Origin of the sequence: Rhodococcus sp. IEGM 1408 (assembly GCF_033142235.1) — a bacterium.
In the GTDB taxonomy this organism is placed as follows: Bacteria; Actinomycetota; Actinomycetes; order Mycobacteriales; family Mycobacteriaceae; genus Dietzia.
Window position 1 is genome coordinate 1 of sequence record NZ_JAWLRW010000003.1, and the last position, 57,671, is coordinate 57,671.

Annotated in this window: 50 protein-coding genes, 1 tRNA gene and 2 pseudogenes (1 of these 53 running past the window's edge); 14 read left to right on the forward strand and 39 right to left on the reverse strand. The window is 71.5% G+C overall.

Features of this window, described 5'->3' with window-relative positions; translation table 11 throughout:
* Positions 1-249 precede the first annotated feature (249 nt).
* Both R4P08_RS05250 and dnaG read right to left on the reverse strand, forming a co-directional pair.
* Positions 250-322 (reverse strand) — tRNA-Asn (locus R4P08_RS05250).
* An 80-nt stretch (positions 323-402) separates the two neighbouring features.
* Positions 403-2,430, reverse strand: coding sequence for a DNA primase (gene dnaG / locus R4P08_RS05255; protein WP_317812731.1), 2,028 nt, complete (start codon positions 2,428-2,430; stop codon positions 403-405).
* Between the two features lie 68 nt (positions 2,431-2,498).
* Here dnaG and R4P08_RS05260 point away from each other — a divergent pair, with 68 nt between their 5' ends.
* Together R4P08_RS05260 and R4P08_RS05265 are read left to right on the forward strand one after the other, a co-directional pair.
* Entirely contained in the window at positions 2,499-4,598 is a 2,100-nt protein-coding gene (locus R4P08_RS05260) for a TPM domain-containing protein (RefSeq protein WP_317812732.1), read from the forward strand.
* A gap of 4 nt (positions 4,599-4,602) precedes the next feature.
* Positions 4,603-5,946, forward strand: a complete 1,344-nt coding sequence (locus R4P08_RS05265; protein WP_317812733.1) for a serine hydrolase — start codon at positions 4,603-4,605, stop codon at positions 5,944-5,946.
* Between the two features lie 14 nt (positions 5,947-5,960).
* On the opposite strand, the gene R4P08_RS05270 is transcribed toward R4P08_RS05265, so the two are convergent.
* The 3 genes from R4P08_RS05270 to R4P08_RS05280 all read right to left on the reverse strand — a co-directional run bounded on the left by R4P08_RS05270 (position 5,961) and on the right by R4P08_RS05280 (position 9,404).
* Entirely contained in the window at positions 5,961-7,223 is a 1,263-nt protein-coding gene (locus R4P08_RS05270) for a deoxyguanosinetriphosphate triphosphohydrolase (RefSeq protein WP_317812734.1), read from the reverse strand.
* Positions 7,224-7,336: 113 nt separating this feature from the next.
* Positions 7,337-7,954: a YdcF family protein gene (locus R4P08_RS05275; RefSeq protein WP_317813114.1), complete on the reverse strand. Its 618-nt coding sequence runs from the start codon at positions 7,952-7,954 to the stop codon at positions 7,337-7,339.
* Between the two features lie 55 nt (positions 7,955-8,009).
* Positions 8,010-9,404 (reverse strand): glycine--tRNA ligase, encoded by a 1,395-nt coding sequence (locus R4P08_RS05280; RefSeq protein WP_317812735.1) that lies wholly within the window; start codon positions 9,402-9,404, stop codon positions 8,010-8,012.
* A gap of 178 nt (positions 9,405-9,582) precedes the next feature.
* On the opposite strand from R4P08_RS05280, the gene R4P08_RS05285 reads away from it, so the two are divergent.
* Positions 9,583-9,954: a metalloregulator ArsR/SmtB family transcription factor gene (locus R4P08_RS05285; RefSeq protein WP_317812736.1), complete on the forward strand. Its 372-nt coding sequence runs from the start codon at positions 9,583-9,585 to the stop codon at positions 9,952-9,954.
* A gap of 3 nt (positions 9,955-9,957) precedes the next feature.
* A complete protein-coding gene (locus tag R4P08_RS05290) occupies positions 9,958-10,383 on the forward strand; it encodes a Fur family transcriptional regulator (RefSeq protein WP_317812737.1) in 426 nt (141 codons plus the stop codon).
* Between the two features lie 253 nt (positions 10,384-10,636).
* Here the strand turns inward: R4P08_RS05290 and R4P08_RS05295 are convergent, their stop codons facing one another.
* The 14 genes and pseudogenes from R4P08_RS05295 to R4P08_RS05360 form a co-directional block, all read right to left on the reverse strand.
* On the reverse strand, positions 10,637-11,440 hold the full coding sequence (locus R4P08_RS05295) for an isoprenyl transferase (protein ID WP_317813115.1): 804 nt from the start codon (positions 11,438-11,440) through the stop codon (positions 10,637-10,639).
* A 19-nt stretch (positions 11,441-11,459) separates the two neighbouring features.
* Positions 11,460-12,323, reverse strand: coding sequence for a DNA repair protein RecO (recO, locus tag R4P08_RS05300; RefSeq protein ID WP_317812738.1), 864 nt, complete (start codon positions 12,321-12,323; stop codon positions 11,460-11,462).
* Positions 12,324-12,448: 125 nt separating this feature from the next.
* The gene (gene era, locus R4P08_RS05305; protein ID WP_317812739.1) at positions 12,449-13,357 is read right to left on the reverse strand and encodes a GTPase Era; all 909 of its coding nucleotides are present in this window, start codon (positions 13,355-13,357) and stop codon (positions 12,449-12,451) included.
* The gene (locus R4P08_RS05310) at positions 13,354-14,679 is read right to left on the reverse strand and encodes a hemolysin family protein (RefSeq protein WP_317812740.1); all 1,326 of its coding nucleotides are present in this window, start codon (positions 14,677-14,679) and stop codon (positions 13,354-13,356) included. Before R4P08_RS05310 ends, era begins: the two co-directional genes overlap by 4 nt.
* Positions 14,680-14,682: 3 nt before the next feature.
* Positions 14,683-15,165, reverse strand: coding sequence for an rRNA maturation RNase YbeY (gene ybeY / locus R4P08_RS05315; protein ID WP_317812741.1), 483 nt, complete (start codon positions 15,163-15,165; stop codon positions 14,683-14,685).
* Complete coding sequence (locus tag R4P08_RS05320; protein WP_317812742.1) at positions 15,162-16,271, reverse strand: PhoH family protein; 1,110 nt, start codon at positions 16,269-16,271, stop codon at positions 15,162-15,164. Before R4P08_RS05320 ends, ybeY begins: the two co-directional genes overlap by 4 nt.
* Positions 16,268-17,065: a 16S rRNA (uracil(1498)-N(3))-methyltransferase gene (locus R4P08_RS05325; protein ID WP_317812743.1), complete on the reverse strand. Its 798-nt coding sequence runs from the start codon at positions 17,063-17,065 to the stop codon at positions 16,268-16,270. Before R4P08_RS05325 ends, R4P08_RS05320 begins: the two co-directional genes overlap by 4 nt.
* A 4-nt stretch (positions 17,066-17,069) precedes the next feature.
* Positions 17,070-18,233: a molecular chaperone DnaJ gene (gene dnaJ / locus R4P08_RS05330; RefSeq protein WP_317812744.1), complete on the reverse strand. Its 1,164-nt coding sequence runs from the start codon at positions 18,231-18,233 to the stop codon at positions 17,070-17,072.
* Between the two features lie 68 nt (positions 18,234-18,301).
* Positions 18,302-19,342, reverse strand: a complete 1,041-nt coding sequence (gene hrcA, locus R4P08_RS05335) for a heat-inducible transcriptional repressor HrcA (RefSeq protein WP_317812745.1) — start codon at positions 19,340-19,342, stop codon at positions 18,302-18,304.
* 49 nt (positions 19,343-19,391) lie between these two features.
* The gene (gene hemW / locus R4P08_RS05340) at positions 19,392-20,609 is read right to left on the reverse strand and encodes a radical SAM family heme chaperone HemW (protein ID WP_411741167.1); all 1,218 of its coding nucleotides are present in this window, start codon (positions 20,607-20,609) and stop codon (positions 19,392-19,394) included.
* An 824-nt stretch (positions 20,610-21,433) separates the two neighbouring features.
* Positions 21,434-22,807 (reverse strand): annotated as a pseudogene (locus tag R4P08_RS05345) (WS/DGAT/MGAT family O-acyltransferase); the annotation flags it as partial.
* Between the two features lie 141 nt (positions 22,808-22,948).
* Entirely contained in the window at positions 22,949-23,158 is a 210-nt protein-coding gene (locus R4P08_RS05350; protein ID WP_317812746.1) for a hypothetical protein, read from the reverse strand.
* Between the two features lie 10 nt (positions 23,159-23,168).
* On the reverse strand, positions 23,169-25,277 hold the full coding sequence (locus R4P08_RS05355; protein ID WP_317812747.1) for a M3 family metallopeptidase: 2,109 nt from the start codon (positions 25,275-25,277) through the stop codon (positions 23,169-23,171).
* A 45-nt stretch (positions 25,278-25,322) separates the two neighbouring features.
* Entirely contained in the window at positions 25,323-26,168 is an 846-nt protein-coding gene (locus R4P08_RS05360) for a TSUP family transporter (protein WP_317812748.1), read from the reverse strand.
* A gap of 26 nt (positions 26,169-26,194) precedes the next feature.
* Between R4P08_RS05360 and R4P08_RS05365 the strand changes: the two genes are divergently transcribed.
* The gene (locus R4P08_RS05365; protein ID WP_317812749.1) at positions 26,195-26,707 is read left to right on the forward strand and encodes a CGNR zinc finger domain-containing protein; all 513 of its coding nucleotides are present in this window, start codon (positions 26,195-26,197) and stop codon (positions 26,705-26,707) included.
* An 83-nt stretch (positions 26,708-26,790) separates the two neighbouring features.
* Here R4P08_RS05365 and lepA read toward each other — a convergent pair whose 3' ends face one another.
* Together lepA and R4P08_RS05375 are read right to left on the reverse strand one after the other, a co-directional pair.
* On the reverse strand, positions 26,791-28,650 hold the full coding sequence (gene lepA, locus R4P08_RS05370) for a translation elongation factor 4 (protein WP_317812750.1): 1,860 nt from the start codon (positions 28,648-28,650) through the stop codon (positions 26,791-26,793).
* A gap of 59 nt (positions 28,651-28,709) precedes the next feature.
* On the reverse strand, positions 28,710-29,432 hold the full coding sequence (locus R4P08_RS05375; protein ID WP_317812751.1) for a hypothetical protein: 723 nt from the start codon (positions 29,430-29,432) through the stop codon (positions 28,710-28,712).
* Between the two features lie 53 nt (positions 29,433-29,485).
* On the opposite strand from R4P08_RS05375, the gene R4P08_RS05380 reads away from it, so the two are divergent.
* The gene (locus tag R4P08_RS05380) at positions 29,486-30,106 is read left to right on the forward strand and encodes a type II toxin-antitoxin system PemK/MazF family toxin (RefSeq protein WP_317812752.1); all 621 of its coding nucleotides are present in this window, start codon (positions 29,486-29,488) and stop codon (positions 30,104-30,106) included.
* Here R4P08_RS05380 and R4P08_RS05385 read toward each other — a convergent pair.
* Positions 30,091-30,906, reverse strand: coding sequence for a helix-turn-helix domain-containing protein (locus tag R4P08_RS05385; protein WP_317812753.1), 816 nt, complete (start codon positions 30,904-30,906; stop codon positions 30,091-30,093). The two genes, R4P08_RS05380 and R4P08_RS05385, sit on opposite strands and share 16 nt — an antisense overlap.
* Before the next feature lie 133 nt (positions 30,907-31,039).
* Between R4P08_RS05385 and R4P08_RS05390 the strand changes: the two genes are divergently transcribed.
* Together R4P08_RS05390 and rpsT are read left to right on the forward strand one after the other, a co-directional pair.
* Complete coding sequence (locus tag R4P08_RS05390; protein ID WP_317812754.1) at positions 31,040-31,558, forward strand: VOC family protein; 519 nt, start codon at positions 31,040-31,042, stop codon at positions 31,556-31,558.
* A 162-nt stretch (positions 31,559-31,720) separates the two neighbouring features.
* Complete coding sequence (rpsT, locus tag R4P08_RS05395) at positions 31,721-31,981, forward strand: 30S ribosomal protein S20 (protein ID WP_317812755.1); 261 nt, start codon at positions 31,721-31,723, stop codon at positions 31,979-31,981.
* Positions 31,982-32,201: 220 nt separating this feature from the next.
* Here the strand turns inward: rpsT and holA are convergent, their stop codons facing one another.
* Complete coding sequence (gene holA, locus R4P08_RS05400) at positions 32,202-33,188, reverse strand: DNA polymerase III subunit delta (RefSeq protein WP_317812756.1); 987 nt, start codon at positions 33,186-33,188, stop codon at positions 32,202-32,204.
* 182 nt (positions 33,189-33,370) lie between these two features.
* Here holA and R4P08_RS05405 point away from each other — a divergent pair, with 182 nt between their 5' ends.
* Together R4P08_RS05405 and R4P08_RS05410 are read left to right on the forward strand one after the other, a co-directional pair.
* Positions 33,371-34,468, forward strand: a complete 1,098-nt coding sequence (locus R4P08_RS05405; RefSeq protein WP_317812757.1) for an XdhC/CoxI family protein — start codon at positions 33,371-33,373, stop codon at positions 34,466-34,468.
* Positions 34,465-35,025 carry a nucleotidyltransferase family protein gene (locus R4P08_RS05410; RefSeq protein ID WP_317812758.1) on the forward strand — a complete coding sequence of 187 codons (561 nt, stop codon included), beginning with the start codon at positions 34,465-34,467 and terminating at the stop codon, positions 35,023-35,025. The genes R4P08_RS05405 and R4P08_RS05410 overlap by 4 nt, the downstream gene beginning before the upstream one ends.
* Here R4P08_RS05410 and R4P08_RS05415 read toward each other — a convergent pair.
* From R4P08_RS05415 to R4P08_RS05425, 3 genes and pseudogenes are all read right to left on the reverse strand, one after another.
* Positions 35,019-37,124 carry a xanthine dehydrogenase family protein molybdopterin-binding subunit gene (locus tag R4P08_RS05415; RefSeq protein ID WP_317812759.1) on the reverse strand — a complete coding sequence of 702 codons (2,106 nt, stop codon included), beginning with the start codon at positions 37,122-37,124 and terminating at the stop codon, positions 35,019-35,021. The genes R4P08_RS05410 and R4P08_RS05415 overlap by 7 nt on opposite strands.
* Entirely contained in the window at positions 37,121-38,149 is a 1,029-nt protein-coding gene (locus tag R4P08_RS05420; protein WP_317812760.1) for a xanthine dehydrogenase family protein subunit M, read from the reverse strand. Before R4P08_RS05420 ends, R4P08_RS05415 begins: the two co-directional genes overlap by 4 nt.
* A 104-nt stretch (positions 38,150-38,253) precedes the next feature.
* Positions 38,254-38,745, reverse strand: a pseudogene (locus tag R4P08_RS05425) (2Fe-2S iron-sulfur cluster-binding protein); the annotation flags it as partial.
* 190 nt (positions 38,746-38,935) lie between these two features.
* Between R4P08_RS05425 and R4P08_RS05430 the strand changes: the two are divergent.
* Positions 38,936-40,603, forward strand: coding sequence for a RecQ family ATP-dependent DNA helicase (locus R4P08_RS05430; RefSeq protein WP_317812761.1), 1,668 nt, complete (start codon positions 38,936-38,938; stop codon positions 40,601-40,603).
* On the opposite strand, the gene R4P08_RS05435 is transcribed toward R4P08_RS05430, so the two are convergent.
* The 12 genes from R4P08_RS05435 to R4P08_RS05490 all read right to left on the reverse strand — a co-directional run bounded on the left by R4P08_RS05435 (position 40,590) and on the right by R4P08_RS05490 (position 52,913).
* Positions 40,590-42,053 carry a ComEC/Rec2 family competence protein gene (locus R4P08_RS05435; RefSeq protein ID WP_317812762.1) on the reverse strand — a complete coding sequence of 488 codons (1,464 nt, stop codon included), beginning with the start codon at positions 42,051-42,053 and terminating at the stop codon, positions 40,590-40,592. The genes R4P08_RS05430 and R4P08_RS05435 overlap by 14 nt on opposite strands.
* Complete coding sequence (locus tag R4P08_RS05440) at positions 42,050-43,090, reverse strand: helix-hairpin-helix domain-containing protein (RefSeq protein ID WP_317812763.1); 1,041 nt, start codon at positions 43,088-43,090, stop codon at positions 42,050-42,052. The genes R4P08_RS05435 and R4P08_RS05440 overlap by 4 nt, the downstream gene beginning before the upstream one ends.
* A 51-nt stretch (positions 43,091-43,141) precedes the next feature.
* Positions 43,142-43,972, reverse strand: coding sequence for a DegV family protein (locus R4P08_RS05445; RefSeq protein WP_317812764.1), 831 nt, complete (start codon positions 43,970-43,972; stop codon positions 43,142-43,144).
* Entirely contained in the window at positions 43,969-44,667 is a 699-nt protein-coding gene (locus R4P08_RS05450) for a histidine phosphatase family protein (RefSeq protein ID WP_317812765.1), read from the reverse strand. The genes R4P08_RS05445 and R4P08_RS05450 overlap by 4 nt, the downstream gene beginning before the upstream one ends.
* Positions 44,668-44,674: 7 nt before the next feature.
* A complete protein-coding gene (rsfS, locus tag R4P08_RS05455; RefSeq protein WP_317812766.1) occupies positions 44,675-45,118 on the reverse strand; it encodes a ribosome silencing factor in 444 nt (147 codons plus the stop codon).
* The gene (nadD, locus tag R4P08_RS05460) at positions 45,115-45,831 is read right to left on the reverse strand and encodes a nicotinate-nucleotide adenylyltransferase (protein ID WP_317812767.1); all 717 of its coding nucleotides are present in this window, start codon (positions 45,829-45,831) and stop codon (positions 45,115-45,117) included. The genes rsfS and nadD overlap by 4 nt, the downstream gene beginning before the upstream one ends.
* A 62-nt stretch (positions 45,832-45,893) precedes the next feature.
* Positions 45,894-47,324 (reverse strand): vWA domain-containing protein, encoded by a 1,431-nt coding sequence (locus R4P08_RS05465; protein WP_317812768.1) that lies wholly within the window; start codon positions 47,322-47,324, stop codon positions 45,894-45,896.
* 77 nt (positions 47,325-47,401) lie between these two features.
* Positions 47,402-48,283 carry a MoxR family ATPase gene (locus R4P08_RS05470; protein ID WP_317812769.1) on the reverse strand — a complete coding sequence of 294 codons (882 nt, stop codon included), beginning with the start codon at positions 48,281-48,283 and terminating at the stop codon, positions 47,402-47,404.
* A gap of 67 nt (positions 48,284-48,350) precedes the next feature.
* Complete coding sequence (locus R4P08_RS05475) at positions 48,351-49,655, reverse strand: glutamate-5-semialdehyde dehydrogenase (protein ID WP_317812770.1); 1,305 nt, start codon at positions 49,653-49,655, stop codon at positions 48,351-48,353.
* A gap of 106 nt (positions 49,656-49,761) precedes the next feature.
* Complete coding sequence (locus R4P08_RS05480) at positions 49,762-51,063, reverse strand: HNH endonuclease signature motif containing protein (RefSeq protein WP_317812771.1); 1,302 nt, start codon at positions 51,061-51,063, stop codon at positions 49,762-49,764.
* Positions 51,064-51,180: 117 nt separating this feature from the next.
* Positions 51,181-51,795, reverse strand: coding sequence for a class I SAM-dependent methyltransferase (locus tag R4P08_RS05485; RefSeq protein ID WP_317812772.1), 615 nt, complete (start codon positions 51,793-51,795; stop codon positions 51,181-51,183).
* A 41-nt stretch (positions 51,796-51,836) separates the two neighbouring features.
* Positions 51,837-52,913: a serine hydrolase domain-containing protein gene (locus tag R4P08_RS05490; protein WP_317812774.1), complete on the reverse strand. Its 1,077-nt coding sequence runs from the start codon at positions 52,911-52,913 to the stop codon at positions 51,837-51,839.
* An 80-nt stretch (positions 52,914-52,993) separates the two neighbouring features.
* Here R4P08_RS05490 and R4P08_RS05495 point away from each other — a divergent pair, with 80 nt between their 5' ends.
* From R4P08_RS05495 to R4P08_RS05505, 3 genes are all read left to right on the forward strand, one after another.
* A complete protein-coding gene (locus tag R4P08_RS05495; protein ID WP_317812775.1) occupies positions 52,994-55,201 on the forward strand; it encodes a RecQ family ATP-dependent DNA helicase in 2,208 nt (735 codons plus the stop codon).
* Positions 55,202-55,324: 123 nt separating this feature from the next.
* The gene (locus R4P08_RS05500; protein WP_317812776.1) at positions 55,325-55,705 is read left to right on the forward strand and encodes a YciI family protein; all 381 of its coding nucleotides are present in this window, start codon (positions 55,325-55,327) and stop codon (positions 55,703-55,705) included.
* Positions 55,690-56,931, forward strand: coding sequence for an RNA polymerase sigma factor (locus R4P08_RS05505; RefSeq protein WP_317812777.1), 1,242 nt, complete (start codon positions 55,690-55,692; stop codon positions 56,929-56,931). The genes R4P08_RS05500 and R4P08_RS05505 overlap by 16 nt, the downstream gene beginning before the upstream one ends.
* Before the next feature lie 16 nt (positions 56,932-56,947).
* Here R4P08_RS05505 and R4P08_RS05510 read toward each other — a convergent pair whose 3' ends face one another.
* Positions 56,948-57,671, reverse strand: partial view of an FAD-binding dehydrogenase gene (locus R4P08_RS05510; RefSeq protein WP_317812778.1) — the end only. Its footprint extends 1,097 nt past the window's final position; 724 of the gene's 1,821 nt are visible here — the last part of the coding sequence; its start codon lies off the right edge, out of view; it ends in the stop codon at positions 56,948-56,950.

Genomic DNA, 57,671 nt, shown 5'->3' on the forward strand with positions numbered 1-57,671 from the left:
CGATCAATCACGACTCGTTGATCACTGCGCCTGACCAGACGCCGATCCGAATCCCACCACCCCACGGGGCACTATCCGAACACAACTCGGCACTTTGTGAGCGGTCGAGTCCGGCCACCGTTGCGTGGGGGCGTTTCCCGATATGGGGCGAGAGTGGCGACGGACGGTAGTTGCGACATACCTACGTTTACGAAAGCCCTGAAATGCAGACCAGGCCAGGGCTGAAAAGCCACTGACCTGGTTGCTATGCTCCCCCACCTGGACTCGAACCAGGAACCCTTCGATTAACAGTCGAATGCTCTGCCAATTGAGCTATGGGGGATTGCTACCGGCGACCAATTCTTACCTCGGACGCCGAGAACTCACCTTAGTGCGAGAGCTGCCACGGTCCAAATCGCCAGGTCAGGCGATGTCGGGTGTGGCGCCTACGGCCTGGTTCAGAAGTCCGCGCCGGTACTCCTCCAGCGCCACGAGGTCGCCGAACAGCGCGGAGAACCCCTCCGGGTCGTCCGCCGGGCTCATCCGTTGCACCTTGGACTTGAGGTCGGCGATCTGTCCGGACACCCAGACCTCCTGCAGGCGTGCGAGCACGCCCGAGACATAGCGCGGCAGCGCATCCTCGGCCACCCGGAGGGTCTCGACGGCGAGGAGGCCCACCAGCTTCTGTAGGCCGTCGTCCTCGAGGCTCAGGGAGACCTCGGAGACCCAGTTCGCACCGCTCTTGCCGGAGGCGCATCCCCCGGCCGCCGACAGCGCGTCGGCGATCTGGGCGTAGGCGGGATGGGTGTAGCACTCGCCCGGGAGCGAATCGAAGAGCGGACCCGCCAGGCCCGGGTACTGCAGGGCGGCCTTGAGTGCCTCACGCTGCGGCCACAGCACCGGGTCGGCCGCCGAGGGCAGAGGGATGCCTGCCGGAACAGCGGGAGCCTGTGACTCGCCGCGATCGCCCGCCTCGTCGTCGTCGTGCCTCCTACCGCCGCCCTCGGAACGATCCCACTCCGCGCGGGCTCCTCCCCCGGATCCCCCGGGTCCGCCGGGCCCCGGGGCGCGCTTGCGGAGTCCGGGGCCCGAGCCCGCGGACTTGGCGCGACCCTTCTTGCGCGCCTCCTCGCGGACGCGGCGCAGCACGGTTCCGGGATCGTCCCAGCCCACCCACCCGGCGAGCTGGCGGGCGTACTCGTCGCGCAGCGCCGAGTCCCGGATGTCGGCCACCACGGGAACGGTCCGGCGCAGCGCGTCGACACGCCCCTCGGCATGGTCGAGGTCGCACTCCTCGAGCATCGACCGGATTGCGAACTCGAACATCGGGACCCGGGCGGAGACCAGGTCCCGCAGGGCCGCGTCGCCCTTGTTCTGGCGGATGTCGCACGGGTCCTGGCCGGCGGGGGCCACCGCGACGAAGGTGCGGCCGGAGAACTGCTGGTCCCCCGAGAACGCGCGCATCGCGGCCTTCTTGCCGGCCTCGTCGCCGTCGAAGGTGTAGACGATCTCGCCGCGGAAGTAGTTGTCGTCCAACATCAGGCGCCGGAGGGTGGACAGGTGGTCCTCCCCGAACGCCGTGCCACAGGCCGCCACCGAGGTGGTCACGCCGGCGGCGTGCATGGCCATGACGTCCGTATAGCCCTCGACCACCACCGCCCGCCGCTGCGAGGCGATCTCGCGCTTGGCCAGGTCCAGACCGAACAGCACCTGCGACTTCTTGTAGAGCATGGTCTCGGGCGTGTTCATGTACTTGCCCAGCGTGTCGTCCTCGAAGAGCTTGCGCGCGCCGAAGCCGATCACCTCCCCCGCGAGGTTGCGGATGGGCCACAGCAGCCGGCGATGGAAGCGGTCGATCAGCGTCCCCCGCGAGCTGGTCTTGGACAGCCCGGCCGATTCCAGCTCCTTGGCCTCGAAGCCCTGGCGCATGAGGTGCTTGCTCATCGTGTCCCAGCCCGCCGGCGCGTAGCCGCACCCGAAGACGTCGGCCTGGGAGAGGTCGAAGCCGCGGTCGGTCAGGAACGCCCGGGCGGTCTCGGCCTCCTCGTCCTGGTGCAGGCGCTCGGCGTAGAACTTCTGGGCGGCGGCGTTGGCCTGCACCAGTCGCGAGCGGGTGCCGCGGTCGCGCTGGATCACCTGCCCGCCGCCCTCGTAGGAGATGCGGTAGCCGATCCGGTCGGCGAGCTGCTCCACCGCCTCGAGGAAGCTGATGTGCTCCATCTTCATGAGGAACGCGAAGACGTCGCCGCCCTCGCCGGTGGAGAAGCAGTGGAAGTACCCGTGCTGGGGGCGGACGTGGAAGGACGGCGTCTTCTCGTCCTTGAACGGCGACAGCCCCTTCATGGAGTCCGCGCCACCTGGTTTGAGCGCGACGTACTCGCCGACGATCTCCTCGATGCGGGTGCGCTCGCGGATCGCGGCGATGTCCTGCTCCGGAATCCGCCCTGCCATGCCGCCCAGAGTAACCGTCCGCGCCGGAGACCGGCGTTTCCCCTGGGACGGGCCGATACGCTGGCCGCATGATCGCCGCCCCCCATCGCCCCGACGCCGTCCGGGCCTCCCGGCTCCGGCGCACCGCCGCCGCCGCGTTCGTCGCCGCGCTCCTCCTCGGCCTGGGGGCGTGGGGTGCCCCGATCGCGTCCTCCGAAGCACCCTCCCGGTTGCCGCAGCAGGTCACCGACTCCGCGGGGGTCCTGGGCGGCGACACCGCCGCGGTGGAGAGCAGGCTCGCCGAGCTGCGGACCTCCGACGACATCCAGCTCTGGGCGACCTTCGTGGAGACGCTGGACGGCGTCCCGGTGCAGCAATGGGCCGAGCGGACCCGGGTGCTGTCGGACCTGGGGGCCTCCGACGCCCTGTTGGTGGTGGCGGTGCAGGACGGGGCCTACTGGTTCGAGTTCGACGACCCGGCCGCCTCCCCCACCGCCGATCAACAGACCGCCCAGCGGATCGCCGACCGGGACATCGAGCCACGCCTGGCGGCCGGCGACTGGGCCGGCGCGGTGACCGGCGCCGCCGACGGCCTCGAGCGGCAGGGGTCGGGCTCCGGGATCTCCGCGGGGACGCTCATCGCGATCATCGCGGGCATCATCGTCATGGTCGCGCTGGTCCTGCTGGTCACCCGCCGACGCCGCCGCACCCGCACCGCCCGGCAGGCCGAGTCCGCCCGCGACATCCCGGGCGACGACACCGCACGGATGTCCGCACTGCAGGTCGACGTACTCGACGCCCGGGCGCGCGCCGGGCTCATGGACGCCGACCAGGCCGTGGACGCCTCCACCTCCGCGCTCGAGACCGCCACGAGCGAGTTCGGCGAGATGCGCACCCGCCCGTTCCGCGCCGCCCTCGACTCGGCCCGGGCCGAGGTCGCGGCCGCGCACTCCCTGGTCCAGCGACTCGACGACGACATCCCGGAGACCCCAGACCAGCGCCGGGCGATGCTCCTCGAGGTGGCCGCCAGGGCCGAACGCGCCGAGCGCGAGCTCGAGGGTCAGTCCACGGCCTTCGCCGAGATGCGGGACCTGCTGATCAACGGCGCCGCCTCCGTCGACGCCCTCACCCGTCGCGCGGTCACCCTGCGCGCGCGGATCCCGGCGGCCGAGCAGTCGATGGCCGAGCTCCGGTCCCGCTTCCCCGCGGAGGTGCTCCTCTCGATCGAGGACAACCTGCCGCTGGCCGGCCAGCTCCTGGACGCCGCCGAGTCCGAGACCGCACGGGCCCGCGAGGCGCTCGCCCGCCCGGTGGGTGAGCAGGCGGAGGCCGTGGACGCCATCACCTCAGCCGAAGGTGAGCTCTCCCGCGCCGAGAAGCTGGTCGACGGCGTGGACCACGCGGCCGACGACATCGCCACCGCCCGCCGCGACCTGGCCGCGCTGATCGCGGAGGTCGAGGAGGAGTTGGTGGTGGCGGGGCGCCTGCTGGGCTCCACCGACGTCAGCAACGCCACCAGCCGGAATCTGACCAGCGCCGCCACCGCTGCGCGCGAGGCACTCGACCGGGCCCACCGCCTCGGGGAGACCGACCCCCTGGGCACCTTCTCCCGCCTGGTCGACGTGGACCGCGATCTGGACGAGGCGCTGGCCGCCGCCGGCCACGAGGCCCAGACGGCCGGCCGTGCCCGGGCCGCGCGTCAGGCCGCGATCACCCGGGCCGCCGGCGCGGTGCGAGAGGCCGACGACTACATCGGCAGCCGCTCGTACGTGATCGGCCAGACCGCCCGGACCCGGCTCGCCGCGGCCAAGGAGTCGTTGGCCACCGCCCAGGCCACGGCCGGCCCGGCCGCGTTCCCCGCCGCTGACCGCGCATTGAAGCTGGCCCGGGAGGCCCTGCAGTACGCGCAGAGCGACGCCTCCCGGCCCCAGTTCACCGGGGGTTACGGCGGCGGCGGTGGTTACGGAGGCCGCGGCCGCGGTGGCCGGGGCGGCTCGAACACCGGGGCCATGGTCGGCGGCATGGTCGCCGGCGCACTGATCCAGGGGATGCTCCGCGGCGGCGGGTCCGGCTTCGGCTCCTCCCGCGGGTTCGGCGGCGGATTCGGCGGCGGGGGCGGTTTCGGTGGCGGTGGCTTCGGAGGCGGTGGAGGTGGCTTCGGCGGCGGCGGCGCGGGCGGGCGGTTCTGAGGCCATGACGCGTCGTCGGAAAGTCCTCATCGCGGCCCTGGTGGTCCTGGCCCTGCTGGTAGCCGCCGTGGTGGCCGTGGGCGTGCGCTACCGGCCGCTCCTGCTCACCGGCACCGGTTACGCCGCCCACAACGCGTGCGCGATGCACTTCCTAACCGATCGCCACTCCGACCTCGAGACCGATCTTCCGCCCAACCCGCTGGTGCCGCTGTTGCGGACCGAGGTCGACGACTCCAACGGCTGGGCGCACTCCTCCGTGCTGGGCGTGGGGTTCCGGCAGTACGCGTGGGCGTCCGAACACGGCTGCGCGGTGGGCGACGGCCGCGCAGAAGGCTCCGAGTACAGCTCCCTCATCCGACCCACGGAGGACGGCCCGACCGGGATCGAGCTCCCCGTCGCGACCGAGGCCCCGGCGGAGGTGGGGTCCGCGATCTACGCCGCTGCGCAGGCGGAGGGGACGCGTGGCCTCGTCGTCGTCCATCGGGGTGAGATGTTGAGCGAGTGGTACGCGGGCGGCTTCGGCCCCGACACCCGCCAGCTGGGCTGGTCCATGGGCAAGAGCGTGGCGGCGACCCTGGTGGGCCGGGCGCAGATCGAGTTCCCCGACGCCGACCTCGACCCGGCGAGCACCGCGCTGCGCCCCGACTGGACCGACGAGCGTTCGCAGATCTCGCTGGACCACCTGCTCCGCATGACCTCGGGGCTCGCCTGGGATGAGGAGTACGACCTGGGCACGCCGGTGACACAGATGCTCTACCGCGAGCCGGACATGGCCGCCTACGCCGCCTCGCAACCGGCCGCCCACGCGCCCGGGACCGTCCGTCAGTACTCGTCGGGGACGACCAACATCCTGTGCGACCTCCTGCGCGAACGCACCGGCCTCGGGCCCGACATGGCCGACCGGCTGCTGTTCGGCCCGCTCGGGATGCGCAGCGCGGTCCTCGAGGCCGACGAGTCCGGCGGGTCGGTGTGCAGCTCGTACCTGTGGGCGACGCCGCGGGACTGGGCGCGGTTCGGGCAGTTCGCGCTGGATGACGGCGAGGTGGACGGCGAGAAGTTGCTGCCCGCGGGATGGATGGAGTTCGCGACGACCGTCGTCCCGGCGGGCGGCGAACCCGAGCCGTACGGCGCGCAGTGGTGGGTCAACGACGCCGGGGACGGCTCCCCGCTGCGCTTCCCCGGGCTGCCGGCCGACGCCTACTGGGCCTCGGGTCACGACGGGCAGTACGTCGTGGTGGTCCCGTCGGCCGACCTCGTGGTGGTGCGCACGGGCTTCTCCCCCGGCGGGAAGCTCGACTCGCTCGGTGTGGCGACCCTGGTCGGGGACGTCGCGCGGGCGGTGGGCTGACGGGGGCCGGCCGCTCAGCCCCAGGCGGCCTGGATGCCGGCGCTGGCCCGGTCGATCCGCTCCAGCCGGCTCTCGGTGTACAGGGCGATCTGGTCGACGATCACGCGCATCCGCGCGGCGTCGTCCGGGGCGGCGTCCCACAGCGGGCGGATCGCCCCGTCCAGGCCGGCGGGCGCGGAGTGGGCCAGGTATTCGGCCACCCGGTGGATCCGGTCGCGCTGGCGGTCCTGGCGCAGCCGGTGCCCGGGGTCGCTCATGACGTACCGCACGGCCATGGTCTTGAGCATCACCACCTCGGCCTCCACCTCCACCGGCACCTCGAGGTCGGCGCTGTACCGCCCGTGCGGGACCGCCCCGTGCACCTCGCGCGTGGTGTGGATGGCCGGCATGACAAACCGCCCGACCAGCTCGCTGGTCAAGGCCTTGAGGGCCACCAGACCGGTGAAGGTCTCCTCGAAGGGCTGCACCCCGCGGATCACCTCCAGGGCGCCGAGCCGCCCGGCCGCCTCCTGCAGCTGATCCGCGCTGGGCCCGCGGAACTCCCGGGCGCCGAGCTCGGCGAGCGCGGCGACCTCCGACGGATCCGCGAGCGACCGCAGGTCCAGCCGGCCGGCCACGATCGCGTCCTCGACGTCGTGCACCGAGTAGGCCACGTCGTCGGAGAAGTCCATGATCTGGGCCTCCAGGCACCGCGTGTCCCCGGGCGCACCCTCGCGGATCCACGCCAGCGTGTCCGCGTCGTCGGCGTAGGCGCCGAACTTGGTGGTCCCCTCGCGCGGCAACCACGGGTACTTGGTGGCGGCGTCCAGCGCGGCGCGGGTGAGGTTGAGGCCCACCCCGCGACCGTCGGCGTCGACCACCTTGGGCTCGAGCCGCGACAGGATCCGCACGGTCTGGGCGTTGCCCTCGTACCCGCCGAAGCCCCGGGCGACCTCGTCCAGGGCGCGCTCTCCGTTGTGTCCGTAGGGCGGGTGGCCGATGTCGTGACTCAGGCCCGCCAGGTCCGCCAGATCGGGGTCACACCCCAGCCCGGCCGCGATGCTGCGGGAGATCTGGGCCACCTCGAGGGAATGGGTGAGCCGGGTGCGGGGGGTGTCACCGTCGCCGGGCCCCACCACCTGGGTCTTGTCGGCCAGCCTGCGCAGTGCCGCCGAGTGCAGGACGCGGGCGCGGTCACGCTCGAACGGGCTGCGCTCGCTCGCCGTCCCCTGGGCGCGCCCGGGGCCCTCACTCACCCGTCGCTCGCCGTCCGCCGCGCCGTACGTGTAGCCCGTCATCCAGATCTCCTCCGGGCGAGAGCGCCCCTCGTCGTCGTCGTCCTCGTCGTCGTCGTCCCATACGACCGGACCGTTCCGACCGGCCCGATACGACCGCCCAGCGGTGCCGGGGATCAGCCGGGAAAATCCACGTCGCTGCCGGCGATCCGGTGGTACTGGTACCAGAGCACCGCGCCGGTCTCGCGGATGATGCTCGTGATCTGGTTCTCCCGGGTCCACACCGCGGGCCCGTGCCGGGTGGGCGAGGTCCACGCGTCCAGGCCGACGTCCTCGGCCATCATCCGCGCTCGGTACGAGTGCGTGGGGTCGCTGACCAGGACGACGGAGCGGCCGCCCTGGTCCCGGACCGTCTGCGCCACCGCGTCGAGGCTGCCGACCGTGTTGGTGCCGGTCTCCACCGCCAGGATCACGGTGGGGGGCACACCCAGCTCCGTGAGGTAGGCGCGGCCGGAGCCCGCCTCGGTATAACGATCCCCCGGCTGGCTCCCGCCGACCGTGATGATCTGGGGCGCCACGCCCTCGTCGTAGAGGGAGGCGGCGTGCTCGAGCCTGGCCTGGAATACCGGGGTGGGGACGCCGTCGTACTGCGCGGCGCCCAGCACGACGATCGCGTCGGCGGTCGTCCGGTCGTCCACCCGCGCGACGTGCCACACGCGGAACGCGATGAAGCCGGGGACGACCAGGCACAGCAGCAGCGCGATGGCCAGGAGCCAGCTGATGGCCCTGGACATCGCGCGCAGCGGGGACCGGGATCTACTCACCCGACCAAGTGTGCCAGTGCCCCGGTCAGCAACCGATGAGCCGCTGGGCGAGGTAGCCCTCCACCTGGTCGATCGCCACGCGCTCCTGGGACATGGTGTCCCGCTCACGGATGGTCACGGCCTGGTCTTCGAGGGTGTCGAAGTCCACGGTGATGCAGAACGGGGTGCCGATCTCGTCGTGGCGGCGGTAGCGGCGACCGATCGCCTGCGCGTCGTCGAAGTCCACGTTCCAGCTCTTGCGCAGCTGAGCGGCCAGGTCGCGCGCCTTGGGCGAGAGGTCGGCGTTGCGCGAGAGCGGCAGCACGGCAGCCTTGAACGGCGCCAGGCGCCGGTCGAGCTTGAGCACCGTGCGGGTGTCGACGCCGCCCTTGGCGTTGGGTGCCTCGTCCTCGGTGTAGGCGTCCACGAGGAACGCCATGAGCGAGCGGGTCAGACCGAAGCTCGGCTCGATGACGTACGGGATGTACTTCTCTCCCGAGGCCTGGTCGAAGTACTGCAGGTCCTCACCCGAGTGCGTCTGATGCTGCGTGAGGTCGTAGTCCGTGCGGTTGGCCACGCCCATGAGCTCGCCCCACGCGCTGCCGGAGAAGCCGAAGCGGTACTCGAAGTCGATGGTGCCGGCCGAGTAGTGGGCGCGCTCATCCTCCGGGACGTCGAAGCGACGCAGGTTCTCCGGGTTGATGCCCAGGTCCACGAACCAGTCCCAGCAGTCCTCGACCCAGCGCTTGAAGTGCTCGTCAGCCTCGTCGGGCTTGACAAAGTACTCGATCTCCATCTGCTCGAACTCGCGGGTGCGGAAGATGAAGTTGCCCGGGGTGATCTCATTGCGGAACGCCTTGCCGATCTGACCGATGCCGAACGGCGGCTTGCGCCGGGCGGTGGTCATGACGTTCTTGTAGTTGACGAAGATGCCCTGGGCGGTCTCCGGGCGCAGGTAGTGCAGGCCCGTCTCGTTGTCCACGGGACCGAGGAAGGTCTTCATCAGGCCGGAGAACAGCTGCGGCTCGGTCCACTGGCCCTTGTTCCCACAGTTCGGGCACGGGATGTCGGCCATCTGGGCGTCGGCCGGGGAGTCCAGCTTCTTCTTGGCCGCGTAGGCCTCCTGCAGGTGGTCCTGGCGCAGGCGGGTGTGGCAGGACTGGCACTCGATCAGCGGGTCGGTGAAGGTCTCGACGTGGCCGGAGGCCTCCCACACCTTGCGGGGCAGGATGATCGACGAGTCCAGGCCCACCACGTCCTCGCGGGCGGTGACGAAGGTCCGCCACCACTGCTTCTTGATGTTCTCCTTGAGCTCGACGCCCAGCGGACCGTAGTCCCACGCCGAACGGGTGCCGCCGTAGATCTCGCCACACTGGTACACCAGTCCCCGGCGCTTACAGAGGTTGACGACGGTGTCGATGACGGACGCTGAGGATGCCACGTCGGGGGTTCTCCCTTGGTGAGTCGGTTGGCGGAGGTGTCGTGGTGGACGACCTCGGCGCGGGCCGGCGCCCGCGGTACTTCTCACCAGCGTATCCGGTCCGCCCCGGCGGTCTGGGATACTGGGGTCCCCACCCGACACGGCGCCTGCGACCAGCGCGCCCGGAAGGTTTCACGCAATGGCATCCGGACCCGAGCTCACGACCGACGGCGAGTTGATCGCCGACGTCCACGATCCCGGCCGCCACACCGCGCCCGTCCCACTCCCGCGCCCGGACGTGATGGCGGCGGCGGGAGAGTTGCTCCGCGCGCTCTCCGCGCCGTTGCGCATCGCGATCGTGCTGCAGCTCCGTGAGGGCCCGCGCTGCGTCCACGAACTGGTCGACGCCCTCGGGGTCGCGCAGCCGTTGGTCAGCCAGCACCTACGGGTCCTGAAGTCCTCCCATGTGGTGTCCGCGCACCGGCAGGGCCGCGAGATCCGCTACGAGCTGCTCGACGACCACCTCCTACACATCGTCGAGGCGGCCGTGGGGCACGCCGGTGAGGGGTAGGCGGTGACCACACCGGGAAAGCCGATCGGGGTGCGCTCGACCCGCCAACGCAGCGCCATCTCCGCGCTGCTCGGCGAGTCCAAGGGCTTTCGCTCCGCCCAGGACCTGCACGCCGAGCTCCGGGACCGCGGCGACACCATCGGGTTGACCACGGTCTACCGGACGCTGCAGTCGATGTCCGACGCGGGCGCGGTGGACGTCCTGCGCACCGACTCGGGCGAGCTGATCTTCCGCCGGTGCTCCGACTCGCACCATCACCACCTGGTGTGCCGGGTGTGCGGGTTCACGGTGGAGGTCGAGGAGCCGGGGGTCGAGGAGTGGTCGCATCGCGCGGGTGGCGCCCACGGGTTCACCGAGGTCACCCACACTGTCGAGTTGTTCGGCCTGTGCGCGGCGTGCGCGGCGGCCGGGGCGGCCGGGGCGGGCTGAGCGCGGCGTGCGCGGCGTGCGACGCTGACTGACCGGGCTCCCCGCCCGCGACCAGCCGACCGGCTGGCTGCGCCTCCGCAGGCGCGCGCGAACCTGGCGTCTGGCGTGTACCGATGCGCAGGCGAGACGCCATCTCCAGGAGCGGCGGTGCCAGTCACGGTCAGCCGCGGGCGCGGGCCGCCAGGCGCGGGAGCGGATGCGGCGGGGCGCAGACGCGGGGGCACACGCGCGCGAGCGGATGCACCGTGGGGTGTCAGGCCGGGGCCACCCCGCCGAAGCGGCGGTCCCGCTCCGCGTACTCCAGACACGCCGCCCACAGGTCTCGTCGGTCGAAGTCGGGGAACAGCGTGTCCTGGAAGACGAACTCGGCGTAGGCGCTCTGCCACAGCAGGAAGTTGGACGTGCGCAGCTCACCGGACGGCCGCAGGAACAGGTCGACGTCCGGCATGTCGGGCTCGTCGAGATACTGGGCGAAGTTGTCCTCGGTGAGGTCGTCCGGGGAGACCGCCCCCGCCGCGACCCGGCGCGCGAAATCCCGCGCGGCGTCCACGATCTCGGCCCGCCCGCCGTAGTTGACGCACATGGCCAGCGTCATGACCGTGTTGTCCCGGGTGAGCTCCTCGGCCTCCTCGAGTTCGGAGATGACCGACTTCCACAGCCTGGGTCGCCGGCCCGCCCACCGGACCCGGACGCCCAGGTCGTTCATCTCGTCGCGGCGCCGGCGCAGGACGTCCCGGTTGAAGCCCATGAGGAAGCGGACCTCCTCGGGGCTGCGCTTCCAGTTCTCGGTGGAGAACGCGTACGCCGAGAGGTAGGGGACGCCGATCTCGATGCAGCCCTTGACCACGTCCATGAGCACGGCCTCGCCGCGCTTGTGCCCCTCCGTGCGGGGCAACCCCTGCTCCTGGGCCCAGCGGCCGTTGCCGTCCATCACCAGCGCGACGTGGCGCGGAACGAACTCGGCCGGGATAGCCGGCGGACGCGCGCCCGACGGGTGCGGGGTGGGCGGGCTCGGGGTCGCCGGCGTCGCGGCACCCCGTGTCCACGACGAGGTCACGCCCGCGGTGGTGGTGCGCTTACGAAATCTGGGTAGTCCGGGCACGGGGTTCCTCAACGTGTTCGACGGGAAAGGGCGCGAAGGGCAGGACGTCGGCCGGCAGGAGGTCGACGGGAGAGCCGTCGACGGGCTGGAGGTCGACCGTGCCGCGGTCGACCAGGGGCAGGCTGCGCAGGTCGCGCTCGAGGTGCCACTGCAGGTGGGCTGCGGCGATCCCGGAGGCCTGGCGGACCACGGCGGGCGACGAGACGCCCACGGCGTCCCACTCCCCGGCCAGCAGCGCGGACAGGTGCCCGGCGACGCCGGGTGAGAGCATGGCGCACCCCTGCGGCCGGCAGTGGACGCACACGGTGCCGCCGGAGGCCACGTGGAACGCCCGGTGCGGGCCCACCACGCCGCAGCGCACACAGCAGTCCAGGACCGGCTCCCAGCCGGATGCGGCCATGGCGCGCAGGAGGAAGGCGTCGGCGACCAGTCCCGGTGGGCGCCGGTGTTCGGCCAGGGACCGGAGGGCTCCGACGGCGAGGCCGAGCAGCCTCGGGGTGGGTGCACCCTCCTCCCCTGCCAGTCGTTCCGCGGTCTCCAGGACCACACACCCGGAGGTGTACGCGGGATAGTCCGCCACGAGCGGGCGCGAGAGGGACTCCCGGCTGGACGCCTGTCGCACGGCGCCCAGGCCGCTCCGGCCACGGCCGGGGGCGATCTGCACCTCCACCACCGCGAACGGCTCCAGGCTGGCGCCCATCCGCGAGCGGGTGCGGCGCACCGCCCGGGCGACGGCCCGGACCAGTCCGTGATCCTCGGTGAGGAAGGTGACGATCCGGTCGGCCTCACCGAGGTCGTAGGTGCGCACGACGAGGCCGATGTCGGTGAACGGGTGCATCGGGCCTCCTCCGCTTGATCGTCGACCGGTGACAGAGGTCCATTGTCCCACCTGCGGTGGTGGGTCACCCAGACGAATCCCCGGCGGGACCGCCCACCGGTGGGACCAGAAGCCCAGCCGGGGCCTTAGAAGCCCAGCCGACCGAGCATCTTGGGATCGCGCTGCCACTCCTTGAGGACCTTGACGTGCAGATCCAGGTACACCTTGGTACCCAGCAGCTGCTCGATCCCCGCCCGGGCCTGGCTACCCACCTCTTTCATCCGCGAACCGCCCTTGCCCAGGACGATCGCCTTCTGGCTCTGCCGCTCGACGTAGACGATGGCGTGGACGTCCACCATGTCGCTACGCCCCTCGTGCGGCAGCACCTCCTCGATCGACACGGCGATCGAGTGCGGCAGCTCGTCCCGGACGCCCTCGAGGGTGGCCTCGCGGATGAGCTCGGACATCCGGGACTCGTCGGACTCCTCGGTGATCACGTCATCGGGGTAGAACCGCGGGCCCTCGGGCAGCAGGGAGGCGATCACGTCCTCCACCACATCCACCTGCTCACCGGCCGTCGCGGATACCGGGACGACCTCCGAATCCGGTCCGAGGAACTTGGAGACCGCCATCAGTTGCTCCATGACCCGCTTCTTGGAGACGGTGTCGATCTTGGTCACCAGCCCGAGGATCGGGGTGTTGGGGCAGAGCTTCCTGACCTGCTCCAGGATCCACCGGTCACCGGGCCCGATCCGCTCCCCCGCGGGGATGCACAGGCCGATGAGGTCGACGTCGGAGTAGGTGTCCTCCACCAGCGCGTTAAGGCGCTCGCCCAGCAGGGTCCGGGGCCGGTGGAGGCCGGGGGTGTCGACCAGGATGAGCTGGGCATCCGGCCGGTGGACGATCCCGCGGATCGCGTGTCGGGTGGTCTGCGGGCGCGAGGACGTGATGGCGATCTTCTCGCCCACGAGCGCGTTGGTCAACGTGGACTTGCCGGTGTTGGGCCGGCCCACGAAGCTGACGAACCCGCTCCGGAATCCCTCTGGGGTGGTCATCGATTGTCCTCGCTGTTGCGATCAGAATCCTCGTCCGGGTCGGTCGACCCGGTTCGTCGTGCCACCACGGTGACGACCTTGACGCGGCCGCGACGATCGCTCCCGCCCTCGGCGTGCAGGTCCAGACCCGTCGAGACCACGTGTGCGCCGGGCAGCGGCACGCGACCGAGCTCCAAGGCGAGCAGTCCGCCGAGGGTCTCGACCTCCTCGGTGACCTCATCGGGGAACTCCAGGTCGAACAGGTCGGCCACCTCGTCCAGACCGAGTCTGGCGGAGAGTCGGTAGACCCCGTCGCCCAGTTCCTCGACGGGCGCCACCTCGGTGGTGTCGTACTCGTCGACGATCTCCCCGACGATCTCCTCGAGGATGTCCTCGATCGACACCAGCCCGGGGGTCCCGCCGTACTCGTCGACCAGGATCGCCAGGTGGTTGTGCTCCCGCTGCATCTCGGCCAGGAGGTCGTCGATGCGCTTGGAGTCCGGGACGAACGCCGCCGGCCGCATGATGTCGGCCACGGGCGTCGCGCGACCGTCCGGGTCGTCGAGCCTGGCCACGATGTCACGCAGGTACACCACGCCCACCACGTCGTCGTAGTTCTCCCCCGCTACCACCGGGATGCGGGAGTAACCGGACTTGACCGTCAACCGTGCCGCCTGGCCGACCGTCTTGTCCGACTCGATCCACACCATCTCGGTCCGCGGGGTCATGACCTCGCGCGCGGTGGTCTCGCCGAGTTCAAACACGGACTGGATCATGCGCGACTCGTCGTCGGCCACCACCCCGCGTTCCCGCGCCATGTCCACGATCTCGAGCAGCTCGATCTCGGATGCGAACGGTCCGTTGCGGAAACCCCCGCCCGGGATGACGGCGTTGCCGATCCCCACCAGCAGCCCGGCCACCGGGCCCAGGACCAGCCCGGTGAGCGACAGCGGCGTCGAGGACCCAAGCGCGAGGGAGTAGGCGTGCTGACGCCCCAGCGTGCGCGATCCGACGCCGGCAACCACGTACGCCGCGACGGTCGTCAGCGCGATCACTCCGACGAGCGCCCAGACCGTCGACTCGATGACCTCGGCGAACACGACCGTCAGGAGCACGACACCCGAGATCAGGCTCAGCTGGTGCAGCAGGATGGACACGTTGATGTAGCGGGCCCGGTTCTCGAGCATCCTGGCCAGCCGGGCCGCCCCGTAGCGGGACTCCTTGGCCATCTCGTCGACCCGGGCCACCGAGACGGTGCTGAGCGCGGCGTCCAGGGACGCGAAGACGCCGGCGACCAGGATGAGGAGCACGGCCGCGACGGTCGTGAGGATTGTGGGGTCCACGGGTCAGGCGTCCTCGCGCCGAGCGTCCTGGCGGTGGTCGTACCACTCGGCCAACAGCTCGTTCTGCAGCCCGAACATCTCACGTTCCTCGGCCGGTTCGGCGTGGTCGTAGCCCAGGAGGTGCAGGCTCCCGTGCACGGTCAACAACGCCAACTCGTGCGCGAGCGGATGCCCGGAGCTGGCGGCCTGGTCGGCGGCGAACGCCGGGCACAGCACGATGTCGCCGAGCATCGCCGGACCGGGGTCGGGCAGATCGGGCCGGCCGCCCGGGGTGAGCTCGTCCATGGGGAAGCTCATGACGTCGGTGGGGCCCGGCAGGTTCATCCAGGTCACGTGGAGATCCGCCATCGTGTCCTTGTCCACGAGGGTGATCGACAGCTCGGCGGCCGGGTGCACGTCCATCCGGGCGATCACGAACGCGGCCACGTCGATGAGCTCTGCCTCGTCGACCTCTACGCCCGACTCGTTGGCGACCTCGATACTCATCGGCGGCGGTGCTCCTTCTTGCTGGTGACGGCGGTGGGCTTCTCGCCCCGTTCGAGGCGCTCCTCGTGCTTGGCGTACGCATCGACGATCCGCGCGACCAGCGCGTGCCGGACGACGTCCTTCGAGGTGAGCTCGGCGAAGTGGATGTCGTCGACCCCCTTGAGGATGTCGCGCACCACCTTGAGGCCCGAACGCTGCCCGCCCGGGAGGTCGATCTGGGTGATGTCGCCGGTCACGACGATCTTCGAGCCGAAGCCCAGGCGGGTGAGGAACATCTTCATCTGCTCGGGCGTGGTGTTCTGCGCCTCGTCGAGGACGATGAACGCGTCGTTGAGGGTGCGACCGCGCATGTACGCCAGCGGCGCCACCTCGATCACCCCGGCCGCCATGAGCTTGGGGATGGCCTCGGGGTCCATCATGTCGTGCAGCGAGTCGTACAGCGGCCGCAGGTACGGGTCGATCTTCTCGTGCAGGGTGCCGGGCAGGTAACCGAGCCGCTCACCGGCCTCGACCGCGGGGCGGGTGAGGATGATGCGGCTGACCTCCTTGGCGCGGAGCGCGGCCACGGCCTTGGCCATCGCGAGGTAGGTCTTGCCGGTCCCGGCGGGGCCGAGCCCGAACACCACCGTGTGCTCGTCGATCGCGTCGACGTACCGCTTCTGGCCCACCGTCTTGGGCCGGATCATCCCGCCGCGGCGGGAGAGCACGTTGGTCCCCAGCACCTCCTCGGGCGTCAGCGGCCCGGAGTCGGCGAGGATCTCGACCGAGCGCCGCACCGAGGCCGGGGTGATCTCCACACCTCTACGCGCCTGCCGCAGCAGGTCGGAGACCACCCGCGAGGACTGGTGGACGGCCCCGGGGTCACCGGAGATGGTCATGGTGCCGCCGCGGACGTGCAGGTCGGCGTCGAGCAGCTCCTCGAGCATCCGCAGGTTGGCGTCGGCGGCACCGAGCACCGCCATGGCCAGATCGGGGTCGAGCTGGACTGCCGTGCGGGCGGACGAGTCGCCGGAGTCGCGGCGGCCGCCGCGCGGCTCGGCGACCTCCGGGCGCTCGGCGTCCGGGTTGATGACTGCGTCGTCTTCTGGGGTACTTACGTGGATCACGTCCTGGGTGGTGGTTCGGTCGGGTCGAGTGTAGTCCCCGGGTCTGACCATCTCCGCGTGAGAACGCCGAGGGCGCCCAGGGCCACGGTGGCGGCGGTGGACGTGCGCAGGACCTCCGGTCCCAGAACGACCGCGCGGGCCCCGGCCTGGGTGAGCGCGTCGATCTCGGCGTCGGAGACGCCGCCCTCGGGCCCGACGACGAGGAGGATCCGCTCCCCGGCCGGCCCCGCGGATACGGCCTCGACAAAGGAGACGGCACCGTCCTCGTGCAGCACCAGGGCGGCGGCGCCCGCCTCGACCTCCTCGGTCACGAGCGCCACGAGGCCGGCGGAGTCCACCAGGGGGCCGATCTCCGGCTCCCAGGCCCGCCGGGACTGCTTGGCCGCCGCGCGCGCGGCGTTCTCCCATTTGGTGCGGCCCTTGTCGACCTTGGGCCCGGTCCACCGGCTCACGCAGCGGTCCGCCTGCCACGGCACGATCCGGTCGGCCCCCGCCTCGGTGGCCAGCTCGACCGCCAGTTCCGAGCGCTCGGACTTGGGCAGCGCCTGGACCACCGTCACCTCGGGTGACGGCCTGAGCACGTCCTCGCGGGCGACGACCTCGGCCTCGACCCGCCCGGATTCGGCGGCGGAGACCCGGCAGTCGGCCACCGCCCCGCGTCCGTCGCCCACCCGGACGCGCTCACCGGGGCGCACCCGGAGTGCGGATCCGGCGTGCCGGCCCTCGGGTCCGTCGAGGACCACGAGCTGGCCGACCGCGGGGACGGCCGGGACCCGGAAGAGGGGCGGGGTCACCGGTTCAGTGACCCGCGACCGCGTCGCGCAGGCGCGAGAAGAGCCCGCCGCGGCGGGCGGTGTCCTCGTTGACGATCTCGGCCGAGTCGCCGCCCAGTCGTCGAAGTTGCTCCACCAGGTCGCGGCGCTTGCGGTCCAGCTTCTCGGGGACCACGACCTCCATGTGCACCGTAAGGTCCCCGGCCCCGCCACCGCGGACGCGCGGCATGCCGCGGCCGGAGAGGGTGACGGTGTGCCCGGGCTGGATGCCGGCCGGGATGTCGATCACGAGGTCGTCGCCCACGACGGTCTCCAGGTCCACGCTGCCACCGAGCATGGCGTCGACCACCGGGACGCGGACCGTGCAGTGCAGGTCTTCCCCGTCCCGCACGAACACCGGGTGGTTGCGCTCGTTGACCTCGATGAAGAGGTCACCGGCGGGCCCGCCGCCGGGGCCCACCTCGCCCTGTCCGGAGAGCCGGATCCGCATACCGCCGCCGACACCGGCCGGGATCTTGGCCGAGACGGTGCGCCGCTTGCGGACGCGCCCCTGGCCGGAGCAGTCTCCGCACGGGTCGGTGATGATCTCGCCGGTGCCCGCGCAGGTGGGGCACGGACGGCTGGTGATGACGTTGCCCAGCAGCGAGCGCTGGACCGACTGGATCTCGCCCTGCCCCTGGCACATGCCGCACTTGGCCGGCGGGGTGTCGCTCGCCGAGCCCTTTCCGTGGCAGGTCTCGCAGAGCACGGCCGTGTCGACCTGGATCTCCTTGGTGACGCCGGTGGCGCACTCCGCCAGCGTCAGGTTGACGCGGATGAGCGCGTCGGAACCCGGCTGCACGCGGCTGCGGGGACCCCGTCCGCCGCCGCCCCCGGCTCCGCCGAAGAACGCCTCGAACACGTCGCCCAGGCCACCGCCGCCGCCGAATCCACCGCCACCGAAGCCGCCGCCACGCCCGCCACCCGGGGAGGAATCGAGCGGATCCCCGCCCATGTCCACGACCCTGCGCTTCTCGGGATCCGTGAGGACCTCGTAGATCGCGGTGATCTCGGTGAACCGCTCACGCGCGTCGTCCGACGGGTTGACGTCGGGGTGCAGCTCACGGGCGAGCTTGCGGTAGGCGCGCTTGATCTCGGACTCCGAGGCACCCCGATCGACCCCGAGGGTCCCGTAGTAGTCGCGTGACACGTGTCGCCTTTCGATAAGTGGAATAACTGCTCAAGTGTAGGAACTGGTCCCGGGTGAGGCTACGGGCGTCAGTGCCCGGACAGGATCTCGCCCACGTAGTGGGCAACAGCGGCGACCGAGGCGATTGTTCCCGGGTAGTCCATCCGTGTGGGCCCGAGCACCCCCATCCCGCCGAGCATCTGTCCGTCGGAACCGTAGACGGAGGACACCACGGAGGCGCCCCGGATCTCCGCGGCCTGGGTCTCCTCGCCGATCTGGACGGTGACCCCTGCCGGGCCGCCCACTCCCACGGCCTGGGCCGCCGAGAGGAGCCGCAGGATCACGACCTGCTCCTCCAGCGCCTCCAGGACCGACAGCAGCGACCCGTCGAAGTCGGCTGCGCTGCGGGTGAGGTTGGCGGTGCCGCCCAGGACGATGCGCGCGTCGGGTTGCTCGACCAGGGTCTCCACCAGTACGGTCACGCACCGCTCGGCCGCGTCGCGGTAGGCGGGCCGGGCCCGGCCCGGGGTCGCGGCCAGGGCCTCGGAGGCGTCGCTGAGTCGCTTGTTGGCCACGGCCTCCGACAGGAGGGAACGGAGCTCCGTCGAGTGCTCGTCCGTCAACGGGGAGGCGAGCTCCACCGCCCGCTGGTCCACGCGGCCGGTGTCGGTGATGAGGACCAGGAGGAGCCGGGTGGGGGCCAGGCTCACCACCTCGAGGTGGCGCACCGTGGATCGCCCCAGCACCGGGTACTGGATGACGGCGACCTGACGGGTGAGTTGGGAGAGCAACCGCACGGCCCGCCGGAGGACGTCGTCCAGGTCCACGGCACCCTCGAGGAAGGTCCGGATCGCCTTGCGCTCGGCGCGGGACAGCGGCGTGATCTCCTCGATCGAGTCGACGAAGTGCCGGTAGCCCTTCTCGGTGGGGATCCGCCCCGAGCTGGTGTGGGGTTGGACGATGAAGCCCTCCGCCTCGAGGACGGCCATGTCGTTGCGGATCGTCGCACTGGACACACCCAGGGAATGACGGTCGACGATCGACTTGGAGCCCACCGGCTCGTGCGAGGCGATGTAATCGGAGACGATCGCGCGCAAGACGTCGGTCCTGCGATCGGCCGTGCTCGACATCAGATTCTCCTTCTCGCGCTCGTGTACCCCCCGATCCTAGGCCAGCCGCTCAGAGGAGCACGTCGCGCACGACGCCGTCGGCCAGCAGCCTGCCCGCCTGGGTCAGCGCGTATCCCGGCCCGTCGGCCACGCCGGCGGCCCGGCGACGGAGCAGTCCCGACTCCACCTGGGCGTCCGCCCGCGTCCTCTCGTCCACGGTGAACGCCGTGTCGGGCAGCCCCTCGGCCAGCCGGAGCCCGGTCATGATCCGTTCGAGGTGCCGGTCGGCGTCGTCGAGCATCTCGCCGCCGTCGACCGGCAGGTCCCCGGCGTCGCACGCCGCGGCGTACCGGGCGGGATGTTTGACGTTCCACCACCGGGCGCCGCCGACGTGGGAGTGGGCGCCGGGACCGATCCCCCACCAGTCGCCGCCGCGCCAGTACCCCATGTTGTGGCGGCAGTACCCCGAGGAGTCGGTCGCGAAATTGGAGACCTCGTACCAGTGGAAACCGGAGCGGGACAACCGCTCCGCCACCTGTTCGTAGCGGTCGGCCAACACGTCGTCGACGGTCCCGGGCAGCTCGCCCCGTCGGATCCGTCTGGCCAGCGCGGTGCCGTCCTCCACGATGAGCGAGTAGGCGGAGACGTGGTCCACCCCGGCGTCGACCACCGCGTCGAGGGTGCGGGCGAGGTCGTCGTCGGTCTCCCCCGGCGTCCCGTAGATCACGTCGAGGTTGACGTGATCGAACCCTGCGCCCTTCGCCTCGGCGACCGCCTCCTGCGGTCGGCCCGGGGTGTGGACCCGGTCCAGCACGCGCAGGACGTGCGGGGCGGTGGATTGCATGCCCAACGAGATCCGGGTGAACCCGCCCTCGCGAAGTCGGTCGAAGAACTCCGGCGAGGTGGACTCAGGGTTGCTCTCCGTGGTCACCTCCGCGTCAGGGGCCAGACCGAACGTCGACCGGATGCGCTCGAGCATCCCCACCAGGACGTCCGCCCCGACCAGTGACGGTGTCCCGCCGCCGATGAAGACGGTGTCGACCGCGGGCGGTGTTCCCGTACCGGCCAGGGCGGAGGCGGCCCGCTCGATCTCCAGCGAAGCGGCCCGCTCCCAGTCCACGGGCGACGTGGCCGACCCCAGCTCCCCGGCCGTGTAGGTGTTGAAGTCGCAGTAGCCACAGCGGGACGAACAGAACGGCACGTGGAGGTAGATCCCGAACGGCGCCCGCGGGTCGCGCGGCGGCGGGGAGAGGGCGAGTCGAGCGGGATCCGGGATCTCGGCGGTCACGCCTGACCGGGGGCGCGCACGCTCCCGGTCTCACCGCCCCCTGGCTCCGAGCTCACGGTGGAATCGCCCGGGTCGGAGACGGCCGACGGGCTGTACATCGGCGTCACGTCGTCAGCCCCGTACGCGGTCCGGGGGCCGGGCGTGTTGTCAACCGCCGGAGCGGGTGTGGTTTCAAGTAGCGGCACGCTCCCCAGCTTGCCGGATGCCGGTTCCGCGGGGCCGCCGGCAGGGGTGGCCGCGGTGGCGGGTGCGGTGGCGGGTGCGGTGGTGGGAGGGGTCGTGAACGTGGATTTGGACGTGGACGTGGTCGTCGTGGGCAGGTCATCCAGCGCCGCGGCGACGACCGCCTCGGACTCGGGGGTGAGCGGGCGAGAGGAGGCGGGCTTGGACCCCGTGGGCTTGCTCGATGCCTTCTTGGCGGGCGCCTTCTTGGCCGGAACCTTCTTGGCGGAGGCCGCCGGAGCTTTCTTGGCCGGAGCCTTCTTGACCGGAGCGTTCTTGACCGAAGCGTTCTTGGCGGGAGCCTTCTTGGCGGGCGCCTTCTTGGCGGGCGCCTTCTTGGCCGGTGCCTTCACCACTTCGGTGGACGTGCTCGTGGTTTCCGCCAGCTCGGTCGACGTGCTGGGGAGCTCCGCCAACTCGGTAGACGTGGACGTCTCCGTCGTCCCGGGGCTCTCCCTGTCTGCCGGCTCGGCGGCGGCCGCCGCCCTACGGCCGGCCGACTGCCGGGCGGACTTGCGCTGCTCCTTGCGCTGCGCGCCCAGCTCAGATGCGGACTTCGGCTCCGCCGAGGGGGTGCCGCTCGCCTCGCGCTCGGCGGCGGCCGCGACGAGCTCCGCCATGGCGTCCCCCACCGCGTTGGCCAGGGGCCAGGGATCCGGAACGAGATCCTTGCAGGCGATGAAGCCGAAGTGCAGCTCCCCGTCCATCGACATGACCGTGCAGTTGAGACCGGCGCCGTGGAACACCGGGCCCATCGGCAGCATCTTCTTGACCTTGGCCCCGAGGAAGTACAGCGGGATGTTGGGCCCGGGGACGTTGGAGATGACGAGGTTGTGGACCACCGGGTGGTGCTCGGAGAGCCTGAGCCGCGAATACATCCGCACTGCGGAGCCGAACACCGAGGGCGCGGCGAACTGCGCCCAGTCGGTCAGGAGATTGGCGTCCAGTGCGTTGGTGTGGTCCTTGGCGACGGTGTTGGCGTCCCGGATCGATTCGAGTCGCTCGACCGGGTCGTCGATGTCCGTGGAGAGCGACATGAACATGCCCGACACCCGGTTGGTGCCCGGGCGCGACTCCGCGGCGTGCACCGACATGGGCACCATCGCGATGAGCGGCTTGGACGGCAGCGTGTCCAGACCGTCGAGGTACTTGCGCAGGGCGGTCGAACAGATGGCCAGCACGACGTCGTTGACGGTGGTGCCGAAGGCGTTCTTGACGCGCTTGATCTCCTCCAGGTCCACACTGGCGTAACTGATGGACCGGTGCCCGGTGATGGTGCTGTTGAACGGGGTCCGCGGCGCGGTGAACGGGGCCGGCATCGCCAGGCCCTTGCGGGCCCTGTTGACCCATTTCGGCAGGACGCCCAGGGTCCCCGGCAGGAGCGAGGCCAGCCGCCACGGGGTGGCCAGACGGGACAACGCTCCGCCGACGGCCAGCTCGAGGGCTGCCGAGCCGCCCGCGGTCTGCGCGACGAGTTCCTGGTCGAGCTCCGGATCGTCCGGGGTGAGCGTGCACAGCTGGGACATCATGTTGGCGCCGGTGACGCCGTCGACGGTCGAGTGGTGCATCTTGATGAAGACGGCGAACCGCCCGTCGGGCAGCCCCTCGATGACGTACATCTGCCACAGCGGCATCGACCGGTCGATCGGCATGCTCGCGAGGTGTCCGCACAGCTCCGCGAGTTCCCTGTCCCCGCCCGGCTCCGGCAGTCCCACCCGGTGGAGGTGGTGGTCGATGTCAAAGTCCTCCGCCTCGACCCAGACCGGGTGGTCGATGTTGAGGAGCGAGTCGTGCAACTTGCGGCGGAACTCCGGCATCCCGGCGATCCGGCGCGCCAGTTCGGCGCGCAATACCGCGAACGAGTACCCGCCCTCCATCTCGGACCCGTCGAGCGCGATCAGCCCGCAGACATGCAGGAGCTGGGCCCTGGTCTCGAAGTAGAGGAAGCTGGCGTCAAGTCCGCTCAAGCGCTGCATGGACGGAGTGTACGTGCGCAACACCGGGATCGGAGGGCGAACCGGGGACCGCTTGAACTCAGATTACGTCGACGACAATCCAGGCGATCACGACGAGCGCGATGAGCAGGATCAGGGCGAGTGTCACACGCGACCGGGGCATCAGAGGACCTCCTTCCCGGTCTCGACGGACCCGGTGGCGGCGAGCCCACGGAACCGGTGGACGAGCATGTCCGCCGCGCGTTCGACGACCGCCGCGACCAGGAGGAACAGCGGGATCCCCGCCGCGAGCATGATGAGCACCTGCAGCGGGAACGGCAGGGTGACCAGCCAGAGTTCGACCCTGTCCCAGAACCCCAGAAAAGCTGTCACGGGGGCGATCCTACGACCGCCCGGCGGGAGCGACCTCACGGCCACCGACCACCGAGCTGTCGAGCCCCCGTCGACGCAGCAGCGCCGCCGGGCTCGGGTCCGACCCGCGCAGCGCCCGGTAGGCGTCGAGGAAGTCGATCGCCCCTCCCCGGGACAGCACCTCACGGCGCATCGCCTCGCCCGAGGACCGCTGCAGACCGCCGCGCTCGGCAAACCACTCGGCGGCGTCCGCGTCGAGGACCTCCGCCCAGAAGTAGGAGTAGTAGGCGGCCGAGTACCCGCCGGCGAAGATGTGCTGGAAGTACCGCGACCGGTACCGGGGTTCGATGCCCGGGACGTCGAGTCCGGCGTCGGCCAGCACCTTGGCCTCGAACTCGTCGACGTCGGTGACCGCCCGGGCCTCCTCCAACGACAGCGAGTGCCAGGCCAGGTCGAGCAGCGCGGCCGCCAGGTACTCGACGGTCGCCTGCCCTTCGCCGAAGCGCTCGGCCTCCCGCATCCGCTCGACCAGGTCCTGACCGATCGGCTCGCCGGACTCCACGTGCCGGGCGTAGTGGGCGAGCAGCTCCGGGCGTCGCGCCCACATCTCGTTGACCTGCGAGGGGAACTCCACGAAGTCGCGGGGCACCGAGGTGCCGGAGAACACCGGGTACTCCACGTCGGAGAGCAGGCCGTGCAGGGCGTGCCCGAACTCGTGGAACATCGTGGTGACCTCGTCCATGGTGAGCAACGTGGGCTCACCCGCCGCGGGACGGGCCAGGTTCATGACGTTGACGACGACGGGCCGCGAGTCCAGCAGCCGGGACTGGTCGCGGAACGAGCTCATCCAGGCGCCACCCCGCTTGGTCGGTCGCGCGTAGTAGTCCAGCAACAACAGCCCGATCCCGGCGTCGGTCTGGTTCCGCTCGTCGTCGAAGACCTCGATCACCCGGACGTCCGGCAGGAAACCGGCCAGGTCCGTGCGCTCGGTGAAGCGCAGGCCGTAGAGCTCGGAGGCCGAGTGCATGACGGCGTCGCGGAGCACGCGCTCGAGCTCGAAGTACGGCCGGACGCCTGCGTCGTCCACCTGGAAGCGGTCGGCGCGCAGCCGCTCGGACTCCCAGGCCCAGTCAGCCGGGTTCAGCTCGCGGTCGTCACCGCCGAGCAGGTCCTTCGCCTCGTTACGGGCGTTGGTGACGGCGGCGTCGACCACGTCGAGCAGCAGACCGCGCGCCGCCTCGGGCGTCCCGGCGGTCTCCACCGCGAGGACGTGCTCGGCGTGGCAGCTCAGCCCGAGCAACTGTGCGCGCTCGGCGCGGAGCCGGACGATCTCCAGGACGATCGGGGCGTTGTCGTGGTCCGGGGTGGCCCCCCGGCGCAGCGAGGCCTCCATCACGCGTCGTCGCAGGCCCTGGTGGTCCAGCCACGCGGTGATCGGCTGCACCGTGGGCAGGCCCAGCGGGATGAGCCACCCCTCCTGACCTGCCTCCGCGGCGCTCGCCGCCAGCGTCGCGCGCATGGACGCGGGCAGCCCCGCCAGCTCGGCCTCATCGGTGACCGGGACGGCCAGTGCGGCGGTCGCCGCCAGCAGGTTCTCCCCGAAGGCGGTGGTCAGTTCGGCCAACCGGGTGTCGATCGCGGCCAGCCGCGCGCGGCCCTCGTCGTCGAGACCCGCGCCCGCCCGGAGGAGGTCACGGTGGTGCCGCCGGATCAGTCGGTCGGTCTCGTCGTCGACCTCCAACTCTCCCGCCTCCAGCGCCGAGTGCACGGCGTCCACCCGGGCGTAGAGGCCCGGATCGGTCATGACGGCGGAATGGTGGGCGGCAAGGAGCGGAGAGACCACGCGGTCGATGTCCAGTCGGGCGCTCGTGGCGTCCGGGCCGAGGAGCCCGTAGAAGACGGACAGGACCCGGTCCAGGGCGATCCCCGACCGTTCGAGGGCGATCACGGTGTTCTGAGGCGTCGGCGCGTCCGGGATCGAGGCGATCGCGGCGACCTCGGCCGCGTGGTCGTCGATCGCGGTGCGGATCGCCGGCTCCAGGTCGGCCTCGCTGATCGCCGCGAAGTCCGGTAGTCCGTACGGCAACGGCGACTCGTCGAGCAGCGGATGGCGCATCGGGTCGGGGCTCGGAGAGGTCATGGCGGCGAGTCTACGTCGGCGCGTGGACCGGGCCGTCGACCGTCCTCACGCCCACTGGGCCGCCGTGTCCCACGCCAGCTTGGCCGCCAGGATGGCGATGACCACCAGGAACACCGTGCGGATGAACTCGTTGCCGTGGCGCATGGCCATCTTCGCCCCGAGGAAGCCGCCGGTGAGGTTGGCCACCGCCATGCAGCCGCCGATGAGCCACAGCACCTCCCCGTGGATCCCGAACACCAGGATCGAGGCGATGTTGGTGGTGAGGTTGGCGAGCTTGGCCGCGACCGTGCCCTGGAGGAAGCCGAAGCCCAGGAAGGCGACGATCGCGATCACGAAGAACGACCCGGTGCCCGGGCCCAGGATGCCGTCGTAGAACCCGATCACCACGCCGATCAGCGCCGAACGCCACGCCCGCGACCACCCCGAGTGCCGCTCGGAGTGGACACGCCCCATCGACGGCTTGAAGAACGTGTACGCGCCCACCGCGACCACGGCCACCAGCACGATGGGCGTGAGCAGCTCCTTGGGGATGAACCGGGCCACCGAGGATCCCGCGGCCGAGCCGGCGAAGGCCGCCACCACCAGCGGCAGGACCATCCCGATCGGGACCCGGATCCTGCGCAGGTAGGTGAGGGTGGCGACCAGCGTGCCGGCCACCGAGGAGAGCTTGTTGGTCCCGAGGATCTCCGGGGTCGAGGCGTCCGCGGGCAGTCCGATGACGAGCGCCGGCAGCTGGATGAGCCCGCCCCCGCCCACCACGGAGTCGACCCACCCGGCGACGAACGCCGCCAGGACGAGCGCGGCGAGCACCCACAGGGAGACCCCGATGGCGGAGGTCGCGGCGGAGGTCGCGGCAGTGGACGCGGCGAGGTCCGCGAACGACAGAGGCATGCCGACCACTGTGCTGTAATCGGTTTGTGTATATCAACCCTTACGGCGCCGATCCGGTCACCCTGGCCGCCGACCTGTGCAATCGCCGCCCCCGCACCACCCGCGAACTGGTGGACCGCTGCCGGGAATCGGGGGTGACCATCGATCGGAGCGCCTCCGACGCGGACCTCGCGGCTGTCGACGAATTCCTGGATGCGTGGCTCGTCGTCGTCGACACGAGCTGTGCCCGCGGCCGGGCCGACGTCCTCAACGCCCTGCTCGCCCAGCACGCGGACCCGCCGCGGCTCACCGACCACGACGGTCACTGGCACGTGCACTACCGCGCCGACGACGTGTCGTTCGCCCGCCTGCTCACCGCCATGTTCTCGGTCGGTACCGCGCTACACCTGACCTCGCGCGGGATCGACCGGCTGGCCCGGTGCGCGGCCGACGACTGCGAGCGGGTGTTCGCCGACGTCAGCCGCAACGGCCGGCAGCGCTACTGCTCGCCCCGCTGCACCAACCGCTCGGCCGTCCGTCGCCACCGGGCTCGGAACTGACCGGGCACGGAACTGACCGGGCACGGAACTGACCGGGCGAGGAACCAGAGCGCGCGGGCGTGAGGACGCCCGCGCGCTGTTGACTACTTCTTGTCGGTGTTGGAATCCGAGGACAGCGCCGCCACGAAGGCCTCCTGGGGCACGTCCACGCGACCGATCGATTTCATCCGCTTCTTGCCCTCCTTCTGCTTGTCCAGCAGCTTGCGCTTACGGCTGATGTCGCCGCCGTAGCACTTGGAGAGCACGTCCTTGCGGATCGCGCGGATATTCTCGCGGGAGATGATCTTCGCGCCGATGGCGGCCTGGATCGGGACCTCGTAGTGCTGACGCGGGATGAGCTCCTTGAGCTTGCCGGTCATCTTGTTGCCGTACGCCTGGGCGTGGTCGCGGTGCACGATCGCGGAGAACGCGTCCACCGCCTCGCCCTGGAGCAGGATGTCGACCTTGACCAGGTCAGCCGCCTGCTCGCCGGACTCCTCGTAGTCCATCGACGCGTAGCCCTTGGTCCGGGACTTGAGCGAGTCGAAGAAGTCGAAGATGATCTCGCCCATCGGCATGACGTAGCGCAGCTCGACGCGGGTCTCGGACAGGTAGTCCATGCCCTTCATCTCGCCCCGCTTGGATTGGCAGAGCTCCATGACGGTGCCCACGTACTCGCTGGGCACGATGATCGTGCACTTGACGATAGGCTCGAAGATCTCGCGGTGCTTGCCCTCGGGCCAGTACGACGGGTTGGTGACCTGGTGCTCGCTGCCGTCCTCCGCAACCACCCGGTACACCACGTTCGGCGCGGTGGAGATGAGGTCGAGGTTGAACTCGCGCTCGAGCCGGTCGCGGGTGATCTCCATGTGCAGCAGGCCCAGGAAGCCGCAGCGGAAGCCGAAGCCCAGGGCGACCGAGGTCTCGGGCTCGTAGTCCAGCGACGCGTCGTTGAGCTGGAGCTTGTCCAGGGCGTCGCGCAGCACCGGGTAGTCGGACCCGTCGATCGGGTACAGCCCCGAGAACACCATCGGCTTGGGTTCCTTGTACCCGGCCAGCGCCTCCTCGGCGCCGCCCCGGGCACTGGTCACGGTGTCGCCGACCTTGGACTGGCGGACGTCCTTGACCCCGGTGATGAGGTACCCGACCTCGCCGGGGCCGAGTCCCGTGGTGACCTTGGGCTCCGGCGAGATGATCCCGACCTCCAGCGCCTCGTGGGTGCTGCCCGTGGACATCATCTTGACCTTCTCGCGCGGCCGGAGGGAGCCGTCGAACACGCGGACGTAGGTGACGACGCCGCGGTAGGTGTCGTAGACCGAGTCGAAGATCATCGCGCGAGCCGGGGCGTCGGGATCGCCGACGGGCGCCGGGATCACCTCGCACACCTTGTCCAGCAACTCCTGGACGCCCGCGCCCGTCTTGCCGGACACGCGCAGGACATCGTCGGGCTCGCAGCCGATGATGTGGGAGATCTCCTCGGCGAACCGGTCAGGGTCCGCCGCCGGGAGGTCGATCTTGTTGAGCACCGGGATGATCTCGAGATCGTTCTCCATGGCCAGGTACAGGTTGGCCAGGGTCTGCGCCTCGATGCCCTGCGCGGCGTCCACCAGCAGGATCGCGCCCTCGCACGCCTCGAGCGCGCGGGAGACCTCATAGGTGAAGTCCACGTGGCCCGGGGTGTCGATCATGTGGAGCACGATCTCCTGGCCCGCGGCCGCGCCGGTGGTGGGCACCCATGGCAGGCGGACGTTCTGCGCCTTGATGGTGATGCCGCGTTCGCGCTCGATGTCCATGCGGTCGAGGTACTGGGCCCGCATGAGCCGCGCCTCGACCACACCGGTGATCTGCAGCATGCGGTCGGCCAGCGTCGACTTGCCGTGGTCGATGTGCGCGATGATGCAGAAGTTCCTGATCCTGGACGGATCAGTGAACGTCGTTTCTGCGAAGTTGGGAATCTCGATCACTCCTCGTGCGGGCCCGGGCGTGTCTGGGGTGTCGGGCCGACCGGGCGATCACCTCATTGTCACACGCGCGGTGCGGGAATACCCATCACGTACCGGCCGGTGGGGATCGCATCGACCGTGCCGTCGTCGAGGAACCGGGCGGTCGACGCCGTCATCGCCTCGATGTTGGCCCCCATCCGCGCGTCGTCGCCGCGGGAATCAAAGAACACCCCGAGATCACTGACGGCCTCGATCGGGAAGACCTCCTCGACGATCGCGGCGATCGCCGGCGCGTCCTCGGTGAGCGCCCGCACCACCGCGTGCTGGGTGTAACCGCTTGTGGACTGGGTGTCGATCGCGACCCTGGTGTGCTCCTCGAGCCACGTGCGCAGCCACTGCTCGCGCTCGATCCGCTCGGGCCGGCGCAGGAGCGCGATGTTGGCCATGCCCTCACACCGGTCCCCCTCCGCCGGGTCCGCGATGGGCAGCGGCTCGGACGCCGTCACCGACCACGCCGAGACCGGCCCGACCCCCCGCAGGGCGTCGAGCAGATCGGCCAGCGCCGTGGCCGAGGCGACCGGCACGCGGGCACGGACCACGGCGAGCACGGGCCGGTCGGTCACCTGCACGTCGATCATCGCGTTCGCCACCGCCTCGTCGCGCACGTTGACCACGTACCGCTGCACCCCGAGCGCGGCCAACGGCCCCTCGACGGCCCGGCCGATCCGCGACCGCAGGCCTGCTGGGTCCGCAGCCTCTGCAGCCGGATCCGACGCCCACACCACCACGCACACCATGTCCATGAGGCGCGACCTTAATCCGCACCGGGGGCGCGCGCGTCGTTACCCTGACATCCATGGCTATCGACTGGGCCCGCGTGGGCCGCTCCGCGGTGCAGATGGGTCGGAAGTACGGACCGACGGTCGCGAGCGAGGTGCGCAGGCGTCTCGATGAACGGGGAATCTCCCCCGCTCCCTCTCGCGCCGGCGGCGGCGCGGGTGCCCGCGCGGGCGTCGGCGCCCGCGGCGGCGCGGGCGTCGGTGCGGGCGTCGGTGCGGGCGTCGGTGCGGGCAGACCCGCCACCACCGGCACGGTCCCCACCTCCAGTCGCGCCCGCGTCATCTCCTACTCCCCCGACCTCGACGGGCAGGCCGACCCGGGCGAGATCGTGTGGACCTGGGTGGAGTTCGAGGAGGCCGATGGTCGCGGCAAGGACCGCCCGGTCCTGGTGGTGGGCCGCGACGGGGACCGTCTGCTGGGCCTCCAGCTCTCCTCGCAGGACAAGCGGGACGACGACGAGGGGTGGCTGGCGCTCGGCAGCGGGCCCTGGGATCCGGAGGGCCGGCCGAGCTGGGTCCGCCTGGACCGGGTGCTGGACGTGCCCGAGCAGGGCATCCGGCGCGAGGGCGCGATCTGCTCGCGGGAGAAGTTCGCCGCGGTCGCCGGTCGCCTGAAGTCGGACTACGGCTGGCGCTGACGCCGGTAGTCGCGGGCCGCGAGCCCGAGTGTCGACCGGAAGTCCGCCGCGAGGTGTGACTGGTCGGCGTACCCGAGGTCCGCGGCCACCTCCGCGATGGTCAGCTGCGGGTTCTCGCGCAGCCGCAGCGCGGCCTCCTGCAGTCGGTACCTCCGGATGATCCGCAGGGGCGACAGCCCGATGTACTGCTTGCTCAGCCGCTGCAGCGCTCGGACGGACAGTCCCATCTCGCGGGCCAGCTGATCCACCCCGACCAGCCCCGGGTCGGACTCCACGACCTCGAGGAGCCTGTTGGCCTGTCTCGCCCCGTCCGGACTTCGCCCCTCCCGGCCCACCCGGCCCTCCCCTGCGGTTTGCGCGGCCTGCGCGGCCCACCAACCGGACATCACCTCGGCGGCCGCCGCGCAGTCGCCCGCGGTCATGCACTCGGCGACCCCGGCAGCGAGGGCGTCGGCGGAAAACGGGACCTCGACGTCGACGATCTCCGCCGCGGCGTACCCGAGCGCGACCAGTCCCGCAGGGCGCAGCAGCACGCCGAACGCCCAGCCGCGTCCCGTGAGTTCTCTGGCGGAGGCGCTCGTGGTGGGGCCGGACAGGGTGGAGCCGGAGGGTTCGACGACGAGGTTCGCCGCCGGGAACGGCAGCAGCGTCTGGATGGACACCTCGCCCACGGGGAGGTTCCACTGCGCGATCCAGTACCACCTGGCGAGGTGTCCCGATTCGGCCGGCACGTCCCGTCGGTGGAACCTCGGCAGGGCATCCGGGTAGAGGATGCCGCGCGCGTCCCGTAGACCACTCATCCGCGTTCCCCGTTCCCGTGCCCCGTTCGCCGTGCCCCGTTCGCCGTGCCCCGTTCGCGGTTCCCGATCCCCAGTGGAGATCCTGTCGCAAATCTACAAGTCAGGGCGGGATCGCGGCCCCTACCGTGAGCGCATGGACACTCCAGAGCAGACGACCAGCGCGACCGGCGTGACCGGCGTGACCGGGAAGCACACCACCGACGGGATACCCCATGGCCGCACGAGCCTGACCCCGTTCCTCGCCCTCCGCGATCCGTCCGGGGCGCTCCGCTTCTACGAGGAGGCCTTTGGCGCGCGGATCGGCGGCGTCACCGAGATGGGCGGAATCGTGGTTCACGCGGTGCTCGACTTCGGCAACGGCAGACTGGAGATCGGCGCCGTCAATCCCGAATACGGACTCGTGGCCATGCCCGACGGCGACGACGACTGCTACTCGATGGGGTTGTACTGCAGCGACGTGGACGCGGTCGTGGCCCGGGCAGTGGCCCTCGGTGCGACGGTCCGCGAGGCCACCACGACTTTCGTCTCCGGCGATCGCTACGCCTCCCTCCGCGACCCGTTCGGGGTGCGCTGGTCGGTGATGACCCGCGTCGAGGATCTCTCCGACTCCGAGAGCGACCGGCGGGTAGCTGAATGGGCGGCCTCCCGGTAACGCTGGCTCGGCGTACGTTTTGGCCGGTGTCGCGGCCGCTGGTAAAGTGGGCCGTCGGTGTCCACCGGATCGCTTCTTGCGTGTCCGAACGGACAAGAGATATGACATCAGATCGACGGGACTCCATCAGGATCCGTCGGCACGCGACCAAAGGTGTGACTAGTGGCCAACATCAAGTCCCAGATCAAGCGGAACCTCACCAACGAGCGCAACCGCCTCCGCAACCAGTCGACCAAGTCGGCTCTGCGTTCCGCCATCCGTAGCCTGCGTGAGGCCACCGCGGCCGGCGACAAGGCCCAGGCCGGCGCCCTGCTCGTGGCGACCTCGCGTCAGCTCGACAAGGCCGCCACCAAGGGTGTCATCCACCAGAACCAGGCTGCCAACAAGAAGTCGGCGCTCGCCAAGGCCGTCAACGCGCTCTGAGTCACCCGGTCCCTCTTCTGAGGCACCCAGCTCGACGCACAGCCCCGCGGCGGCGACCGCCGCGACGAGGCTCCGAGGGCCCACCCCGCACCAGTTCAGTGCGCGGGGTGGGCCCTCGTCGTTTACCCGTCCCATACCGGGCACCTCACCACCCATGGAGTGGCGTGGACTGGTGGCGACAGGCGTCAGCGACGGTTGACCGGACCAGCCGGCCGGTGGACTACTGGACCCGGCCGGTGGCCGCCAGCGAACCCACCCGGCGGACCGCGCGCTCGAGCGCGAAGGACGTGTCCTCGGCCTGACCCTTGACCTCACCGTTCAGACTGGCGACCACCTGGAGCGCGCGGCCGAGTGTCTCGATGGACCAGTGCCGGGTCTGGGCGGTGACCTTCTTGACCTTCCACGGCGGCAGCCCCTGCCGGGCCAGGTCCGCGGGTGCGGTACCTCGTTGCGTCCCGACCAACGCGATGGAGTTCACCGCGTCCGCCAGGGCGTCGGCCAGCACGACGTGCGGGACCCCGGTGTGCATGGCCCACTCGAGCGCCTCGATCGCCCCGGCGATGTCGCCGACCACCGCACGCTCGGCCACGGTGAAGCCGCTCACCCCGACGATCCCCGAGTGATAGCGCCGTACCGCCTCCACGTCGACCTTGCCGCCGGTGTCGGCCACGAGCTGACCGCATGCGGAAGCGAGTTGCCGCAGGTCCGTCCCGACCGCCTCGACCAGGGCCTCGCACGCCTCCGGGGCGACCCGCACGCTGAGCCCGCGGAACTCCGAGCGGACAAAGCCCACCACGTCCATGTGCCGGGAGATCTTTCCGGCCGCGTGCTCCTGAGCACCCGCCTTGCGCAGGTCCGGGACGAGGGTCTTGGCCCGGCCCCCGCCCGAGTGCTGGACCACGAGGACCGTTTCCTCCGGGAGGTCGCGCGCCGTGCCCAGCACTGCGGCCTGGGCGTCCTTGCCCAACTCTGCGGCCCCGGTGATCACCACGATCCGGTCTTCGCCGAAGAGCGACGGCGAGAGCAGCTCGAACAGCTGGGGCGCACTGACCTCCGGCCCGCCGAGCCGGGAGACCACGGCCGGTTCCTCCCCCGCCGGCGCGGCGGCGCGAACGGCCGCGACGACACTCATCGTGGCCCGCTCGGCGAGGAACTCGTCCTCCCCCAGAACGAGATGCAGCGAGTTCGGAACCGGCCCTGCTGCCATCCGCCGCACTCCTCGTCGTCGTAATTCTGGTCGTCCTCTTCCGACATGGTGCCACGCGCCCACGACACGTCAGGCCCGGCCTCGGCGTCGACCCCGACGTAGCCCATCGGGGATGCCGACGAGCGGAGCGCGATGGCTCGTGGCGATGGCGGACGCCGCCGAGACCACGTCATACTGGTCGCGTGGACCTCCTCCTTGACGCCGTGCACCGGTGGCGCCTCGAGGGGACGCGATGCGCGCTGGCCAGGGTGGTGCACACCGAGAGGTCGGCTCCCCTGCCGCCGGGTGCGGCGATGGCGGTCGCGGAGACCGGCGAGGTCATCGGCGGGGTCTCCGGCGGCTGCGTGGACGGCACGGTGTTCTCGCTGTGCGAGCAGGTGATCGACGACGGCATCCCCCTGGTGGCGGAGTTCGGCGGCGACGATCCCTCCGAGTTCTCCGAGGGACCGACCTGCGGAGGGACGTCGGAGGTCTTTGTCCAGCGCCTCGACGGGGCGGGCCACGACGCAGTGGAGCGGGTGCGGTCGGCCCTGCGTCGCGGCGAGCCGATGGTCCTGGCGACGGCGGTGACGGGTCGCCTGCGCGGCGCCCACCTCCTGGTCGGCCCGGACGGGGCCGAGGGCACCCTCGGTGATCCCGACCTCGATCGACACATCGCCCGGCTCGCGGCTGAGCGTCTCACCACCGGGCACCTCGGTCTCCCGGGCGCCCGCACCGTGGCCGTCCCCGTCGGGGAGGGCGCCCGGCCCACCCGGGTCCTCCTGCACTCCTTCGCCCCTCCGACTCTCCTCATCTTTGGCGCCAGCGCGTTCGGCGAAGCGCTCAGCAGGGCGGGCGCGCTCCTGGGGTACCGGGTGGTGGTCTGCGACGCGCGCCCCGCGCTGAACCGACCCGAGCGGTTCCCGGACGCCCACGAGGTGGTCACGCGCTGGCCCCATGAGTACCTGGAATCCGTGTCGGTGGGCGCGACGACGGCCATCTGCGTCCTGACCCACGACCACAAGTTCGACATCCCGCTCCTGCGGGCAGCGTTGCGCAGCCCCGCGGGGTTCGTCGGCGCGATGGGCAGCCGGCGCGTGCACGCCGAGCGAGTGGCGATGCTCCGGGCCGAGGGGCTCACCGAGCCCGAGCTCGCCCGCCTGTCCTCGCCGATCGGCCTCGATCTGGGTGCGCGCACGGCCGAGGAGACGGCCGTGTCCATCGTCGCCGAACTCGTCGCCCGTCGTCGCGGCGGCACCGGCGCCCCGTTGACCCACCTCGACGTGGACATCCATCGGTGACCGGTCTGGTGCTGGCAGCCGGGGCGGGTCGGCGCTTCGGCCGACCGAAAGCTCTCGTGGAGTTCCGCGGGGTCCGGCTGGTCGACCACGCCGTGGCGCTGCTGCGCGCGGGCGGGTGCGACCGGGTCGTGGTGGTCAGCGGGGCGGTGGCGCTGGCCGTGCCGGGCGCAGAGGTGGTGCACAACGAGCGGTGGGAGTCGGGCATGGGCTCCTCCCTCCGCACCGGGCTCACAGCGATCGGCCGCGCGGACGTCGTCGTCATCCCGGTGGACATGCCGTGGCTCGGAGCGGAGGCGGTCCGCCGGGTGGCCGGGGCCGACGCATCGCTGGCCGTCGCCACGTACGGCGGCGCTCGTCGCCATCCGGTCTTCCTCGGCGCCCAGCACCTGCCCGGAGTTATCGACTCCGCGGTCGGGGACGCCGGGGCTCGTCACTACTTACGAGCGCACTCCGATCGGGTGGTCGAGGTGCCGTGCGACGACACCGGATCGCCGCGGGACGTCGACGTTTCCGCCGACCTGCACCGGGCGGAGGGCAGCGGACCAGGCGGTCACTGATCCGCCGGCAGGTACCCCAGGAGCGTGTCGGCGTGGACGGGCAGGTCGCGGATGCGGGCCCCGGTCGCGTTGTGGATGGCGTTGACGACAGCAGCGGCGCTGCCGACATTGCCGATCTCACCGGCACCGCGGGTGCCCATCGGCGTCGCGTGCTCATCGACCTCGTCGAGCCAGACCGCGTCGATGTCCGCGGCGTCCGCGTGGGTGGGGATGTGGTAGTCCGCGAGGTTCTGGGTGACCACGTGGCCGAACCGGGCGTCGCGGACGCTCTGCTCGTGCAGCGCCATGGACAGGCCGAAGGTCATGCCGCCGATGAACTGCGAACGCACCATGCGGGGGTTGACCACCCGGCCGATGGAGAACACACCGAGCATCCGCGGCACCCGGATCTCGCCGGTGTCGGCGTCCACGCGGGCCTCCACGAACTGGGCGCCGAAGGAGATCGCGCGGTAGCGCTCGAGTTCGGGGTTGTCCCCCGCCGCGGCGGTGGTCTCCGCCCCCGCTGGCGGGTCGTCGCCGTACCGGGTGCGGAACCGGCCGGCCGCGGCGACGATCGCCGAGCCCCACGACGAGGTGCCGGACGAGCCGCCGGCGACCGAGGCCCAGGGAAGGGCGGTGTCCCCGATCTCGAGCGTGATCGCCTCGGCGGGCCGGTCGAGCGCGTCGGCGGCGATTGCGGTGAGCGCCGTCCACGTACCGGTGCCGATGTCCACGGCGCCGACGAGCACGCGGTAGCGGCCGTCGCCCTCGGCGCGGATCGTCACGCGCGTGCCCGGCTGCACCAGGTGCGGGTACGCCGCGCCCGCGACGCCATAACCGACCAGCCAGCGGCCCTCCCGGCGGGAGGCGGGCGTGGTGGGTCGCTCCGACCAGCCGAACCGGTCGGCGCCCTCTCGCAGGCAGTCGACCAACCGGCGGGAGGTCCACGGTTTGCCGGTTTCCGGGTCAGTATCCGGGTCGTTGCGCACCCGGAGCTCGATGGGATCGAGCCCACACGCGTGCGCGAGTTCGTCCATCGCGACCTCCGCCGCGAACGCCCCCGGGGCCTCGCCCGGGGCCCGCATCCAATACGGCGCGGGGACGTCCAGGGGGACGGCGCGGTGGGAGGTCCTGCGGTTGGGAGCGGCGTACATCGAGCGGGACGGCACCGCCGACTGCTCCACGAACTCCTTCACGCGCGAACTCTGCGACCAGGCCTCGTGCCCGATCGCGGTGAGGCGCCCGTCCGTATCAGCGGCCAGCCGGATCCGCGACACCGTCCGAGGCCGGTAGCCCACAAAGACGAACATCTGCTGCCTGGTCACCGCGTATTTGACGAGCCTGCCCGGCAACGCCATGGCCGCGAGCGCGGCCAACACGTCGTGGGCGTGCGGGGCGCCCTTGGATCCGAAACCGCCGCCCACGTGCAGGGCGATCACGCGGATCTGCTCGGCCTCCACCCCGAGCACGGGCGCCAGCGTGGAGGCCACGCCGTGCGGGGACTGCGTGGAGTCGTACAGCGTGAGAAGTGGCTGGTGCGGATCCCAGAGGGCCGCAACGGTGTGCGGCTCCATGGGGTTGTTGTGCTCCTCGGGGGTGGAAAAACTCTGGTCCACCACGTGGCCGTTCGCCTCCGCCCGGGCCACCGCGGGCCCCATCTCGCCGGTGGTCGAGGTGGGCGGGTAGCCGCCGTTGACCTCCTCCGGCTCGTAGGCGTCGGGATGGTCGGTGCGGAACACCACGTCGTGGGGCTGCTGGTCGTACTCCACGCGCACCAACGTCTGGGCGTACCGGGCCGCCTCGGCGGTCTCGGCGACGACCAGTCCGATCGGCTGCCCCCGGTAGAGCACGTCGGTGTCCTGGAGCAGGGCGTACTCCCGCTCGGACGTGTCGGCCAGCCGGGGGGCGTTCCACGGGGTGAGGACGGCGAGCACGCCCGGGTGGGACTCGGCGTCGGCGGTGTCCATCGAGGTGACGCTGCCCCGGGTGATGGTCGCGGTGACCGGGAACAGGTACACCGGCGACGCGTCAGGGTCGGTGTGCTCGTAGGCGTACGGGGCCGTTCCGGTGACCTTGGCGGGTCCGTCGAGTCGTGGTGTCGAGATGCCGATCGCGCTCACCGCGGATCCTCCCCGGTCGCTCCGGCCGCGCCGCGTTCGCCAGCCTGGGCCGTCAGGTCGCGGAGGACGGCGATCATGGTCCGCCGCAACAGAGCGGGTTTGAACTCGTTGCCGTCGACGGATGCGGCGATGGCCAGCTCCGCGTCGGCCGCCTCGGCGAACGCCGCCGTGGTCGCGGCCCGCCCGGTGATGACCTCCTCGGCCCGCCTCGCCCGCCACGGCTTGTGCGCCACCCCGCCGCAGGCGATCCGCGCGTCGGTGACGACCCCGTCGTCGATCGTCAGGTGCGCGGCGACGGAGACGATCGCAAACGCGAAGGACGCCCTGTCGCGGACCTTGCGATAGGTGGAGACCGCGCCGGGCACCGGCGGTGGGAGCTCGACCGCCACGATCAGCTCGTCGCGCTCGAGGACCGTGTCGCGGTGCGGTTCGCCGCCCGGGAGCCGGTGGAACTCCGTGGCGGGGATACGGCGTTCGCCGTCGACGCCGAGCACGACCACCGTCGCCTCGAGCGCGGCCAGGGCGACGGCCATGTCGGAGGGATGGGTGGCGATGCAGTCGACCGAGTGGCCGAAGACGGCGTGGTAGCGCGTGTAACCGCCGATCGCGGAGCACCCGGTACCGGGCTCGCGCTTGTTGCACGGGGTGGTGACGTCCTGGAAGTACACGCAGCGGGTGCGCTGGAGCAGGTTGCCCCCGGTGGTGGCGAGGTTCCGCAGTTGCGGGGATGCACCGGACAGCAGGGCGCGGGCGAGCACCGGGTAGTCACTGCGGACGAGTGGGTGCGCGGCCAGGTCGGCGTTACGGACGTTGGTGCCGATCCGCAACCCGCCGCCGTCCAGCGGATCGACGGCGTCCAAGGGGAGCCCGGAGACGTCGACGACCACGTCCGGGGTCGCCACGCCGAGCTTCATGAGGTCGACGAGGTTGGTCCCGCCGGCGAGCGCGGTCGCGCCGCGATGCTCACTGAGCAGGGCGACGGCGGATTGGGCATCCGTGGGGCGCTCGTACCGGAAGGGTCTCATCGCTTCGCTCCGTCCGGAACCGCGGTCGCGGTCGCGGTCGTGGTCGCGGTCGTGGTCGCGGTCGTGGTCGTGGTCGTGGTCGCGGTCGCGGTCGCGGCGTCGAGGACCTGACGGATAGCCGCGACGATGTTCGGGTACGCCCCGCACCGGCACAGGTTGCCGCTCATCCGCTCGCGGATCTCCTCGTCGGTCAGGACCACCTCGGCGTCGAGATCGGCGGTCACGTGGCTCGGTGCACCGGCCTCCGCCTCGCCGAGCATCCCGACCGCGCTGCACACCTGCCCCGGCGTGCAGTAGCCGCACTGGAAGGCGTCGTCGTCGATGAACGCCTGCTGTAGCGGGTGGAGTCCGTCCTCCGACAACCCGGCGGCGGTGACGATGTCCTTTCCCTCCTGCGCCACCGTCAGTGACAGACACGAGGTGACCCTTCGGTCATCGGCTAGCACGGTGCAGGACCCGCACTGTCCGTGGTCACAGCCCTTCTTGGCCGCGAAGTTGCCGAGCCTGTCCCGGAGCGCGTCCAGGAGTGTCATGCGGGTGTCCACCGTGAGGTGGTGCTCGGCGCCGTCGACCCTGAGCGTGATGGGCGTCTCCATGCTGCGACTGTATGTGTGGCGACGGGGACAGTGCGACCGGTCGTGCGGACCGGCCGCCCCGGCTGTACTGACACGGGGCGCGGCGGGCCGTTTATCCTCGATGCCCGGACCACCCACCGTGGGTCACCCCTGCGGGCCACTCGGCCGGGCCACTCGACCGGTCCACTCGACCGTGAGCGAAAGAGACGACGTGACGACGACCACGCTGACACCACCGACCGAGTCGACCGACCCGCGGGAGGTCGCGCGCCAGGTGTTCGGCTGGGACGATCTACGCCCGCACCAGGTGGAGGCGATCGAGGCAGCGGTGGCCGGCCGGGACGTGCTGGCCGTGATGCCCACGGGATATGGCAAGTCGGCGATCTACCAGATCGCCGGGATCATGGCCGGGGGTCCGTGCATCGTGGTCTCGCCGCTCATCGCGCTGCAGTCCGACCAGTGTGAGGGACTCAACGAGCTCTCCGGGACCGCACCCACCCGGTCGCTGGCGATCAACTCCTCGATGAGCGCGCGTCAGCAGGAGCAGGCGTCGCAGGAGGTCATGGACGGGCGGGTCAACTTCGTCTTCCTCACCCCGGAGCAGCTGGCCAAGCAGGAGGTCCTGGACCGGATCCGCGAGGCCGGACCGAGCTTCCTCACCGTCGACGAGGCGCACTGCGTGGCCGCGTGGGGTCACGACTTCCGGCCCGACTACCTGCGGTTGGACGTGGCGCGGCATCGGATGGGGTCCCCCACCGTCATCGCGCTGACCGCGACCGCCTCCACCTCGGTGCGCGAGGAGATCGTGTCCAGGTTGGAGATGCCGGACGCGCTGATCCTGTCGGGCGGCTTCGACCGCACGGAACTGCACCTGACGGTCCGGCGACACGTGGAGGACGGCGCCAAACGCGATGCGGTGGTCGAGCGGGCCGTGGAGCTGCCCGGCCCCGGCCTGGTCTATGCGGCGACCCGCCGCGCCACCGAGGAGTACGCGCAGCAGATTGTCGAGCACGCGTCGGCGAACGGCCGGGCGATGCGGGTCAGCGCCTATCACGCAGGGCAGAAGACCGCCGACCGGGAGCAGACCCTCGCGGCGTTCCTCGACGGCGAACTCGACGTGGTGGTGGCCACCAGCGCCTTCGGGATGGGGATCGACAGGGAGGACGTCCGCTTTGTCCTGCATGCCGACATCCCCGATTCGCTGGACGCCTATTACCAGGAGGCCGGCCGGGCGGGTCGAGACCGCGAACCCGCCGAGGTCGAACTGCACTACCGGAGCGAGGACCTGGGGCTACGTAGCTTCTTCTCCTCGCACAGCGCCGACGACGAGGTGGTCGCCGCGGTGGTCACACGGCTGCGCGCAGCCGACGGCCCGGTCCGCCTCACCGCGCTGCGCAACGAGATCGACGCCTCCGGGCGGCGGGTCACCGGCGCCGTGAACCTACTCGAGGCCTGCCAGGTGGTCACGTCCGGCCGCACGGGGGTCTCCCTGGCCGAGGACCTACCGCCTGCGCAGGCGGTGCGACGTGCGCAGGAGATGTCAGAGACGCTCGAGCGCATCGACAAGTCCCGTATCGAGATGATGCGCGGGTACGCCGAAACCGACGGTTGCCGCCGGCAGTTCCTGCTGGGCTACTTCGGTGAGGAGCTGGCCGACCTCTGCGGAAACTGCGACACCTGCGACGCCGGGATCGCGGTGGACATCACCCACGAGGCCGCCGAGTTCCCGCTGCAGTCCGCGGTGGTGCACCGCGAGTGGGGATCGGGGATCGTCATGAGTGTCGACAAGGACCGCCTCACCGTCTTCTTCGAGGAACAGGGTTACCGGACGCTGTCGCTGGAGTTGATCCGCGATCAGGAACTGCTCACCCCGGCGTGAGGTCGGGCGAACCCGGTAGGGCGGCCGTCACGCCGGCGACCGTGTCGAGCCACCACAGTGCCGGCGTACAGGCCGCGGCGAGCAACACCGCACCGTCCTCCCACAGCGGCCCCAGCGCGGCCGATGCGGTCCCGAGCACCGTGACCACCGGCACCGCCGGCGCCACCGCGATGTTCGCGGGCAGGGACCATGGCCCCGCCTCGAGCCCTGAGGCCATCAGCACCGGCAGGGTGGCGAGGTGGGCCACCACGCACACCGCCAGGACATCGGCGACGGGCCCGGGCATCCATGGCCGTCGGATCCGCACGGCGACCGAGCGGGCCGTCAGCACGAGTGCGGCCGTCGCGGTGACCGACAGGACGAACCCGGCTCCCGTCGCGGTGGCGGGGTCGAGGAGCGCGACCAGCAGGACCACCGCCGCCAGCGCCGCCAGCGGGCGGCCGGTCCGATGGGCACTGAGGGCGGCGAGTCCGATCGCCCCGGTGCCGGCCGCCCGGAGCACCGCGGGTTCCGGGCCCACCACTGCGACGAAGCCCCCCAGGGCCAGCACCGCGGCAACGATGCGGCCTCGGCGGCCCGCGCCCAGGGCCGCCGCTGCGAGCAGCACCGCTCCCACCACGTAGGTGGTGTTGGCCCCGGACACCGCTGCGAGATGGGCCAACCCCGCTGCTCGGAACTCATCCCGGGTCTCGGTGGAAACCCCGCCCTCATCGCCGAGCACGAACGACGGGAGCAGCCCCACCGCTTCGCCGTCGAGCGCAAGGTCCGACACCATTCGGAATCGCTCCCGCACCGCGGCGGGGGCCCGGCCGGACAGTCCGGGCTCGCCCATCACTGCGGGAGCAGTCAGGGCCCGCAGACCCGGCGGGTCCCCGGGCGAGAGCGGGTCGAGAACCGCGACCGACGCCCGCACGCGCGTCCCGGGAGGCAGGCCCCGCCACCCGTCGCGGGCGAGCACCACGACGTCGAGGTCGGCCGCCCGGGCGGACTCCCCCGACCCGGTGACCTCCACGCGGACCGGCACCATCACCCCGCCACTGCGGACCGGGCGGTCGAAGCCCGTCACCACGGCCTCCACTCCGGTCCGGGCGCCCGCCAGTGACATCAGGGGATGCGCGGCCAGCGCGTGCGAGCGAGCGGCCTGCACCCCGGCGCCTGTCGCACCGAGCGCGCACGCCATGGCCAGGACCCCCAGCGCCGTGCGATCGATCCCGCTCGCCGCTCCGTTCGTCGTCGACCAGACCACCGCGATCACCGCGGACATCAGCAGGACCACCCCGAGGGCGGCCGCGGCCGCGGGCCGCATCCCGACGGTCGCCGCGGTCACGAGGAACAGCGCCAGCGTCGGCAGGACCAGCCGGAGATCCCGGGCCGCCGGGACCCGCCCTGACGGAGGCGGACTTCCGCCTGCGACGCCGGCCGCGTGCTCCCCCGGGCCGGTGCCGGTCACACCATGACCAGCGGCCGGAGGCGGGCCAGCGTCGCCGGACCGATGCCGTCGACCTCCGCCAGCTGGTCGACGCTGGCGAACGAACCGTTGGCCGCCCGCCAGGACAGGATCGCCGCCGCCGTCACCGGCCCCACCCCGGGCAGGGTGTCGAGCGTCGCGGCGTCGGCGGAGTTGAGGTTGACCAGTCCGCCACCTGCCGCCGGCGCACCGGGCGCACCGGGCGCGGCGGCGGGCGCGCCGGCGTTCGGGGCTGCGGCATTCGGGGCTGCGGCATTCGGTGCTCCGGCCACCGGCGGGCCCGGGTCCGCGCCGACGATGCCGCTCCGGGGGCCACGGGGACCGTCCGGCCCGGGGGCCAGGCCCACGAGGATCTGCTCGCCGTCCACGACCTTCCGGGCCAGGTTGAGCCCGTCCCGGTCGCCGCCCTCGAGCACCCCGCCGGCGCTGTCCAGGGCATCGGCCACCCGGGCGCCCGGGGCCACGGTCACCAGCCCGCTGCGGCCGACCAGCCCGATCACCGAGACGACGAGGTGCTCCGCTGCGGTCTGGTCCGAGGGCGGCTCCCCCGTGACGGGGACCGCGGAGGCACCGGGAGCAGTGGAACCGGCGGCCGGAACCGATTCCCCCGGTGTAGCCAGCGGGAGATCCGGCACCGGTGGGCCGACCGGCACCGCGGAGAGCAATCGGTGGACGGAGAACGCGCCGAGCGCCAACACCAGGACCACCAGGGCGATGCCCGCCACCCTGTCGGGCGCCCACCGGACCCGGCGCCACCATGGCGGGTCCGCCCATGCCAGAGGGTCCGGGTCCGCGGGCGGCACCCTCTCGGGCCTCCTGCCGTCCGGGTCCGCGTCGGCCCAGGGAACCGGGTGCGCAGTGGGAACGGGAGGCGCACTCGCGGTTGCCGTCGCGCCGGGATCTGCGGGCACACTCGCGGCTGCCGTCGCGCCGGAGAGTCGGTGGAGGGCGGCCGCGCGCGCCGGATCCCGGACGGGGTCTGGAGTATCCGCGAGATGCATCCGGGTGTCGGGGGACATGGCCCCGAAACTAGTCCGGCAGGTGACCCGATCCGGGCTCAGCAGCGGCTGTCAGTCGGCGCCCTGTGGAGAGACCGCGGGGATGGGGAATTCGGTGTCCACGAGGTCTGTCACCGAGACACCCACGGTCCCGGGGCCCAGATGCCACGCCAGGACCTCATCGAAGTCGACGATCAGGACCCGCTCCGGGAACGGGGTCTCCTTACGGATCTCGGTGGCCATCTCCTCGGCCCGCTCCTGCGCCTCGTGATGGTGGACGGCCACCAGCACGTCGCCCCGGTTGACCTCGTCGCGGAGCAGGGACCGCAGCCTCTCGTGCGCCTTGGTGGTGGTCCGGGCCTTGGCGGCGAGTCCGACCGACCCCGCCCGCAGGACGATGATCGGGCGCATCGACAGTGCACTGCCGAAGATCGCGGCCAGGGCGCTGATCCGGCCGCCACGGCGCAGGCTCTCCAGCGATTCCAGAGCGGCGAACGTCGATGCCCCGCGGCACAGCCGCTCGGCGAGCTCGTAGGTGGCGGACAGTCCGAGCCCGTTGCCGGCCGCCCACGCGCACTGGGCCACGGCGGCACCGAACGCCATCCCGGCACACCGGGAGTCGGAGACCAGCACGCGGCCACCGAACCTCGTGGCCGCGTCGGCGGCCGACTGCCAGGTTCGCGAGAGCTCACGCGAGAGGTGAACGGAGACGATGCCCGTGCAGTCCGGGTCGTCGAGCAACTCCTGATAGATGGTCGCGAGCTCGTCCGGGGTGACGGCTGCCGTCGACACCGCCCGGTCCCCCTCCTCGACCACGTGCAGGCCCACCACGGTGACGCCGAACTCGCGGACCCACTCCGCGGGCAGGTCGGCGCTGGAGTCGGTGACCAGACGGATCGTCACGACGCCTCCACCGGGGGCGTGAGGCCGGCGTTCCACTGATCCAACCGCCACAGCACCTGGCGCGCACCGTCGGTCGTCGGTCCGATCTCCGGCGTGGCGGTCTGCCCGCTCCACAACTCGGGGCGAGGGTGCGCGGACAGCTGCACCCAACAGGTGTTCCCGAGTCCGTTGAAGATGGGGTACTGCTCGACCGGCAGCTCGATCAGGGCCGCGGTGAGCGCGGCGATCGCGCCGCCGTGCGCCACGAGAACCGCCGGGTGTTCGCTCCAGTCGGTCGAGGCGTCCACGAGCTCGTCGACCACCTCGCGGGTGCGCCGGGCCACGTCGAGGCGACTCTCCCCTTCTGGCGGGGACCACCGGGGAGTGCTCCGCCACCGCATCCGCGCGTCGGGCCACTGCCCGTCGACTTCGGAGTGGCTCATCCCCTGCCAGTCGCCCAGGTCGGTCTCGCGCAGCCGCGGGTCGGTCCGCACCTCGAGTCCGACCTCCGAGGCCAGTGCCCGCGCCGTCTCGTGCGCCCGCTGCAGGTCCGAGGACAGGATCGTCCACGGTCGACGACGCGCCAGAACACGCCCGACCGCATGGGCCTGTTGGACACCGATCTCACTGAGCTCGGTGTCCAGCTGGCCCTGCATCCGGAACGCGGCGTTGTAGTGCGTCTGGCCGTGACGCAGCAGGATGAGACGGCGGGTCACCGGGGTGTCAGAGCCCCTGATCCCGCTGCGGCTCCTCCGGCGCGAGCGAATCGTCAGTGCCGGTGGCTGACGCCGCGGCCCGACGGGACGTCTCGACGCCCTCGATCTCCACGATCGGGCAGTCCTTCCACAGGCGGTCGAGCGAGTAGTAGTCGCGCTCGTCGACGTGCTGGACGTGAACGATCATCTCGTTGAAGTCGAGCAGTGCCCAGCGTCCCTCGCGGGTGCCCTCGCGTCGCAGCGGCTTGTGCCCGGCCTCGCGGAGCTTGTCCTCGATCTCGTCGATGATGGCGTTGACCTGACGTTCGGTCTCGGCTGAGGCCAGAACAAAGCAGTCGGTGATGATGAGCTGTCCGGAGACGTCGATGACGACGATGTCGGTCGCCAGCTTCTCGTCCGCGGCGCGGGCGGCGATGCCGGCCATCTCTAGGGCCTGGGGGCTTGCGGTCACTGGGGGTTCTCCTCGGTGTGGGGTTCGGTGGTGACGAGCTCCCGGTGTACCGGAGCCGTCGCTGCGTGGGTGCCGTCGAGCCTGGTGGAGCCTTCGGGGCGGTAGAGGTTGCGTTTGGCGATGTACTGCACGACCCCGTCTGGCACGAGGTACCAGACGGGTGCGTCGCCGGCGGCGCGGCGACGGCATTCGGTCGACGATATCGCCAGGGCGGGGATCTCGAGCAGGTGGACCCGCTCGTCACCGATCTGCTCGATATGGGTGTCCGAGAGCTCGAAGCCTGGGCGCGACACCCCGACGAACGTGGCCAGCTCGAACATCTCCTCCCAGCCGCGCCAGGTCAGGATCTTCTGCAGAGCGTCGGCGCCGGTGATGAAGAACAACTCCGTGTCCGAGTTCTGCCGCAGCAGATCCTTGAGGGTGTCGACCGTGTAGGTGGGTCCCTGGCGGTCGATGTCCACGCGGCTGACGGAGAACCGGGGGTTGGAGGCCGTCGCGATGACGGTCATGAGATACCGGTCCTCGGCGGGCGAGACGGTCCGGCCCCGCTTCTGCCACGGTTCGCCGGTGGGGACAAAGACGACGTCGTCGAGATCGAAACGGTGAGCCACCTCGCTGGCCGCCACCAGGTGACCGTGATGGATCGGATCGAAGGTCCCGCCCATCACTCCGATGCGGCGCCCAGCGCTCGCGGCGGTCCCCATCGTGGTCATGGTTGACGAGTCTATCGGTCCGACCCGGCTTCAGCCCGCACCCGCGCCCCGGCCCTCCCGCCTCACACCGGGAGCAGGCCCGAGACGACAGCCGTGAGCTGCTCGACGTTGCGGCACTCGTGCATCGGAACGTACTGGGAATACAGTTTGGCGGCGGAGTCCCCGGTCCCCCACTGCCGCTTGGGTTCAGGGTTGAGCCAGTGGGTGTGGCCGACACGCTCGGCGACGAACTCCAGCGACTCCACCGAGGGGTCGCGATAGTTGTTGCGGCCGTCGCCGAGGATGAGCAGCGAACCGGTGCGGGTGAGCGTGTGCGCGTAGCGGTCGGCGAACCCCTCGAGCGCGTGCCCGTAGTCGGAGTGTCCGTCGTAGGTGACGATCTCGGCCTCGCGCACCATCCGGCTCATGGCCGACCCGAGATCCGACCCCGTCTCGAAGAACGAGGTCACCTCGTCGGTGGTGTCGACAAACGCGAACACCCGGACCCGGGAGAACTGCTCGCGCAGGGAGTGCACCAGCTGGAGGGTGAAGTGGCTGAACCCGGCGACCGACCCCGACACGTCGCACAGCACCACCAGCTCGGGCCGCGCGGGCCGGGGTTTGCGCAGCACCAACTCGACCGGAACCCCGCCGGTGGACATGGATTTGCGCATGGTCTTGCGCATGTCGATGGCGCCGTGACGATGACGACGACGACGTGCGGCCAGGCGGCTGCCCAGCTGACGCGCGAGGGGGCCCACACGCCGTCGCAGCACCTGCAGGTCCTGGTCGTTGGCGCGGAGGAAGTCCACCTGTTCGGCCGCGGGGCCCACCGCGTAGTCGGCGACCCGGTCCCGGCCCACGGTCTCCGCGGTCCTGCGCCGGGTCTCGTCGGCGACCTCGCGGAGGAAGCCCCGCACCATGTCCGCGGCGGAGTTGGCGGCCGCGGACTTCTCGGCGTGCCGCTTGGCCCCGTCCGGGTCGAAGGGGTCCGCGCCGAGCAGACCGTCGAGGATCTTCTTCATGATCGCGCTGGTGTCCAGCGGGCTGAGCGCCTGATACGCGGAGAAGCGCTGCCCGCCCGCGGAATCGTAGGCGCCGAGCTGCTCGACCAGCAGTTCCGCGAGCGCCCGGGCTTTGCCCCGCGACTCCTCGGTGTCCTCGAGCAGCAGCGAGGCGATGAGCTCGTTCAGCGCCTCGGGGTCCACCTTGCCGTCGTCGTCCGTCGGGATCTCCACCTCGAGGGCCGCCGCGCCCGCCGCGGCATGGGCCCCGATGGCGGCCGGGAACCACAGGTCGAAGAGCTGGTCGAACACTCCGCGGTGAGTGGGCTTGTGCAGGATCGTGGCCGCGAGCGCCTCCCGCAGCGCGGCCCGGTCGAGGAGATCGATGTGGACCATCGCCGCCGCCGCGTCGACCGCCTCGCTGGGCCCGACGGGGATGCCCTTGCGTCGCATCGCGTCGACAAAGTCGACGAGGTGCCCGGCCATCCCGCCCGGAGTGCCCTTGGCCATGTTCCCCGCCTCCTGATCGGACTGCACTGGTTGCTTCCGGAGCTTCTGGTCGAGCCGGCGTCTCGTTGAGCCGGCGGCTAGTTGAGTCGTAGCTCGGCGGCCGCGCGCAGCTGATCGGACTGGTGCTTGAGCACCACTCCGAGGGTCTGCATGACGGTCTCGTCGTCGATCGTGTCCAGTCCCAGCGCCACCAGGGTGCGGCCCCAGTCGATGGTCTCGGACACGCTCGGGACCTTCTTGAGCGCCATCGCGCGCAGCACCCCGACCACGCGGACCAGCTGTTCGGCCAGCCGGTCGTCCAGTTCGGGCACCCGCGAGGCGAGGATCTTCCGCTCGAGCTCGGGGGTCGGGAAGTCCAGGTGGAGGTAGAGGCAGCGACGCTTGAGCGCCTCCGAGAGCTCGCGGGCCGCGTTGGAGGTGAGCACCACGAACGGCTTGCGGACGGCCTCGATGGTGCCGAGCTCGGGGATGGTCACCGCGAAGTCGCTGAGCACCTCGAGCAGCAGGCCCTCGATCTCGATGTCGGCCTTGTCCACCTCGTCGATCAACAGCACGGTGGGCTCGCTGCGGCGGATGGCGGTGAGCAGCGGCCTGGAGAGCAGGAACTCTTCGGAGAACACGTCGTCCCGCGTGGAGTCCCAACCCTCGCCCTGGCCGGCCTGGATGCGCAGGATCTGCTTGGCGTGGTTCCACTCGTACAGCGCCCGGGCCTCGTCGACGCCCTCGTAGCACTGCAGCCGGATGAGCTCGGATTCCGTGGCCGCCGCGACCGCCTTGGAGAGCTCGGTCTTGCCCACCCCCGCGGGCCCCTCGATGAGCAGCGGCTTGCCCAGCCGGTCGGCCAGGTAGACGACCGTCGCCGTCGAGCGGTCGGCCAGGTACCCCTGCGCGCCGAGGCTCTCGATGACGTGGTCGATGCTCTCGAAAGCGGGTCGCTGGGCGGTGCGGGCTCGGTCCATCGGGTGGGTCCTCTTCGGTTGGTCGGTCGTCGGTGGCGGGCCGGCGACGGCCCTGGGTGTGCGTGCCTTATGGACGCACGTGTCCCTTGCCGTGGGCGATCCACTTCGTACTGGTCAGTTCCTCGAGGCCCATCGGTCCGCGCGCGTGCAGTTTCTGGGTGGAGATGCCGATCTCGGCGCCGAAGCCGAACATCTCGCCGTCGGTCCACGCGGTGGACGCGTTGACCATGACCGCGGCCGCGTCGACCCGGGCACAGAACTGGTCGGCCACGTCGAGGCTCCGGGTGGAGATGGCCTCGGTGTGACCCGAGGACCAGTGGGCGATGTGCTCGATTGCGGCGTCGACGCCGTCGACCACCTTGAGCGCGATGTCCATGCTCAGGTACTCCTCGCCCCAGTCCACGTCGTCCGCCGGGACCAGTCCCTCGCGATCACCGTGCACGGTGACTCCGGCCGAGCGGAGGGCGTCGACCACCCGGTCCACCGCGGCGTCCCCTAGCGCCTCGTCGATCAGCACCGTCTCGGTGGCGTTGCAGACGCTGCAGCGGCGGGTCTTGCCGTTGAGCAGCAGGCTGATCGCCTCGTCCAGGTCGGCGTCTCCGTGGATGTAGAGATGACAGTTGCCGGTGCCGGTCTCGATGGCCGGCACCTTGGCGTTCTCCACCACGGTCTGGATCAGTCCGGCGCCGCCGCGGGGGATCACCACGTCCACCAGGCCGCGGGCCTGGATGAGGTGGGTGACCGACGAGCGGTCCTCCGAGGGCAGCAGCTGGGCCGCGTCGATGGGCAGGTTGTACTCCGAGAGCACCCCGCGCAACACCGTCACCAGCGCTTTGTTGGAGTGGCGGGCGGACCGGGAGCCGCGCAGCAGGGCCGCGTTGCCGGACTTGAACGCCAACCCGAAGGCGTCGACGGTGACGTTGGGCCGGCCCTCGTAGATCATCCCGACGACGCCGAGGGGCACGCGGAGCTGGCGCAGCTGCAGACCGTTGGGTCGCGTGGATCCGCGGATGACCGCACCGACCGGGTCTGCCAGCCCCGCCACCTGGCGCAGCCCGTCGGCGATCCCATCGAGTCGAGCCGGGGTCAGGCGCAGCCGGTCCAGCATCGCCTCGCTGGTCCCGAGCACCGTCTGCTCCTCGATATCGCGGGCGTTGGCCTCCAGGATCCCCGACTCCGCGGCGATGAGCGCATCGGCTGCCGCCAGCAGGAGCGCGTTCTTACGGTCCGCTGTCAGCAGAGCCAGCTCCCGCGAGGCGGTGCGGGCGCGGCGGGCGGCCTCATGGACGGCCACGCGGACCGGATCCGCGCCGGCCTGATCGGCGTCCGTCTGTCCGGCGAGGTCGGGGGCGTCGAGGCTGCTGGTGGTCATATCCCCCAGCTTACCGATGCTCGTCACGCCGACCTCAGATGCGACGACCTCGGATGTAACGACGAACCCGCGCACGTCGCACTGCCGGACAGGCATCGGGCGCTTGTCATGCCGCCCTCGCAGGTGTCCCGGGTGGTATCCAGCGGGGCTGGCCGGGCCGTGCGGGGTCGGGGACAGTGCGCCACTGGCCGGGCCCGTCGCCTATCCACCCGTGGTGGATCGGGCAGACCAGCGCCAGGTTGGTCAGCGTGGTGGGTCCGCCCCGGGCCCAATCGACCACGTGATGCCCCTGGCACTTGGCTGCGGGTTGCTCGCAGCCCGGGTGGGTGCATCCCCCGTGCGCCGCGTACAGGACCAGTCGCTGGATCGCGGTCGCGAGCCGGCCGCCCCGGCCGCGGTCTATATCGATGCGCCGCAACTCCTCGCGACCGTCGCGCAGCGCGGAAAGGAACCAGGATCGCCGGCCCGCGAGCGACACCGCCTGCGCCGCGGTCATCTGCACTCCCGCGTCGGTCTCCACCAGGTCGCCAGCCCCTCCGGCCCCGCCGGCTTCGACGGCGTCGAGCTGCTCGGCGGTCAGTCGCACCACGATCGCCGCCACTCCGCGGGTGGCACCCGGCTCCGCGGCCAGCCCGTGTGAGAGCACGTGGCACAGGGCGTCGTAGGCCCGCTGGCCGGCCGTGCGGGTGTCCGCGGCGGCGAGCGCGTCGCGATCAACGGGCTCGCCCGTCTCCGGGTCGACCGGTGCCGCGATGCACTGCCCCGGGCAGGCGAACCGGGCGATCACCGCCGCCAGCAACGCCTGCAGCCGGGGCTCGCAGCTGATCCCGACGCTGGACATCCCGTCCAAGCCGGGCCGATGCGCCCGCAGTTCCCGGCGCTTCTGCTGCTGCTCTTCCAGTCGTTCCAACCGTCCCGGATCGGCTTTCGCCAGTTCCCGCGCCGCCGCAGCCGTGATCGCCCGGACACTCGCCCCGGCCTCGGCGAGCTCGGTCAGGTGGCGGGAGAAGTCCAGTCGAGCCTCCGCCGGCGCCCCCTCCGGCAACTCGTCCACGGCCTCACCGATCGCCCGCTCCTGCCCGGCGGTGATCCGGCCCCGCCGGTGGGCGTCCATCGCTGGAGAACCCCCTCGCCGCCCGGCATCGATCCGCGATCGACACTGCCCTGCCGTCAGTCCCAGTTCCTTACCCAGAGCGGTGGCCGCGGACGTCACCGACCGGCCCGCCTGTTCAGCACGACCGGCCGACTCGGCCGCCCCCGCCGCACTGATGGCATCAAGTCGGCGCGAGACCTCTTCCAGTCGACGCAGCGCCTCGGAGAGCTCCGACCGGGACAGCTCGGACCAGCACACGGAGCTCAGTCGCTCCACGCTCGTCGTCGTCGTCGTCTCCAGGAGGCCCTCGATCATGACGTCATTCTATCGCCCGATGTCGCACGCCCGTTCGAACACGGGGTACCGATCGGGTAACCTATTTAGCCCCCTGAACTGCGCTTATGCTGCGGGAACGCACGGAGCCCAGGCTGGCTATGCGCGCACAAGCACCGCGACCATGAAGCCGCTGTCGTCGTCGAACGGCCTGAGGTCCCACGTCGACCACCGCTGCTCCAGACGCAGCCCGGCCTGCGCGGCGGCCGCGTCGAACTCCTCGTGGGTCCAGCCGCGGTCGAGCCCGAAGCCCACCACCAGTCGCCCGGGGCGGCCCTCGGGATCGTCGGCGGTCGTCGCAATGCGCGCCGCGAGGTTGGCCAGGACGGTGCCGCGGTCGGCGGGGTCCACAAACGCCAGGACGTTGCCCGCGGACACGGCCAGGTCGAACGGCCCGGCCGCCCATCCGTCGTCGGCCAGGTCCGCGACCTCCCAGGTCGCGTCGGGGCACAGCTCGCGGGCCCGCTCGATCAGGTGCGGGTCCAGGTCCACGCCGGTGACGTGGTGCCCTCGCGAGTGCAGGTAGGCGCCGGTGCGACCCTGCCCGCAGCCGACGTCGAGGATCCGGGCACCGCGCGGGACCATGGCGTCGATCAGCCGCGCCTCGCCGTCGATGTCCACGCCCTCCGCCACCATGTCGTCCCACCGCTTGGCGTACCTGCGGGAGTGCTCGGGGTCGTCGCTGATGATGTCCTGCCAGGTGCGGGTGCTCATGCCCCCAGTATGACCGCGCCGGATCCGTTCGCGTCCCGACCTCACCCGTCGATCCGGCGCATCAGCCGGAACGCCGTCAGGTCGGCTCCCCGGGTCTGGTTGACGAGGGCGAGCGTGACCACCCGCGAGTCCGGCGTGACGATCGCGATCGAGCGGAACCCGCCGGTGCCCCCGTTGTGCCACAGGGTGCGCGGCCCGGCGCGGTGCCACCCGAGCCCCATCTCCCCCGGACCCCCGGGCGGGGTCGCGTGGGTGAGCCGGACGGCCTCCCCCAGCCCGGTGTCGGGCGGGTCGACCTGGGCCGCCAGGAATCGCAGCATGTCGGTGGCGGTCGAGCGAAGCGCGCCCGCCCCGGGGATCCCGGGGAGGGGCCAGGGCTCCGCCGTGCGACGACGACGACGGTGTCCGACCGCCATCCGCTGCCGCTGATCGGTGGTCATCTGGTCGTCTACGACGGTGTCGGTCATCCCGAGCGGAACGCAGATCCGGTCCCGGACCAACGAGCCGTAGTCGAGTCCGGTCGCCGTGGTCAGCGCTGTGCCCAGGAGCCCGAATCCGAGGTTGGAGTACTTCGGTTTGCCGCTTCCCGGCACCCGCGAGAGCTTGGCGCCCGGGAGCGCCCGGAGCACGTCGTCCTGTGAGAGCCCCGCGTAGGGGTCCGCCCCCGTGCGCAGATAGGCGACGTTCTCGCGGATTCCGAGCCGCCCGGGCGTCCGCGGCAGGCCCGAGGTGTGGGTGGCGAGGTGCTGCAGGGTGATCTGCACCCCGTCGCGGCTGGGGACGCCCACGCCGGCCGGGAGCAGGTCGCGCACCGGGGTGTCGAGCGCCCACTGCCCCCGGAGCACCCCGTCGGCGAGCAGGAGCGCGGTGAAGGTCTTGGTGACGGACCCGATCTCGAAGAGCGTGCGGGCATCCGGTGCCGCGCCCCGGCCGGTGTCGCCGCGGGCGGTCACGTGGACCCCTCCCGACCGCCCGCCGCCGAGCACCATCCCGACCCGCCGGCGCGCCAGACGGTCAGCGGCCCTCTCGACCGCGTGCTCGGTCCCCGCGCCCGCACCGACCTCGCCGCGCTCCCCGCCCATGCCGCCCTCACCGCCGGCACCGACCTCGCTGCCCATTCCTCTCATGCCGCCCAGTCAACCCCTCCCCGCCGGTCGCCGCACCCACCCCTGTCGTAGCCGTGGGGCACGATGGGCCCATGACCTCGCCGGCGGACCGTACCCATGACGACGACCCGGCCACCGGTCCCCGGACCGCCGTCGCCGACACCATCCCCGGCACCGCCGACGAAGCCACGTCGCCCGCCGGCGGGCAGTCGGCGGCCCTCCGCGGCCGCGCCGAGGAGCTGCTGATCGCGCTCGCCGGCCCGAACGCGGTCCTTCGCGAGGACCAGTGGACGGCCATCGAGGCGCTGGTCGCACACCGGAGGCGCGCCCTGGTGGTTCAGCGCACCGGTTGGGGCAAGTCGGCGGTGTACTTCATCGCCGCCCGACTGCTCCGCGAATCCGGCTCGGGCCCCACCGTGATCGTCTCCCCGCTACTCGCCCTCATGCGCAACCAGGTCGAGGCGGCAGCGCGGGCGGGGGTCCGGGCGGCCACCATCAACTCGGCCAACATGACCGAATGGGACGACGTCCGCGCGGCCGTCCGCGACGGGGAGGTAGACGTCCTGCTGGTGAGCCCGGAGCGCCTGAACAACCCCGACTTCCGGGACACCGTCCTGCCCTCCCTCGCCGCCGACGCCGGACTCGTGGTGGTGGACGAAGCCCACTGCGTGTCGGACTGGGGGCACGACTTCCGGCCCGACTACCGCCGCATCCGCACGCTGCTGGCCGAGCTCCCCGAGGGGGTGCCGGTCCTGGCCACCACGGCCACCGCCAACGACCGCGTGGTGCGGGACGTGGCCGAGCAGCTGGGGGTGGGCGAGTCGGCGGAGTCCGACACCCTGGTCCTGCGCGGCGGCCTGGACCGCGAGTCCCTGCGCCTGTCCGTGGTGACCATCGACGACTCGGAGAAGCGCGCCGCCTGGCTGGTGGAGAACCTGGAGTCGCTCCCGGGCAGCGGGATCATCTACAGCCTCACCGTCGCCGCGGCCCAGGACATGGCCGAGTTGCTCACCTCCGCCGGACACCGCGTGAGCTCGTACACCGGGCGGACTGACGCCGGCGAGCGCGAGGAACTCGAGCGCGCGCTGCTGGACAACGAGGTCAAGGCGCTGGTCGCCACGTCCGCGCTGGGCATGGGGTTCGACAAGCCGGACCTGGGGTTCGTCGTCCACCTGGGCGCTCCGCCGTCGCCGATCTCGTACTACCAGCAGATCGGCCGCGCCGGGCGCGCCGCGGACCGGGCCGAGGTCGTGCTGCTGCCGGGCCCCGAGGACCGGGCGATCTGGAACCACTTCGCGTCCCTGGCCTTCCCGCCCGAGGACGTGGTGCGCCGCGTTCTCGACGCGCTGGAGCCCGACCGCGCCCAGTCCACGCCGGCCCTCGAACCCGCGGTGGACCTGGGCCGGACCAGGCTGGAGATGGTGCTCAAGGTCCTCGACGTGGACGGGGCGGTCCAGCGGGTCCGGGGCGGCTGGATCGCGACCGGGCAACCGTGGCACTACGACGCGCAGCGCTACGCCGGTCTGGCCGAGGCCCGGTCGGCAGAACAGAAGACGATGATCGAGTACGAGCGCACCGACGCGTGCCGGATGGAATACCTGCGCGCCCAGCTCGACGACCCCACCCTGGACCCCGCTTCCGGGGGGTGTGGGCGCTGCGACAACTGCACCGGCGACCGCCGGACCACCGCCGTCGACGACAGCGCGCTCACCCGCGCCCGGGAGGCACTCGAGCGGCCGGGGGTCGTCCTGCCGCCCCGGAAGCAGTGGCCCACAGGCCTGGCCAAGCTCGACGTGCCGCTCAAGGGCAAGATCGCCGAGGGTCCCGCCGAGGGTCGGGCGCTGGCGCGACTCACCGACCTCGGGTTGGGGCAGAAGCTCCGCGGGTTGCTCGCCCAACCCGACCAGGAGGCGCCCGAGTGGATGGTCCGGGCCTGCGTCCCCGTCCTGAAGGAATGGGGTTGGGACGGACGCCCCTCCGGGGTGGTCGCGCTGACGTCCGGGGACAAGCCGATCCTGGTGGCGAGCCTGGCGCGGGCGATCGCCCAGATGGGCCGCATGGACTACCTGGGCGAGCTCACCCGCGAGGACGCACTCCCCGCGGTGACGGCCCAGAACTCCGCTTACCGGGTGGCCCAGCTGTGGGGCACGTTCACCGGGCCGGACAGCGTCCCCGATGCCCCGGTCCTGCTGGTCACCGGTCTGCTGGGAACGGGCTGGACGGTCACTGAAGCCGCACGGCACCTGCGCTCGGCGGGCGCTCCCGCCGTGTTGCCCCTGGCGGTGGCGAGCGCGGGCTGATCCAGTCCACCGGAGACGAGGCCGGCCCGGACGAATCCGCCGACGATGTCGATTCCGGCGTCGGTGAGACGTCATCACTCGAACCGGCCGACACGCGGCCGGAATTCGAGGAAGGATCAGACCATGCGCTACGCACTGGTGTTCCACGCGCCCGAGCCCGGCGGGAGCGGTCCGCAGCCCACGGATGAGCAGATCGCGGAGATGCAGCAGCTCATGACGGACTACGTCTCCGCATTGCAGGCGGCGGGGGTGCTCATCGCCGCGGAGATGCTGCACCCGTCCGCGGCCACCACCACCGTCACCCGGCGCACCGGCAGCACCGTCATCGAGGACGGCCCGTTCGCCGAGGCCAAGGAGGCGCTCGCGGGGGTCTTCGTCCTGGACGTGGCCGGCCCCGACGCGGCCCTGGCGTGGGCCGAGAAGTTCCCGGGCGCGGCCTACGGGGTCGTCGAGGTGCGGCCGGTCGGCGCCTACGTCAGCGACGGGACATGGAAGACCGCCTGACCAGCGGGACGATCGAGGACGTCGCCCGCACCGCACGGCCGCGCCTCGTGGCCTTCCTGGCGGCGCCGGACGGCGACCTCGCCGCCGCCGAGGACGCCGTCTCCGACGCGATCGAACGGGCCCTCGTGACCTGGCCCCGCGACGGGATCCCCGACCGTCCGGAGGCGTGGCTCTTCTCCGTGGCCCGCAATCGACGCCGCGACAGCTGGCGGGCCTCCGGGCGCCTCGGTCCGATTCCCGAGGACTACCCGGAACCGGGCGACCCGGCGGTCGACGACAGCGCCGTCGGGATCCCCGACCAGCGGCTCGCGCTGCTGGCGGTGGCCGCGCATCCCGCGATCCACCCCGCGGCCAGGACACCGCTCATGCTCAACACCGTCCTGAACCTGACGGCCGAACGCATCGGCGCGGTGATGCTCGTTCCCAAGGCCACGATGGCTGCCCGACTCACGCGGGCGAAGAAGCAGATCCGCCAGAGCGACATCCCGTTCGAGGTGCCCGGCGTGGACGAACTCCCGGACCGACTCGCCGCGATCCGCGAGGCCATCTACGCCGCGTACTCGGTGGAGTGGGAGTTCTCGGCGGCCGAGCCACGATCGGGCCTCGCCGGGGAGGCGGTCTTCCTCGCCGAACTCCTCACTGAACTCGTTCCCGGAGATCCGGAGTCGCACGGGCTCGCCGCCCTGCTCTGTCTCTCAGCCTGCCGATCGGGCGCACGCCGGGACGAGCGCGGCGACCTCGTCCCGCTCGCCGCGCAGGACACGAGCCGCTGGGACGACACTCTGCTCGAGCGGGGGCGCGAGCACCTGCGTCTCGCCGGAGCCACAGAGCCTCCCGGCCCCTACCGGCTGCAGGCGGCCGTCCAGGCAGTGCACTGTGCCCGGCGGGAGACCGGAGTCACGGACTGGGACTCGGTGCGACGCCTCCTCGCCGGTCTTCGCAGACTCGCCCCGACCGTCGGCGGGACGGTGGCGCTGGCCATCGCGACCGCCGAGTGCGAGGGCCCCGACGCCGGGCTGGGCGTGCTCGACGAGATCGGGCCCCGGGCGGAGTGGTTCCAGCCGGCACTCGCCGCGCGGGCCCGCCTGCTCGCGGACTCGGGCAGGCGGGGCAGCGCGTTGGACGCCTACGATCGCGCGCTCATCCTCACCACCGAACCCGCCGAGCGCCGGTACCTCGAGCGCGCCCGCGACGCCGCCCGGTGCCCCTCCCCGCCGCTCAGCTGACCCCTCTCGGGACCCCTCAGACCTCCCGCGCCATGGCCCGTCCGGCCTTCATCCCGGAGAAGATGCAGCCGCCGAGGAAGGTGCCCTCGAGGGAGTTGTAGCCGTGGACCCCGCCGCCGCCGAAGCCGGCCACCTCGCCGGCGGCGTACAGGCCGGGGAACGGCGAGCCGTCCGGGGTCAGGCACTGGGAGTCCAGCGAGGTCTCGATCCCGCCGAGCGTCTTGCGGGTCATCAGGTGCACCTTGACCGCGATCAGCGGGCCACCGGAACCGGCGGCCGAACCTGCCCCTGCCCCCGAGTCCGCCAACAGCCGGTGCGGCTTGGCCAGGCGCGTGAGCTTGTCTGTGACGACCCGCCGGGCATTGTGGATGGCCTGCACCTGGGCATCCTTGGCAAAGGGGTTGTCCATCTGCCCGTCCATGGCCAACACGAACTCCCGGACCGCCTCCACGTCCAACTCGGGCTCGCCGTCGCGCAGCAGGGAGTTCATGCCGGTGACCAGCTCCTCGAGGGTGTCGGCCACCACCCAGTCCACGCCCTTCTCGGCGAAGTCGGCGATCGACGGCGGCAGCCCCTTGCCCGCCTTGGAGGCGAACTTCCTGACGCTCTTGTCCGTCAACTCCGGGTTCTGCTCGGAGCCGGAGAGGATGAACTCCTTGCCCGCGATCGCCGAGTCGAGGATGAACCACGAGTGGTCGAACCCGGTCCTGCGGATCGCCTCGATGGACGCCGTGGTGTGG

Bases quoted from the DNA above. Each gene is read 5' to 3' on its own strand.
- dnaG (WP_317812731.1), bottom strand. From the start codon at position 2,430: ATGGCAGGGCGGATTCCGGAGCAGGACATCGCCGCGATCCGCGAGCGC.
- R4P08_RS05260 (WP_317812732.1), top strand. From the start codon at position 2,499: ATGATCGCCGCCCCCCATCGCCCCGACGCCGTCCGGGCCTCCCGGCTC.
- R4P08_RS05265 (WP_317812733.1), top strand. From the start codon at position 4,603: ATGACGCGTCGTCGGAAAGTCCTCATCGCGGCCCTGGTGGTCCTGGCC.
- R4P08_RS05270 (WP_317812734.1), bottom strand. From the start codon at position 7,223: ATGACGGGCTACACGTACGGCGCGGCGGACGGCGAGCGACGGGTGAGT.
- R4P08_RS05275 (WP_317813114.1), bottom strand. From the start codon at position 7,954: ATGTCCAGGGCCATCAGCTGGCTCCTGGCCATCGCGCTGCTGCTGTGC.
- R4P08_RS05285 (WP_317812736.1), top strand. From the start codon at position 9,583: ATGGCATCCGGACCCGAGCTCACGACCGACGGCGAGTTGATCGCCGAC.
- recO (WP_317812738.1), bottom strand. From the start codon at position 12,323: ATGCACCCGTTCACCGACATCGGCCTCGTCGTGCGCACCTACGACCTC.
- era (WP_317812739.1), bottom strand. From the start codon at position 13,357: ATGACCACCCCAGAGGGATTCCGGAGCGGGTTCGTCAGCTTCGTGGGC.
- ybeY (WP_317812741.1), bottom strand. From the start codon at position 15,165: ATGAGTATCGAGGTCGCCAACGAGTCGGGCGTAGAGGTCGACGAGGCA.
- hrcA (WP_317812745.1), bottom strand. From the start codon at position 19,342: ATGTCGAGCACGGCCGATCGCAGGACCGACGTCTTGCGCGCGATCGTC.
- R4P08_RS05355 (WP_317812747.1), bottom strand. From the start codon at position 25,277: ATGACCTCTCCGAGCCCCGACCCGATGCGCCATCCGCTGCTCGACGAG.
- R4P08_RS05360 (WP_317812748.1), bottom strand. From the start codon at position 26,168: ATGCCTCTGTCGTTCGCGGACCTCGCCGCGTCCACTGCCGCGACCTCC.
- R4P08_RS05375 (WP_317812751.1), bottom strand. From the start codon at position 29,432: ATGGACATGGTGTGCGTGGTGGTGTGGGCGTCGGATCCGGCTGCAGAG.
- R4P08_RS05380 (WP_317812752.1), top strand. From the start codon at position 29,486: ATGGCTATCGACTGGGCCCGCGTGGGCCGCTCCGCGGTGCAGATGGGT.
- R4P08_RS05385 (WP_317812753.1), bottom strand. From the start codon at position 30,906: ATGAGTGGTCTACGGGACGCGCGCGGCATCCTCTACCCGGATGCCCTG.
- R4P08_RS05390 (WP_317812754.1), top strand. From the start codon at position 31,040: ATGGACACTCCAGAGCAGACGACCAGCGCGACCGGCGTGACCGGCGTG.
- holA (WP_317812756.1), bottom strand. From the start codon at position 33,188: ATGGCAGCAGGGCCGGTTCCGAACTCGCTGCATCTCGTTCTGGGGGAG.
- R4P08_RS05420 (WP_317812760.1), bottom strand. From the start codon at position 38,149: ATGAGACCCTTCCGGTACGAGCGCCCCACGGATGCCCAATCCGCCGTC.
- R4P08_RS05440 (WP_317812763.1), bottom strand. From the start codon at position 43,090: ATGTCCCCCGACACCCGGATGCATCTCGCGGATACTCCAGACCCCGTC.
- nadD (WP_317812767.1), bottom strand. From the start codon at position 45,831: ATGACCACGATGGGGACCGCCGCGAGCGCTGGGCGCCGCATCGGAGTG.
- R4P08_RS05465 (WP_317812768.1), bottom strand. From the start codon at position 47,324: ATGGCCAAGGGCACTCCGGGCGGGATGGCCGGGCACCTCGTCGACTTT.
- R4P08_RS05470 (WP_317812769.1), bottom strand. From the start codon at position 48,283: ATGGACCGAGCCCGCACCGCCCAGCGACCCGCTTTCGAGAGCATCGAC.
- R4P08_RS05475 (WP_317812770.1), bottom strand. From the start codon at position 49,655: ATGACCACCAGCAGCCTCGACGCCCCCGACCTCGCCGGACAGACGGAC.
- R4P08_RS05480 (WP_317812771.1), bottom strand. From the start codon at position 51,063: ATGATCGAGGGCCTCCTGGAGACGACGACGACGACGAGCGTGGAGCGA.
- R4P08_RS05485 (WP_317812772.1), bottom strand. From the start codon at position 51,795: ATGAGCACCCGCACCTGGCAGGACATCATCAGCGACGACCCCGAGCAC.
- R4P08_RS05490 (WP_317812774.1), bottom strand. From the start codon at position 52,913: ATGGGCAGCGAGGTCGGTGCCGGCGGTGAGGGCGGCATGGGCGGGGAG.
- R4P08_RS05495 (WP_317812775.1), top strand. From the start codon at position 52,994: ATGACCTCGCCGGCGGACCGTACCCATGACGACGACCCGGCCACCGGT.
- R4P08_RS05500 (WP_317812776.1), top strand. From the start codon at position 55,325: ATGCGCTACGCACTGGTGTTCCACGCGCCCGAGCCCGGCGGGAGCGGT.
- R4P08_RS05505 (WP_317812777.1), top strand. From the start codon at position 55,690: ATGGAAGACCGCCTGACCAGCGGGACGATCGAGGACGTCGCCCGCACC.